Origin of the sequence: Massilia sp. Root133, assembly GCF_001426525.1 — a bacterium.
Classification (GTDB): Bacteria; Pseudomonadota; Gammaproteobacteria; order Burkholderiales; family Burkholderiaceae_D; genus Telluria; species Telluria orientalis.
In genome coordinates this window covers 395,545-451,872 of record NZ_LMEW01000001.1, presented here as the reverse complement: position 1 = coordinate 451,872, position 56,328 = coordinate 395,545, and the positions used below count along the sequence as shown (strand labels likewise).

Sequence of the window (56,328 nt, the reverse complement as noted above, 5' to 3'; positions counted from 1 at the left end):
TGAAGGAAAAAAATTATGCTTTATCAACTGCACGAAATGCAACGCTCCTTCCTGAACCCGCTGATGCAGTGGGCCGATGCCTCTGCCAAACTGTTTTCGAATCCAGTCTCACCGTTCGCGCACACCCCGTTTTCGCAGCGTATCGCTGCCGGCTACGAGCTGATGTACCGCCTCGGCAAGGACTATGAGAAACCTGCTTTCGGCCTGACCTCGACCATCATTAACGGGAAGACGGTCGGCATCGTGGAACGCCCAGTGGTCAGCAAGCCGTTCTGCAAGCTGCTGCATTTCAAGAAAGACATGAGCGACACGGACTTTGCCGCGCTCAAGCAGCCGACGGTGCTCGTCGTGGCCCCGCTGTCGGGCCACCATGCGACCCTGCTGCGCGACACCGTCCGCGCCCTGCTGCCGGACCAGGACGTCTTCATCACCGACTGGGTCGACGCGCGCATGGTGCCGCTGTCGGACGGTCCGTTCCACCTGGACGACTATATCTATTACGTGCAGGACTTCATCCGCCACCTGGGCCCGGATGTGCACGTGATCTCCGTATGCCAGCCGACCGTGCCGGTGCTCGCCGCGATCTCGCTGATGGCGACGAACAAGGATGCCAAGCTGCCGAAGTCGATGGTCATGATGGGCGGTCCGATCGACCCGCGCAAGTCGCCGACGGCCGTCAACGACCTGGCCGTCGAAAAGCCGTACTCGTGGTTCGAGAACACGGTGATCTATGCCGTGCCGGGCAATTACCCGGGCTTCGGCCGCAAAGTCTATCCGGGCTTCCTGCAGCACGCCGGCTTCATCGCGATGAATCCGGGCCGCCACGCCCAGAGCCACCGCGAGTTCTACCAGCACCTGGTGCGCGGCGACGACGATTCGGCGGAAGCGCACCGCAAGTTCTACGACGAGTACAACGCCGTCCTCGACATGCCGGCCGAGTATTACCTGGAAACGATTAAAACGGTATTCCAGGAAACCCGCCTGCCGAAAGGCACGTGGGAAGTGGGCGGCCAGCTCGTGCGTCCGCAAGACATCGAGAGCGTGGCGCTGTTCACCATCGAAGGCGAACTGGACGACATCTCCGGCGCCGGCCAGACCCATGCCGCGCACGACCTGTGCAGCGGCATCCCGGCCGAGAAACAGCAGCAGTTCACGGCGCCGAAGTGCGGCCACTACGGCATCTTCTCGGGCCGCCGCTGGCGCGAGATCATTTGTCCGATGATTGGCGAGTTCATCCGCAAGAACGCCTGAGCGTTGCAGGTGGATCCTTGAAAATGCCGCGGCCTGGACCGCGGCATTTTTTATTGCGGACTGCCCGTTTCGATCATCCAGTGCAGGCCGTAGCGGTCGATGACGGCGCAGAACGCATCCGTCCATGCCGTCGCGCGCAACGGCACGCGGACGTCGCCGCCCTCGCCCAGCGCTTGCAGGATGCGGAGCGCCTCGTCCGCGCTGTCCACGTGCAGGTTCATCGAGAAGCCCGCGAACACCGGTGCCTGGCCGGGGTGATGGCCTTCGGAGAAATAGACGGTCGACTCGCCGATGCGCAGGCCGGCCCGGATGATCTTGCCGGGACTGCCGGGCTCGAGGAACCGTGGTTGTGAATCGGGAATCGCCGTCAGCTGGAACAGCACGTCGGCGTGCAGGACGTCACGATAAAAAGAAAGGGCTTCGGCGCACAGGCCGGGAAAATAGATCGTTGGAATCGCTTGCATAAAGGTCGCTGGTTCGGTGAAGTGTATGGTCCAGGAATGCGTGGTACACGATGTCCTCCTTTCTTTTGTTGTTGGCACGTCAAGAATAACAGAAGGCCGTCCCCGCGCGAACGGGAACGGCCTGGCGTTTCACCTGCCGGGGCCGCCTTGAAGGCAGCCCGCGGCGTCAGTGATTGATGATCAGGTCTGCGATGACGCCGGTGGCAATGGCCGCCAGCACATAATCGCCACCCGTCTGCACCCAGTGATAGCCTCGAGGCGGAGGCCGCAAATGGTGGTCGCGCCAATTGTCCACGACGTATTGGTGATTCCGGTAGCGGGACGGCAAACGGCCGCCGCGGCGGATATCATGGTTGGGTCCGGCACCGTCCCAGCGGCGATCGCCACCGTACCCTGCGTCGCCGTGGCCGCCGCCGCCGCGGGCCTGGTAACCGTCGCGGCGGTTGTCACCGCGCTGGTCGTCACCGCGGCGGTCGTCACGGCGGCGGTCATCGCGGCTGTCGACCCGCCGATCACCGCGATCGTTGTCGCGCTGGCCATACCGGCTGTCGTCGCGCCGGTCGCCGTGGTAACGATCCTGGGCAAAACTCGATGCGCCGGCGGCGCTCAGCAGCGCGGCCAGCAGCGTGGACATGGCGAGGTGCTTCGTGTTCATGCGACCCTCCTGATTGTCATTGCCTGGACTCTAGTAGACCACCGGACTGGACCGTCACTCCGTACGCTGCATCACGAAAGCATGCGATCTGCATTACCCAAGGGCATTTCGCCTGAACGGGGCTTTTAGCGGATAATGACGGTCTATCCAGTTTCGAAGTAGCACCGCCGTGACCAAGACGCTCGCCGACCAGATCGAAGACCTGCTGCCGCAGACCCAGTGCACCAAGTGCGGCTATCCCGCCTGTCGCCCGTACGCGGAAGCGATCGCGCGCGGCGAAGCCGAGATCAACCAGTGCCCGCCCGGCGGCATGGAAGGCGTCGCGCGGCTGGCGCGGGTCACCGGCCGGCCCGTCATCCCGATCAACCCGGCCAACGGCGTCGAGCGGCCACGCCCCGTCGCGTTCATCGACGAGAGCCTGTGCATCGGCTGCACCTTGTGCATCCAGGCCTGCCCCGTCGACGCGATCCTCGGCGCCGCCAAGCAGATGCACACCATCATCCCGAGCCTGTGCACGGGTTGCGATTTGTGCGTGGCGCCCTGCCCCGTCGATTGCATCGCGATGATCCCGCGCACGGACGACCCTGCGAGCGAGCCGACCGGCTGGGCCGCGTGGTCGCAGGAAGAGGCCGACGCCGCGCGCGCGCGCCACGACTTCCGCACCGAGCGCCTGCGCCGCGAAAAGGAAGAAAACGATGCGCGCCTGGCCGCCAAGGCGCTGGAAAAGATGCGCGCCGTGACGGCGGAAACGACGAATACGGCCGAGGAGCTGGCGGAAAAGGAACGCAAGCGCGCGATCATCGCCGCCGCCATCGAGCGCGCGAAACAGAAAGCCGCCTCCGACAAGAAAGACTGACGCATCGATGAATCCCGCCAAACGCCTCGAGATCTTCACGCGCTTTCGCAACGCCAATCCGCATCCCACCACCGAACTCGAATACACGACGCCGTTCGAACTGCTGATCGCCGTGCTGCTGTCCGCGCAGTCGACGGACGTCGGCGTCAACAAGGCCACCCGCAGGCTGTATCCGGTCGCGAACACGCCGCAGGCGATCCTCGACCTGGGCCTGGACGAGCTCAAGACCTATATCTCGACGATCGGCCTGTACAACAACAAGGCGAAGAACGTCATCGCCACGTGCGAGATCCTCGTGAACCAGTACGGCGGCGAAGTGCCGCGCTCGCGCGAGGCGCTGGAAGCCCTGCCCGGCGTGGGCCGCAAGACGGCAAACGTCGTGCTGAACACGGCGTTCGGCGAACCGACGATGGCCGTCGACACGCACATCTTCCGCGTCGCGAACCGCACCAGGATCGCGCCGGGCAAGAACGTCGACGAAGTCGAGATGAAGCTGCTGAAATTCGTGCCGAAGGACTTCCTGCACGACGCCCACCACTGGCTGATCCTGCACGGCCGCTACACCTGCGTGGCGCGCACGCCCAAGTGCTGGAACTGCATCATCAACGACCTGTGCGAGTACAAGGACAAGACGCCGGCGCCGAAGGACGCGTGAACGCTGCCCGACTCAGATGACCCGGCGCGGCGCCGCCGTCAGCGGGTCGCCGCTGTTCGGCGTGCCCGTCGGCTCGATCAGCAGGATGTGCGCTTCTCCCTGCGCGCGGGGCCGGTGGCGCATGCCCTTGGGGACGACGAACATCTGGCCGGGATCGAGCGTCACCGTCGAACCGTCCTCGAGATCGATCTCGACGCGCCCGTCGAGCACCAGGAAAAAGTCGTCGGTGTCGTCGTGGACGTGCCAGTGGTAGTCGCCGCGCAGCTTCGCGACCATCACGTCGTGGCCGTTGAACAAGGCCACCGTGCGGGGTTGAAAGGCTTCCGTAAAGGTGGCCAGCTTGGCGGCCAGATCGATTGCAGCGTGCATGATGCCTCCGATGAAAACCTCATTGTGAGGGGCCGCCGAACCGCGGGTCTTGTACAATCGTTGCATGAACCAGGCCATTTTCGGGGCGCTGACCAACGGCGTGACGCTGATGCGGGCGGACTTTTCCGACCACGCGTTCGAGCGCCACAGCCACGATTGCTTCGCGCTCGGCGCGACGACGTACGGCATCCAGCGCTTCCGCTGCAAGGGCAGGCAGTACGACAGCCGGCCCGGCGACCTGGTCCTCTTCAACCCCGACGACGACCATGACGGCTGCCGCGGGACGGCGGATGGATTCCGCTACACGATGTGGTACGTCCCCGCCGCATTCGTCGCCAGTTGCGTGGACGGCAAGCGGTATTTTGCGAAGCCCCATGCGGCCGACCGGCAGCTGGCCGAGGCGTTCGGGGCGTTGTCCGCCAGCCTGGCGCAGACGCCGGCCGAATCGCTGCGCGCGGAAACGCTGATGCGTGCGTTCCTGGGCACGATGCTGGCGCGGCACGGCGAACGGCCGCAGGCCGGCGCGGGGCCGGCCGCCATCGGTGCCGCCACGCTGGCCCGGGTCAAGGACCATATCCGCACGTACTACGCGCACGACATCACCGTCTCGGACCTGGCCCTGGCCGCCGGCCTGTCGCGCGCGCACCTGACCCGCGCCTTCACCGCCGCCTACCACATGCCGCCGCACGTGTACCTCAACGCCGTGCGGGTCGCGCAGGCGCAGGCCCTGATCCGCCGCGGCACGCCGCTCGCCGCCGTCGCGCTGGAATGCGGCTTCGCGGACCAGAGCCACCTGACGCGGCGCTTCAAGGGCAGCGTGGGCGTGACGCCGTCGGCCTGGCAAAGGATGCAGCGCGGCGCCCCATTCACTTCGTGAGGACCAGCGAAAAGAAGATCCGCGTCGGCCCGTTCGACAGCTTGAAGAACAGCTTGTTGCGGCCCTTGCGGAAGTGCACGACGCGCTTGCCTTCGTTCAGGTTGTAGTCGCGCACGAAGGTATTCCGCGTCTCGTAGACCTGGCCAAAGAACGAGTCCTTGTTGGCGTTCCCGCCTTCCCAGACCAGCCGGTCGTTGAGCCACAGCTGCGCATCGTCGTCGGCGCCGACCCAGATCGTCAGGTCCTGTGCGGCGTCGAGCATCAACTCCGTATAGCCGTAGTACACGGCGTCTTCCGCGTGCACGGGCGGCTCCAGGGGATAGCGCGCCATATCGACGTAGTCCCATTTGACGAGGCGCCCGCCCTTGCCCCGATAGGCGGCATCCAGCACGACGCCCTGCTCGGGCGGATGATGGTAATTGGCGAACAGCCCTGCGCCGTGCCGTCCGTCGAATGGACCGATCAGGTACCAGCGGTTGACCCAGACGCGGTTCGCGTACGTGCCGCCCGCGCCGATCATCCTGCCCGCGCCCTTGACCATGGTGGCCGCATCGACGGTGGGCATGTGCGCGATGCCGCCGCCGAACATGGTGCCCGCGCCCCCGAGGTAAGCCTTCGTCATGCGATCCGGCAGGTCGGGATTCGTGAACGCGGCGATCCGGTCCAGCATCTGGCGGCCCACGCCGCCGGCGCTTCCGTTCCCGAGGCCTCGTCCGCTCTGGCCGTTTCCCTGGCCGTCACCCTTGCCTTCGCCGTCGCCCTTGCCATCGGCCTTGCCGTTGCCTTTGCCGGCGCCGCGCTGCGCCGCACCTGCGTCGGCCGCGACCTGCACGCCGTTCTGCTGCTGCTCCAGCTGCTGGCGGCGCTGTTCCAATGCGTCGCGCGCCTTCGCTTCGAGCTGCTCGATCTGCGCCGCAGCTTCGGCCGGCGTCTGCGGTTCGGCGGCGGGCGGTTCCTCCGCCCTGGCCTTCTCCGCGACCTGTTCCAACGCCTTTTCCTTCGGGATGTCGAGCAGCTGCGCCAGCCGCTCCGCCTTGGTGTCGCGCTCGATCTCGTCGATCTTGCGCGCCAGATCCTTCGCCTGCTTCAGCAATTCGTCCGGCGCCTTCGGCTGCGCGCTGAACTGCACCTCGTCTTCCTTGTTCCCGGCAGGTTGCTTGCCCGCGCTTTGTGCGAGCAGGGACTGGATCCGCTCCATGTCGTGCACGCGCTTTTCGAGGCGCGCCTGCGCCGTCAGCCGGGCGCCCGATTCGACCTGCCGCTGCTGGCGCGCGCGCTGGGCGATCTCGATGCGCTGGCTGCCCAGGTGGTACAGCGCGACGAGCGGCACCGCATGCAGCACGAGCGACAGGAAGATGAAGGGATGCCGCCGTATGGGCCCGAACGCCGGGGCGGGCCGCGCAGTATCGTCGGCGAACATCGTCAGCGCGTGTGCATCGACACGTGGGTGAGCCCCTCGAACTGGCACAGTTCGAGCACGTGCACGATGTCCTGGTAGCGCGTGGACTGGTCGCCGTCGATGCGGACCGGCCGCGCCGGATCGCGCGCCGCCTCGCGCTTGAGCAGGTCGTGCAGGGCTTGCGTCGACACCTCCTTGCGGTCGATATACAGGCCGCCTCCGGCATCGACGCCGATGACCAGCGGCGCCGGCGCCGCCGTGGCGCGATCGAGGCTGACCTGCGACGTCGGCAGCACGATGGGCATGTCCTTTTCCGGCTTTTCGCCGTCGGGGTGCCGGAACGACGTCGCGACCATGAAGTACATCAGCAGGAAGAAGATGCAGTCGATCAGCGCGATCAGGCCGATCTCGGGCTGTTCGTCGTCGCCGAGATCAATGCGCATGGACGACCTCCAGCGTGCGCGCCGGCATGCCGTCCAGCACGCGGTTCAGCTGGCGTTCCAGCGCGATGCCGATGCCGACCATGCGGTTGCGGAAGACGTGGTGCATGGCCAGCGACGGCAGCGCCACCGACAGGCCGGCCGCCGTGTTGACGAGCGCCTTGGAGATGCCGCCCGCCAGCAGGGTCGGATCGCCCATGCCGTTGAACGCGATGACGTGGAAGGATTCGATCATGCCGATGACGGTGCCCAGCAGGCCGACGATCGGTGCGACCGTCGCGACGACGTTCAGCGCGTACGCCTTCTGCTGCTGCAGGCGCAGTTCGACGCCCGCCATCTCGGCCACGCGCGCCCCCAGTTTTTCGGCCGGCAGGTGGCGCTGTTCGACCATCCAGCCGAGGATGCGCGCGAGGCTGCTGTCGCCGTCCGCCACCCGTTCGCGCAACTGGTCGAAGCGTCCCGCGCGCCACAGCATCTCCGCCTCCGCGGCCAGGTCCGGCGGCGCCACTTTCACCAGGCGGAAGTTGGCGAGCCGCTCGAACGTCACGGCCAGCGCCAGCACGGACAACGCGCCGATCGCGACGATGCCCATGCCGCCATGCAGCAGCTCGGAAGCGATGTTCAGGCCCTGCGCATGGGCCGGGAAGGCAGTCAACAGCAGGCCATACAGGCCGAGGCGGCGCAATCGGGACATCGTCTTCCTTTCAATGGAAACAACGGATCATGCGCCAATTTAACACACATGATTCCGTGTTTGATCATTAAATTACACTTTCATCGCAATGAAAATTGCCATCTCATGGCAATCTAGTATGCGATAAGCATGACGGCGCTTGATGACAAGAAGTTCAGTATGATGGATGGTTTTCCCGACGAGGCGACGATGTTTTCCCATGTCTTCATTGGTGTCCGCGATTTCGACCGGGCGCTCGCGTTTTACCAACCGCTGCTGGCAGCGCTGGGACTGGAGGCGCGCTTCTGCGACCGGTCGCGCCCGTGGGCCGGCTGGCAGCAACCCGGCCGGGCGCGCCCGCTGTTCCTCATCGGCGCGCCTTACGACGGCCAGCCGCACGCCCCCGGCAATGGCCAGATGACGGCCCTGCTCGCGCCCGACCGCGCGGCCGTCGATGCGGCGTACGAGATCGCGCTGGCGCACGGCGGCCACGGCGACGGCGCGCCGGGCCTGCGCCCCCACTATCACGAGCATTATTACGGCGCCTACGTGCGCGACCCCGACGGCAACAAGCTGTGCGTGGTGTGCCACGACCCGGCCTGAACAGGCACTGACATGATGCTCCTCGCTTATACCGCCTTCGCGATCGGCGTCGCGAGTCCCGGACCGAGCGTCCTCGCGGTCATGGGCACCGCGATGGCGCAGGGCCGCGCGCGGGCGCTCGCGCTGGCGTCCGGCGTCGTCTGCGGGTCGCTGTGCTGGGGCTTGTGCGCGGCGTTCGGTCTCGCCGCGCTGATGGAACGCTGGTCCGGCGCACTGGCCGTCGTGAAGGCGATCGGCGGCGTGTACCTGCTGTGGATGGCCTGGCAGGCTGCGCGCAAAGTGCGCGGCACGAAGGGAGTGCCGGCAGCGGAGGCGGTGGACGAAGGCTATGCGCGCACGTGCGCGCGCGGCCTGGCGATGCACCTGACGAATCCGAAATCGATCGTCGTGTGGCTGTCGGTGGTCTCGCTGGCCCTGCCCGCCGGCGCGCGCCAGGCGGATGCGCTGGCGTTCGTGCTGTCATGCGCGGCGATCAGCGCATCGATCTTCTGCTGCTATGCACTGGCGTTTTCCACCGACGCCGCGCGCCGCGCCTACCGGGCGGGCGAGCGCTGGGTGAATGCCGTGCTGGCCGGCGTGTTCGCGTATGCGGGCGTGCGCATGCTGCTGGCCAGCCAGGCGCGGTGAATCAGATCAGGACCAGGTTGTCGCGGTGAACCAGCTCGGGCGCCTCGACGTAGCCGAGGATGCCCTCGATCTCGCTGGACGCGTGACGCATGATGCGCTTGATTTCGCCGCTCGTGTAGTTGGTGAGGCCGCGCGCGATCTCGGTGCCCGCGTCGTCCACGCAGCCCACGAGGGCGCCGCGGCCGAATTCGCCGCGCACGGCCGTCACGCCGATCGGCAGCAGCGATTTCCCCTCTTTCACCAGCTTCTGCACCGCGCCGGCGTCCAGCACGAGCTGGCCGGCCGTGTGCAGGTGGTCGATCATCCACTGGCGGCGCGCGGTCAGGCGCGCGGTCGGCGCGGTCAGCTGCGTGCCGATCGCTTCGCCGTGCGCGAGGCGCGTCAGGACGTTGTCTTCGCGGCCCCACGCGATCACCGTATGCGCACCGGAGCGCGCGGCGCGCTTGGCGGCCAGCACCTTCGTCAGCATGCCGCCGCGGCCGATGCTGCTGCCGGCGCCGCCGGCCATCGCCTCCAGCGACGTGTCGCCCGCCTGCGCTTCTTCGATCAGGCGCGCGGACGGGTCCTTGCGCGGATCGGCCGAGTACAGGCCCTTCTGGTCGGTCAGGATCACGAGGGCATCCGCCTCGATCAGGTTGGCGACGAGCGCGCCCAGCGTGTCGTTGTCGCCGAACTTGATCTCGTCCGTGACGACGGTGTCGTTCTCGTTGATGATCGGGACGACGCCCAGGCCCAACAGGGTGGTCAACGTGGAGCGTGCGTTCAGGTAGCGTTCGCGGTCCGCGAGGTCGGCGTGCGTGAGCAGCACCTGCGCCGTCTTCACGCCGTGGCTGCGGAAGCTCGTCTCGTAGATCTGCGCGAGGCCCATCTGGCCGCACGCGGCGCAGGCCTGCAGTTCGTGGATATCGGTCGGGCGCGACGTGAAGCCCAGGCGCAGCATGCCTTCGGCGATGGCGCCCGAGGACACGAGTACGACTTCCTTGCCGAGCGAACGGAGCGACGAGATCTGCGCGGCCCAGCGCGCGATGGCTTCGTGATCGAGGCCGCGGCCTTCGTTGGTGACGAGCGAGGAACCGACTTTGACGATGATGCGGCTGGAAGACTGGAGGACGGATTTCATGGCGACGGTCGGATTGACAGGAAGCGTCCTTGCGGGCGCAGGCCGATCAGCGCCAGGCCGACCGCCAGCTCGATCCCGCTGACGACGAACAATAAGCCCTGGGGCAGGCCGATCGCGAAGGCCGCGACGAGACGGCCGAGCGGCTGCGCCAGGATGAACAATGCTGCGAGGTCGCCGAGGATGGGCTGGTCGCCCTGCCTGGCCGCCAGCAGAGCCAGCCCCGCGGTGGCGAGGCGCACTCCGACGTAGAGGGCGAAGAACTGGCTGTAGCCGTTCACGCCCACGGGGAACAGTCCCATCGCATCCGCCACGCGGTCCGGATCCAGCAGGGCCGCGAGCGCGGCCAGCGAATGGACGGACGCCGCGACCGACAGCAGCTGGCCGCGCAGGCGCGCGCGCCAGGTGCTGCTTGCGGTCGGGGCGAAGGTGACTGCCAACGACTTAATCTTCGAGGATCTTGAAGCGGGGATCGTCCGGATCGATCGACGAGATGCCGCGCGCTTCCTCGGTCATCTGCGTCTCTTCCGAGCGCTGCGCGCTGTGGCGCGTCTCTTCGAGATACTTGTAGATCGCGTGCACGAGGTCTTCGCAGCCTTCGCGGTTCAGCGCCGAGATCTCGAACACGGGGCCCTTGAACCCCATGCGCTTGACGAAGTCCTTGACGACCTTCTTGCGCTCTTCTTCCGGCACGACATCCAGCTTGTTCAGCACGAGCCAGCGCGGCTTGTTGACCAGTTCCTCGTCGTACTTCTCGAGTTCCTTCACGAGCGCCTTGGCTTCCTTGACCGGATCGGTCTTGCCGTCCATCGGGGCGACGTCGACGATGTGCAGCAGCAGGCCCGTGCGGCTCAGGTGACGCAGGAACTGGTGACCGAGGCCGGCGCCTTCCGCCGCGCCTTCGATCAGGCCCGGGATGTCGGCGATGACGAAGCTCTTCGCATGCGACACGCGCACGACGCCGAGGTTCGGATGCAGCGTGGTGAACGGGTAGTCCGCGATCTTCGGGCGCGCGTTCGACACGGCCGTGATGAACGTCGATTTGCCCGCGTTCGGCATGCCGAGCAGGCCCACGTCGGCCAGCACCTTCAATTCGAGGCGCAGCTCGCGGCGCTCGCCGTCCTTGCCGTCCGTCTTCTGGCGCGGCGCGCGGTTGGTCGACGTCTTGAAGTGGATGTTGCCCCAGCCGCCCTCGCCGCCCTTGGCCAGCAGCTCGGTCTGTTCGTGCTCCGTCAGGTCGGCGATGATCTCGCCGGTGACGTCGTCGATGATCAGCGTGCCGACCGGCATGCGCAGGTAGACGTCCTCGGCGCCCTTGCCGTAGCAATCGGAACCGCGGCCCGGCTCGCCGTTGCGCGCCGTGTGGACCTTGGAAAAGCGGAAGTCGACCAGCGTGTTGACGTTGCGGTCGGCGACCGCCCAGATCGAGCCGCCGCGGCCGCCGTCGCCGCCGTCCGGACCGCCGAACGGGCGGAACTTCTCGCGGCGGAACGAGGCGCAGCCGTTGCCGCCGTCGCCGGCGATGACTTCGATGCGTGCTTCGTCGATAAACTTCATGATGAGACCACCAAAACGAAAGGCTGTGTCACTGTTAAAAGCGGACCAGGCGTCCATGATAGACGAACGGCCGCGGAACGTTCCGCACTTAACGGTGACAACGCCGAAAATTAAAAAGGCCCTACCGGAGGGCAGAGCCTATCGATTGCAAGGCTTGACGCCTTACCGGGCGGGGCACGCTTTGACTCAGCCTGCCCCGCTGCGCCGCAATTAAGCAGCGACTGCCTCAGCAGCCACGACGGTCACGAACTGCTTCGAACCGACGCCTTGCTTGACGAACTTGACCGTGCCATCGACCAGGGCGAACAGGGTGTGATCCTTGCCCAGGCCAACGTTGGTGCCCGGACGAACCTGGGTACCGCGCTGACGCACGATGATGCCGCCGGCGTTGATCGCCTGGCCGCCGTAGACTTTCACGCCGAGGCGTTTGCTTTCTGAGTCACGGCCGTTTCGCGTAGTGCCGCCGCCTTTTTTGTGTGCCATTTCAAATGCTCCTTGATTAGCTGAAGAAGGTACGCGCGGCGATTAGCCGTTGATCGCAACCACTTGGATTTCGGTGTAGTTCTGGCGGTGGCCCTGACGCTTCTGGTAGTGCTTACGACGACGCATCTTGAAGATACGCACTTTGTCGTGACGACCATGCGAAACAACAGTCACGCGAACCGAAGCACCTTCCACCAGCGGAGCACCAAACTTGATGCTCTCGCCCTCGCCGACGGCGAGAACCTGATCGATAGTGAGTTCGGAACCAATGTCTGCCGGTATCTGTTCTACTTTGAGTTTTTCGCCAGCGACAACTTTGTATTGCTTGCCACCGGTTTTTATGACCGCGTACATGATTTGAAACCTCATTGATTGTTAAGAAATATTCCCCTCGTCTTGGCGAGGTAAACAGCCGGGGATTCGGGGAACAGAGGATTATACATGGAATGGTGCGCAGCGTCAAAATGGTTGTGGTGCCGCGGCAGCCCCTCGGGCGCCACTGGGAAAGAGGGCGTCTTTTCCTTGCATGTCGTATAATCGCGACTCAACAAAACCTATCCGCATCCAACGTCAGCAGGTCCGCCTTGTCCGCCGCCACCCAAACCGCACAACAGAACCCCATCACCCGCACGATCGCAGCAGACATGGAGGCCGTCAACACGGTGATCCGCGCGCGGTTGCAGTCCGAAGTCGCGCTGGTGAACCAGATCGCCGAGTACATCATCAGTGCCGGCGGCAAGCGGATCCGCCCCGTGCTGGTGCTGCTGCTGGCGAACGCCTACGGCTACAAGGGCGCCGGCCACCATGAGCTGGCGGCCGTCGTGGAATTCATCCACACCGCCACCCTGCTGCACGACGACGTCGTCGACGAATCCTCGATGCGCCGCGGCCGCCAGACCGCGAACGCCATGTTCGGCAACGCCGCGTCGGTGCTGGTCGGCGACTACCTGTACTCGCGCGCGTTCGAGATGATGACGAGCCTGGACAACATGCGCGTCATGCAGATCCTGTCGCGCGCCACGACCGTCATCGCAGAAGGCGAAGTGCTGCAGCTGTTGAACATGCACGATCCGGACGTCACGCAGGAAAGCTATCTGCGCGTGATCCGCTCGAAGACGGCGAAACTGTTCGAGGCGGCCGCGCAACTGGGCGCCCTCGTCGCCGGCGCGAACGACGCCCAGATCGAAGCGGCCGGCGAATACGGCCGCTCGCTGGGCACCGCGTTCCAGCTGATCGACGACGTGCTCGACTACGCGGGCGACGCCGCCGAAATCGGCAAGAACGTGGGCGACGACCTGCGCGAAGGCAAGCCGACCTTGCCGCTCATCTACGTGATGGAAAACGGCACGGCCGAGCAGCGCGAGCTGATCCGCACCTGCATCGAGCAGGGCGACGAAACCCATTTCGACGCCGTGCTGGCGGCCGTCACGAGCAGCGGCGCGCTGGACTTCACGCGCCGCGAAGCGGAGACCGCGGCACGCCGCGCCGCCGCCGCGATCGCCGACCTGCCGCCGAGCGAATACAAGGACAGCCTCCTGCAGTTATGCAGCTTCGCTGTTGACAGAAACCACTGAGGCAACTATAGTAATGCCTTCCCGAGATTTCGGTGACGAAGTCTCAAACAGTCGGGGTGTAGCTTAGCCCGGTAGAGCGCTACGTTCGGGACGTAGAGGCCGGAGGTTCGAATCCTCTCACCCCGACCATCTGTTTTTCTCCCTCAGCATTACCCATACCAGTCGGGGTGTAGCTTAGCCCGGTAGAGCGCTACGTTCGGGACGTAGAGGCCGGAGGTTCGAATCCTCTCACCCCGACCACAGAATTCATGCAAGCAGCGGCTGATGGCCGCTGTTTTCGTTTCCGCCGCCTACTCTTCTTCGACGATCGCCACGCCCCACGGCTTCAGCGCCAGTTGCTGGCCGCGCGTCACCTTACGTCCGGACAACAGGTCCGTACCGCTCGCATACCCATAGTTCAGTCGCTGCGGCCTGGCGGAATAGTTCAGCACATACCGTACCCGATGCCCGTCCTGCAGCGTGCCGCCGCGGACGATGAGGGGGAAGCGTACCTTCGGCAGATCGATGCCGGCGCGCTTCACCTGGTCGGTCACGATCCCGTCGATCACGGCGTCGGTCGGCATGAAGCCGACGTAGCCCACCTCCCCGCTGCCCCAGGCATTGCGCGTGACGGCCGCATAGTCCGGCCACGAAGGATGCTGGAAGCGGGCGACCACGGTTGCCGTCGTCGGCCTCAGGAACTCCATCCACCAGCGTGCCTTGTTGTCTGCGGCGCCGACCTTGAACGGATCGCCCGCGAGCGTCACGTCCACCGGGTTCGTGAACTGGTGATACGTCACGCCCGCCGCCGCACTGATCGCACCCGGTTGCACAGCGTAGCGCACCTTCGTGTTCTCGTCCGAAAAGCCGCTGCGGAACGTGTACAGCACGTGGCCGCCCTGCTTCGCATAATCGTTCAGGCGCGCGATCTCCGCGTCGCTCGCCGCGTACAACGACGGCACCACGATCAGCTTATAGTCCGACAACGGTACCTTCGACGCCGGCGAGAGGATGTCCGCTTCCACGTTCATGCGGTACAGCGCGTCGTACCAGGGCCGCATCGCATCGTTGTAGTCGAACGCCTTGCCGTCGACATACACCTTGAACGCGTTGAACCCCGCCTGCGCCGTGTTGCTGACATAGACTGCGACCTGATTCTTCTTGCGCAGGTTCACGAGCTTGGGTCCCAGCCGCCGCAGGTCGGCGCCGATGGTCTTCACCTCCGCATAGACCTCGTTCGGCTGGTAATCCTGCGACAGCACGCCGCGCCAGTAAGTCTCAATCGCATTGGCCGTCGTCGCCCAGTGCCAGTACGAGACCATGTTCGCGCCCGAAGCGAGATGGCTGAAGGCCTGCAGGCGCATCTGGCCGGGATAAGGGGTCCAGTGCGAGAAGCCTTGTGCCTCGGTTTCCATGACCAGGTAGTTCTGGCCGTCGCGCATGGAGCGCGCCAGGTCGCCGCCGAAGGCGATTTCGACGCCGGTCAGCTTGTCCTGGCTCGGGTGGTAGATGTCGATGCCGGCGACGTCGAGCGGCTGTGCGGCGTCCCAGTGATTCACTTCCGGCTGCACACCGTAGGAATGGTTTTTCCAGCCGAGGTCGAAGTTCTGCGTGATGAATTGGTCGCCGCGCGCATGCGCGCGCACGAGGCCGGCCTGCCAGGTGAGGTAGTCCGTCACCAGGTCCCGCTGGAATGCAGTGAACGCATTCGACAGGCTCGCGTTGATGGACCCGTTCACGGACGGGAAATCGTCCCAGCTGTTGATGCGGTTGCTCCAGTAATCGAGGCCGAACGCCTTGTTGAGCTGGTCGAGGTCGGGAAACTTCCTGCGCATGGACGCGACGAACGCCCGCTGCACATTGGGGCCGCTCGTGGCATAAGCCTTGGTCTCATTGTCGACCTGGTAGCCGATGACGGCGGGATGGTCCTTCACGTGGTCGACCAGCTTTACGATCACCCGTTCCGCCGCCGCGCGGAAATCCGGGTCGGTAATGTCCATGTTCTGCCGCGGCCCATATTCCGCGCGGCCTTTCGGCGCGACCACCAGCACGTTCGGGTGCTTGCGCGCGAGCCAGGTCGGGATGGCGTAGGTCGGCGTGCCGACGATGACCTTGATGCCGGCCTTGTGGAAGGCGGCCAGCATGCGGTCCACGTGGGTGAAGTCGAACACGCCTTCGTCGCGTTCGAGCGTGCCCCACGTCGATTCGGCGATGCGCACGACGTTGATGCCCGCTTCCTTCATCATGCGCGCATCCTCGTCGAGACGGTCGACGGGCGTGTACTCGTCGTAGTAGGCGACGCCGAACAGGATCGTGTCCGGCAGTGTTGGGGCCGCGAAGGTGCCGCCGCAAAGTGCGCCCAGCGCGGCCGTGGCGAGAGCCCGTGCGAATGTAGTCATGTGTAGTCTCCTGTTTTAATCATTGCATTTTATATATATAAAACTATGAACACAACCGGCGACAGGCGTCGGGGTGGCGTGGGAGCGCAGCCCGCAAAAGCACAGCGCCAGGCCGCATTGTCGTGGCCTGGCGCTGGTCATTCCTGATGTGGCTAACAGCGTCTATCGGCCGCTGTTTTCGTTTCCATCCCCTCGTCCCGCATGCGCCCACTGAGTGCCGACCCGCGCCGCGCGCCATGCCTGCACCCTGGCAAGGCCGGCGAGCAGGCCGAAGTCGCCGATGCGCTCGAACACGTCGAGATAGCGGAACACCGGCGCGAACACCGCGTCGACGATGCCGAAGCGCTCGCCGTCGAAGTACGGCGGCGCGTGCAGCACCTCCTCCACCTGCCGCAAGCGCCGGTGGATGTCGGCCGCCGCGCGCAGCAGGGCCGCATCGTCGGGCGCGTTGTAGAACACGGCGATGGCGTTCAGCAGCGCCGAGCCGAATTCCATCCAGCTCCGGTGGCGCGCGCGCCGCAGCGGGTCGAGCGGATGCAGGCGCGGCGCAGTCGTCTCATCGAGGTATTCGCAGATCACGGCCGACTCGAAGATCGCTTCGCCGGCGGCCAGCAGCACCGGGGTCTTGCCGAGCGGCGATACGCGCAGGAACCAGTCCGGCTTGTCCGCCAGGTCGACGTCGCGCCGCTCGAACGGGACGCCCTTCTCGTGCAGGACGATGGCGGCGCGCTGCACATAGGGACACAGGGCGTGGCTGACGAGAACGAAAGAATTACTCACGACGACTCTCCTTGATAATCGCCGCCCTACCGCATCGGCAGCGCCGATCTGGAGACCGTGCTGGCCCTCGTCCGCGCCGGCACCCTCGCGCAGGCCGGCGAACGACTGGGCGTCGACGGCTCGACGGTCTTCCGCAACCTGCAGCGCATCGAGCGCGGCCTGGGCCAGGCGCTGTTCGAGCGCACGCGTTCCGGCTACCTGCCGGGCGAACTCGCGCTGAACCTCGCGCGCCATGCGGAGCGGCAGGAAAGCGAGCTCGAGGCGGCACGCTCGCTGGTGCAGACCCGGCCGGACCAGGTCTCCGGGCAGGTCCGCATCACCACCACGGACACCATCCTGCACGCCCTGGTCGCGCCGTCGCTGAAGGCGCTGCGCGCGCGCCATCCGCTGCTGGACTTCGACCTCGACGCCAGCAACACCCCGGTCAACCTGGGCAGGCGCGATGCCGACATCGCGATCCGCGCGACGCGCGAACCGCCCGAGCACCTGGTGGGGCGGCCGCTCGGACCGATCCGCGTCGCGTTGTTCGCGCCGCGCAGGAGCCGGCTGCGCTCGATCGAGGACGCGGTCGAGCGCGGCGTGGCGTGGGTCGCGCCGGACGATGCGCTACCCGACCATCCGTCGGTGCTGTGGCGGCGCCGGCACTTTCCGAAGATCGCGCCGGCGTATCGGGTGAGCAGCATCCTGGCGGCGGCGGAGTGCGTCGCCCTCGGGCTGGGCGTGGCGGTGCTGCCGTTGTTTCTCGCGGCGCCGCGCGCGGACCTGCGTCAGGTCGGTCCGGAGATCGAGGAATGCGTGACTCAGCTGTGGTTGCTCACACATCCGGAAAGCCGTCATCTCAGGCGCGTCGCAACGGTACTGCAGTACCTCGCGCAGGAAATCCACCTTCCTTCAAAATAGCCCCACGGCTGCGCAGTCTCAAATCCGCTGAACGTCGGTTCCCTACCATTGACGGGCAATCCGACCGCTGAACTGGCTCAATGTCTTTCAGCATTGTTCGCAAGGACATTGTTTGTAATCATGCGCACCCCTTACCTGTCGTTCCTGCTCGTGACACGCTGGGCCAGCGTCCTGGTGGCGCTGATGTACCACGTCCGCTTCCTGCTGTTCGTCGACTACGAACACGTGCACGCGAAAACGTGGCTGACGAACGTCTTTTATTTCCTGACGGGACTCGGCCATGAATCGTTCGCCGTCTTTCTCGTCCTCGACGGCATCCTGACGGGACGCGCGCTGCGGGCTGGTACCATCCCGGGCCGGCGTGCCGTCGCGCTGTACGGACTCCTCCTGCCAGGCCTGGTCCTCGGGGCCGCCGCCGACGTCGCGGGCGTCCGGTTCTTCAACGGATCCGGCCTGTACACGGCCTACCCCGCCTTCAGCACGCTCACGCTCGGCTATGCCTCTCTGCTGGGCAACATGTTCATGCTGCAGCCCTTCGTCGTGCCCACGTTCGGCAGCAACGGCATGCTGTACTTGCTGTCGTTCCTGTTCTGGTCGATCATCCTGCTGGACGTCTTGCTGCGCGCCACGCGCGCCGGCCGGGTCGTGCTGCTGACGGCCGTGGTCGTGCTGGCGCCGCCCTTGTTCCTGATCTGGTCGGCCATCTGGCTGACCGGCCTCGCGGTGGCGCACATGGGCGCGCTGCGCAGGGCCAGGCCGTCGCTGCCCGTCGCCATCGTCGGCTTTCTCGCCACGCTGCTGCTGTCCCGCTTCCTCGGCGCCGGCGTACACGGGCCGCCAGCGTTCGGCGCCTGGCTCGCCGACTGCAAATTCCTGCTCGTGGGGTGGGGCTTCGCCGCCATCGCCTGGGCCCTGGCTCCGCCCGGCGCGCAGCACACGACGGTGCCCGACGACCCGGCCCCCGCGTTCACCTTCTTCTTCCACTTCCCGGTCATGATGCTGCTCGTCGGAATCGGCACGACGCTGCCCGGCCAGGCGCTGATGCAGCAGCCGACGCCGGCACGCTACGGCGCGTTCGTCGCCGTCGCCGCCGCCTGTGTGGGCACGACGGTGCTCGTCGCCCGGGCGGCGCGGCCGGGAAAAGCACAGCGCCAGGCCGCGTGGCCGTGGCCTGGCGCTGGTCATTCCTGATGTCTGTTATTGCGCCGACGCAGCCCGGATCCGTACCACCAGCGCGGCCAGGCTGGATGCGACGGCGAGCAGCACGATGCCGTTCCAGCCCCATGCGGCCAGCGCCTGGGCGCCGAGCGCGCCGCCCGCTGCCATGCCGACGAACATCGTGGTCATGAAGATCGCGTTCAGGCGGCTGCGGGCTTCCGGCGCGATACCGTAGACGATGGTCTGGTGGGCGATCATCGTCGCCTGCACGCCCAGGTCGAAGCCGACCGTGGCGAGGGCCAGCAGCACCAGCTGCGCGCCGGTCGACAGGTGCGGCATGGCGAACATGATGCCGAACGATGCGACGCTCAGGCCGGCGCCGAGCCGGGTCACGAACTGCGGACCGCGGCGGTCGGCCAGGCGGCCGGCGAACGGGGCGGCCAGCGCGCCGACGGCACCGGCCAGGCCGAACGAACCGGCGGCGGCCGAGCCCAGGTGGAACGGGGCGCCGTGCAACATCACGGCCAGCGTGGACCAGAAGGCCGAGAAGCCGATCGACAGCAGGCCCTGGGCCATGGCGGCAAGGCGCAGCGCGCGGTGTTCTTTCCACAGCGCGAACAGCGAGCCCAACAGGGCCGGATACGGGCTGGTGCTCGTCGGCTTGAAGCTCGGCAGGCCGCGGGCGAGGATCGCCGTCGTGAAGGCCGCGACGACCGCCGCGCCGCCGAACACGGCGCGCCAGCCGAGTGCTTCCGCCACAAGTCCACCCACGACGCGCGACAGCAGGATACCCAGCAGCAGCCCGGTCATGACGGTGCCGACAATGCGGCCGCGGTGCGCGGCCGGGGCCAGCGTTGCGGCGGCCGGGACGATGTCCTGGGCGACGGTGGCCAGCAGGCCGACGGCGAGGCTGGCGCCCAGCAGCACGGACAGGCTCGGCGCGGCGGCGATGGCCAGCAGCGCCATGGCCAGCAGCAGCGATTTCACGACGATGATGGTGCGGCGATCGAAACGGTCGCCCAGCGGCGCGAGGAACAGCAGGCCGAGCGCGTAGCCGAACTGCGTCAGGGTCGGGATCCAGCCGACGGCCTGGTTGCTGGCGTGCAGGTCGGTCGCCAGTACGCCCAGCGTGGGCTGGCTGTAGTACAGGGCGGCGACGGACAGGCCCGTGCTTGCGGCCAGCAGGAAGATCAGGGGCGAGGTCAGCGTCGTGCGGATCGGTATGACAGTCGCCGTCGTGTGTGCGATGCTCATGTTGGACTCCATGGTGGGTGCGTTGTTGCAGTGCATTATGGAGAGCCGAAACATGGCTGTGTAGCACCGGCGAACGTCGAACTGTTATACTCCACACGTATGAGCACGGACTTTTCGACGATTAATCCATCTGCCGACCGTATGATGCTGGTCGAAACCTTCGTCCGCATCGTGGATGCCGGCAGCCTGTCCGCCGCCGCGCGCGCACTCGCGACGACACAGCCGACGATCAGCCGGCGTTTGAAGTCATTGGAAAAATCGCTGGGCGTGCGCCTGCTGCAGCGGTCCACGCACGCGATGAAGCTGACGGACGACGGCATGCGCTGCTATGCGCGCGCAAAAGAGCTCATCGCGGGGTGGCAGGAATTCGAGAGCGAGATCCGGGGCGCCGTGGACGAACCGGTGGGGATGCTGCGCGTCGTCGCGCCGCACGCGTTCGGCCAGCAGCAACTGGTCGCGCCGCTGGCGGCGTATCTCGCGCGCTATCCGCGCATGACGGTGGACTGGGTCCTGCACGACCGCACGCCGGACTTCATCGGCGAAGGCATCGATTGTGCGATCCGCGTGGGCGAGGTGCCCGATCCGTCGATGGTCGCGATCCGGCTGGGTGACGTGCCGCGCATCGTCATCGCGACGCCCGGCCTGTTCGACGGCCGCGCCCTGCCCGCCCATCCGGATGAACTGGCGGCGCTGCCCTGGATCGCCGTCAGCCATTATTACCGCGACGAGGTGGCCTTGACCCATGCGCGGACGGGCGACACGGTGCGCGTGCCCGTCCAGCCGCGCCTCTACACGGACAACCTGTATGCGATGCGCAGCGCCGTCACGCTGGGCGTGGGCGCGGCGCTGGGGTCGCGCTGGGCGTTGCGCGAGGAACTGGACGCGGGCCGGCTCGTGCAGCTCGTGCCGGACTGGCAGGCGTCACCGCTGCCGATCTGGCTGATCTACCCGCCGGCGCGCTTCTATCCGGCCCGGCTGCGGCGCTTTATCGACATCATGCGCGTGGCGGTGCCGCAGGCGTACGGCGTGGTGGCGCCGCCGGGCCGTTAGATCCAAAACCGTCGTTCCCGCGCAGGCGGGAACCCAATATGCACGCGTTTTCGTAATGCAAGCAGAACTTGGGTCCCCGCCTTCGCGGGGACGACGAAGCTATGCTTCCGCGACCTGCGTCTCCGCCAGCAACGACCGGATCTCCGGAATGCACGACCCGCAATTGCCACCGGCCTTGGTGCACGCCGTCACACCCGCCGCATCGCACAGGTTGTTCTGGCGGATCGCGATCTCGATGGTCTTGCGCCCCACGCCGAAGCACGAGCACACGGTCGGTCCGGGATCGATGCCCGGCTCTTTCGCGCGGCCCGCCAGGAGGCTGATACGGTCGGCCGGCTCCAGCTGCTCCTTGTCGAACATGCTGGCGAGCCAGGTGCGGGCCGGCAGGTCGGCGCGCTGCGCGACGAACAGGCACGCTTCGATGCGGCCGTCGACGAGGTGCACGGCGCGGTACATGCCGCCGTTCTTGTCCTCGACTTCGATCCAGTCCGCGTCGTCGTCGTGCACGTCCAGCAGCTTGCGCGCCCAGTCGTGCGCGGCGGCGAACGGTTTGCGGCCCGCCAGTTCGTAGCGGACGAAGTCCTTGCCTTGCACGCGCGTCCAGTTGGACGCCTCGCGCAGCGGCAGTTCCGTGCGCGACAGGATGAAACCGAACCACGTGACGCCGAACGGTTCGATGCGCACCGGCGTGTGCTTGAATTCCGGCTCGCCCGACACCGGGTCGACGGCCGGGTTGACGACGGTGCCCACGCGCGCGTCCGACGCCGTCTGGCCGCTCCAGTGGATCGGCATGAACACGCTGCCGCGCGCGATGCCGCCGCCGTGCTGCACGCGCGCCACGACGGCGCCCCAGTCGCTCGTCACGCGCGCCAGTTCGCCCGCCTTCACGCCACACAGCAGCGCATCCTGCGGGTGCATGTCGATGTACGGTTCCGGGATGTGCTCGGCCAGTTTCTGCGAGCGGCCCGTGCGCGTCATCGTGTGCCACTGGTCGCGCACGCGGCCCGTGTTCAGCACGAGCGGATACTCCCCGCCCGGCAGGTGCGCGGGCGCGCGCGGCACCGTCGGCACGAAGCGCGCACGGCCGTCGCCATGCGCGAAGCGGCCGTCGCCGAACAGGCGTGCGGTCCGTTCTTCCGGCGTACGCACCGGCCACTGCACGGGGTCGAGCGCATCGTAGTCGGCGCGCGTCATGCCCGCGAGGCCTTTGACGTCGAACAGGCGGCGGCGCTGGCCGTCGGTACCGTTCTTCCATCCGGACAGGCGCGCATGCTCATCGAAGATCTCGTGCGGCGACGTGAAATCGAAGCCCTTGAAACCCATGCGGCGCGCGACGTCGCATATGATGTCCCAGTCGGCGCGCGCACTGCCCGGCGCGGACAGGAACGCGCGCTGGCGCGAGATGCAGCGCTCGGAATTGGTGACGGTGCCGTCCTTCTCGCCCCAGCCGAGGGCCGGCAGCAGCACGTGGGCCGCGTCGTTCGTGTCGGTGCCGAGCACGACGTCGGAAGCGACGACCAGCTCGCACTTTTCCAGCGCGCGCCGGGCCTGGTCGGCATCGGGCAGGCTCACGAGCGGATTCGTCGCCATGATCCACACGGCCTTCACTTTGCCGTCCTCGATGGCGCGGAACAGGTCGACGGCCTTCAGGCCCGGCTTGCCGGCGACCGTCGGCGAACCCCAGAACTCCTGCAGCGCGCCGCGTTGCGCGGCGTCGTCGAGGTCCATGTGCGCGGCCAGCATGTTCGCGAGGCCGCCCACTTCACGTCCACCCATCGCATTCGGTTGACCGGTCAGCGAGAACGGCCCCATGCCGGGGCGGCCGATGCGGCCCGTGATCAGGTGGCAGTTGATGATCGCATTGACCTTGTCGGCGCCGCTTGTGGACTGGTTCACGCCCATCGTGAACGCCGTCACGACCTTCTCCGTGTTCGCGAACAGGTCGTAGAAGCGCTCCAGGTCGCGCGGGTCGAGGCGGCAAGCTTTCGCCACTTCTGCCAGCGTGCCCGCCTTGCCGGCCGCGTCCAGTGCATCGGCCACGCCCGTCGTATGGGCTTCGATGAAGCTGTCGTCCGCCGCGTGCTGGGCGAGATGGCCCAGCAGGCCGTCGAACAGCCACACGTCCGTGCCCGGCTTGACGGGCAGGTGCAGGTCGGCGATGTCGCACGTGGCGGTGCGGCGCGGGTCGACGACGACCACCTTCAGGTCCGGCCGGTCCTGCTTCGCGCGCGCGATGCGCTGGTACAGCGTCGGGTGGCACCATGCGGCGTTCGAGCCGACGAGCACGATCAGGTCGGCCTGCTCGAAGTCTTCGTAGCAGCCCGGCACGATGTCCTCGCCGAACGCGCGCTTGTGGCCGGCCACCGCGGACGACATGCACAGGCGCGAGTTCGTGTCGATGTTCGCGCTGCCGACATAGCCTTTCATGAACTTGTTGGCGACGTAGTAGTCCTCGGTCAGCAGCTGGCCGGAGACGTACAGCGCGACGGCGTCCGGGCCGTGCTCCGCGATCACGCGCGCGAAGCCGGAAGCGACCTTGTCCAGCGCCTCGTCCCACGACGCTTCGCGCAGCGCGCCTTCTTCGCGCAGCATCGGCGCGAGCAGGCGGCCGCGGTTGCCGAGCGTCTCGCCCAATGCGGAACCCTTCACGCACAGGCGCCCCTGGCTTGCGGGGTGCGCCGCGTCGCCCGCGATCGCGAGCGTGCCGTCCTGCCCGACCTGGGCGCTGACGCCGCAGCCGACGCCGCAGTAAGGGCACGTCGTTTTGACGGTGGTTGAAGCAATGGGAAAATGCGCGGACAACTCCATGTGAAACTCCTCGTCAGGCCGCTCGGCCGAACAGCAACTGGTCGCGGATGGACGAGATGTCCGTCCGCTGTTGAATCAGGTCGAAGTACCAGGGACCGTCCGCGACGTCCCCGTACAACACGGCGCCCGTCAGGCGGTTGCCCGCGACGACGAGGCGTTTATAGATGCCGCCGCGGCGGTCGCGCAGCACGAGGTCTTCGCTGCCTTCGCCGCCGACGATGTCGCCGGCCGAGTACAGGTCCACGCCCGTCACCTTCAGCTTCGTCGCGGTGGCCTGCTGCACGTAGCGGCGGTGCCCCGAGCCTGCGAGGTGGGCGGCGGCGACGCGCGCCTGGTCCCAGATCGGCGCGACGAGGCCGAACGTGGCGCGGCGGTGCTGCACGCATTCGCCGACGGCGTACACGCGCGGGTCGTAGGTCTGCAGCGTGTCGTCGACGACGATCGCGCGCTCGCAATGCAGGCCCGCGGCCTTCGCCAGTTCGACGTTCGGACGCACGCCCGCGGCCATCACGACGAGGTCGGCGTCCACGGTCTCGCCGCCCTCGAAGCGCACCGAACGCACGCGGTCCTCGCCCTCGATGGCGACGGTCTGGCGGTTCAGCAGGATGCGCAGGCCGCGCTGTTCCAGGCTCGCGCGCAGCAGTTCCGCGGCGGGCGGATCGAGCTGCTGGTTCATCAGGCTGCCCGTCACGTGCACGACGGCGACCTCCATGCCCTGGCGCAGCAGGCCATTGGCCGCCTCCAGGCCGAGCAGGCCGCCGCCGATGACGACGGCCTTCCCGCCCGCGCGCGCGGCGTCCAGCATCGTGTCGACGTCGCTGATGTCGCGAAAGCCGATCACGCCCGGCAGCTGGTGGCCCGGCACCGGCACGATGAACGGCTTCGAACCCGTGGCGATCAACAGGCGGTCGTACGGCACCACGAGGCCGGACGCGGCGTGCACGACGCGCTTCTTGCGGTCGATGCGCACGACCGGGTCGCCCGCGTGCAGCGTGATGCCGTTGGCGTCGTACCATTCACGCGTATTGAGCATGATGTCGTCGACGGTCTTCTCGCCCGCCAGCACGGGCGACAGCAGGATGCGGTTGTAATTCCCGTGCGGCTCCGCGCCGAACACGGTGATGCGGTACATGTCGGGCGCGAGCTTCAGCAGCTCCTCGACCGTGCGCATGCCCGCCATGCCGTTGCCGATGACGACCAGGCGCGGATGAGTCTTCATTTACGCACCCACCCAGACCTTGCCATCCTCGACGCGCACCGGGTAGCTCGACACCGAGTGGTGCGGCGCTTCCAGGCATTCGCCGGTCTGCAGGTCGAAGTGCTGCTTGTAGATCGGCGACGCGACGACGATGCGCTCGCCGATGCTGCCGACCAGGCCGCGCGACAGCACGGCGGCGTCCGAGTTCGGATCGTAGTTATCGATGGCGAACACGCGCGGCGCCTCGGCGCCCACGCGGAACACGGCCACCTGGCGGCCGTTCAGCAGGGCGGCGACGCCCGTGTCCGGGACGATCTGGTCGAGCGAGCAGACGGCGTTCCACTGGTTGAGTTGAATATCGCGGTGCATGGTGTTCTCCTTTTCAGTCCATCTATCAGGCTGCTGCAATCGGGATGACGCGGCGGCGTTCGTCCGGCGTGGCCGGACGGATCTGGCCGCGTTCCGGCATGAACACCACGTTGTCGTCGGTGCCCTCGGTGTTGACGAAGCTGCGGAAGCGCTGGCGCACGGCCGGGTCTTCGACGGCGTTCTTCCACTCGTCGGCGTAGGTGTCGACGACGCGCTGCATGTCGGCTTCCAGTTCGGCGGCGATGCCCAGCTTGTCGTCGACGACGACCTGCTTCAGGTAATCCAGGCCACCTTCCAGGTTCTCGCGCCACGTGCTGGTGCGCTGCAGGCGGTCGGCGGTGCGCACGTAGAACATCAGGAAGCGGTCGACGAGCTTCACGACCGTCGCTTCATCCAGGTCCGACGCGATCAGTTCCGCGTGGCGGGGCTTCATGCCGCCGTTGCCGCACACGTACAGGTTCCAGCCCTTCTCGGTGGCGATCAGGCCCACGTCCTTGCCCTGCGCCTCGGCGCATTCGCGGGTGCAGCCGGAGACGCCGAACTTGATCTTGTGCGGCGCGCGCAGGCCCTTGTAGCGGTTTTCCAGCGCGATGGCGAAGCCGACGGAATCGCCCACGCCGTAGCGGCACCACGTCGAGCCCACGCACGATTTCACGGTACGCAGCGACTTGCCGTAGGCGTGGCCCGATTCGAAACCGGCCGCGATCAGCTCTTCCCAGATCGCCGGCAGCTGGTCCACGCGGGCGCCGAACAGGTCGACGCGCTGGCCGCCCGTGATCTTGGTGTACAGGCCGTACTTCTTCGCGACCGCGCCCACGGCGATCAGGCCGTCCGGGGTCACTTCGCCGCCCGGCATGCGCGGCACGACGGAATACGTGCCGTCCTTCTGGATGTTGCCGAGGAAGTAGTCGTTCGAATCCTGCAGGCTCGCGTGCTGCGGCTTCAGCACGAAGTCGTTCCACGTCGACGCGAGGATGTTGGCGGCGACCGGCTTGCAGATGTCGCAGCCCAGGCCCGTGCCGTGCTTGTGCAGCAGTTCGGCAAAGCTCTTGATGCCGCCCACGCGGATCAGGTGGTGCAGTTCCTGGCGCGAGTACGGGAAGTGTTCGCACAGGTGGTTGTTGACGGCCATGCCGGCCTTCGCCATCTCGGACTTCATGATCTGCGTGACGAGCGGCACGCAGCCGCCGCACGACGTGCCGGCGTTCGTGCACGACTTGATCGCGCCGATGTCGCATGCGCCCCCTAGAACCGCGTCGGCGATGACGCCCTTGGTGACGGCGTTGCACGAGCAGACCTGCGCGCTTGCCGGCAGCGCGTCGACGCCCAACGCCGGACGCGCACCGCCCTCGAGCTGCGGCAGGATCAGGAATTCCGGCGACTCCGGCAGCTCCATATCGTTCAGCATCATCTGCAGCAGGCTGCCGTATTCGGCCGCGTCGCCGATCAGCACGGCGCCCAGCAGCTTCTTGCCGCAATCGGACACGACGATTTTCTTGTAGACCTGCTTGCGCTCGTCCGTGAACTGGAAGCTGCGCGAGCCCGGCGTGTTGCCGTGGGCGTCGCCGATCGATGCGACGTCCACGCCCATCAGTTTCAGCTTGGTGCTCATGTCGGCGCCGGCGAAGGCGGCTTCCTGGCCGATCAGCGCGCGCGCGACGATGCGGGCCATTTCATAGCCCGGTGCGACGAGGCCGAACGTCTGGCCGCCCCACGAGGCGCATTCGCCGATGGCGTAGATGTGCGGGTCGGAGGCGAGGCAGGCGTCGTCGATGGCGATGCCGCCGCGCGGGCCCAGTGCCAGGCCGGAGGCCTTGGCCAGTTCGTCGCGCGGGCGGATGCCGGCCGAGAACACGATCATGTCCGCTTCGAGGAAGCTGCCGTCCGCGAATTCCATGCGGTGCGTGGCCGACTCGCCGGCGACGATCTGCAGCGTGTTCTTTTGCGTGTGGACGTTGACGCCCAGTTCTTCGATTTTCCTGCGCAGCACGCGGCCGCCCAGGTCGTCGACCTGCACGGCCATCAGGCGCGGTGCGAATTCGACGACGTGCGTGTCGAGGTGCATGTCGCGCAGCGCCTTGGCGCATTCGAGGCCCAGCAGGCCGCCGCCGACGACGACGCCGGATTTCGAACGGGCGCCGCATTCCGTCATTTTTTCCAGGTCTTCGATGGTGCGGTAGACGAAGATGTCGTTGCGCTCCTTGCCCGGGACCGGCGGCACGAACGGGTAGGAACCCGTCGCGAACACCAGCTTGTCATACGAGAGCACGGCGCCATCGGCCAAGGTGACGGTTTTCGCATCACGGTCGACGGCGACGGCCTGCGCGTTCAGCTTCAGGTCGACCTGGCCGGCGTGCTGTTCGAAGAAGCCCGGTGCGACGAGCGACAGCTGGTCGGCAGTGGTGCCGGAGAAGAACGAGGACAGGTGCACGCGGTCGTAGGCCGGGCGCGGTTCCTCGCACAGCACGGTGACGTGGAAATGGGCATCCTGCTTGGCTTCCGCGAACAGGGTTTCGAGGAATTTGTGGCCTACCATGCCGTGGCCGATGACGATCAGTTTCATGTTGCGACTCCTATGCTGCAATAACGTGTTCAGGCGGCGGCGGGTGCCGGCGTTTCGGGGACGGTCAGCGTGAAGCGCACGCCGATGGCGCACAGCGCCGCGACGAGGACGGCGCCGCCGAGGATCATCAGGGTCTGGCGCACGTCGCCCGTGCCCTTCATCAGGAAGCCGGCCAGCACGGCGCCGACGTTGCCGCCCGCGCCGACGATGCCGGCCACGCCGCCCAGCGCCTTGCGGCTCACGAACGGCACCAGGGCGTAGGTCGAACCGCAGGCCATGTGGGTGCACAGGCCGAAGGCGAGCATGGCGACGATGGCCAGCGTGACGCTCGTGGTCTGCGAGAACCACAGCAGGCCCAGGCCCTCGCCCAGCATCAGGACGAACAGCAGGTTCACGCGGGAATTCAGGTCACCGCGGGCCGCGACCTTGTCCGAGATCCAGCCGCCCAGGGCACGGGCGAACAGGGCCAGCAGGCCGAAGCTGCCGGCGGCCATGCCGGCCTGTTTCAGCGACAGGCCGAAGTGGTCGACGTAGTACGTGGCGGCGACGTTGTGGATGAACAGTTCGATGCCGAAGCAGGCGCCGTAGGTAATGAACAGCAGCCAGGCGCGGTAGTTGCGGCAGGCTTCGAAGAAGCTCGCCCAGCCGCCCTTGCCGCCCGCTTCGAACGGCACGCCGGCGGCGCGCAGTTCGGTGAAGTTACCTTCCGGGCAATCCTGGGTGAACTTGTAGTAGACGACGGCCATGATGAGCATCAGCACGCCCGGCACGACCAGGGCGGCACGCCAGCCCATCGTCTCGTTCACGCCCAGCATGACCATGGCGCCCATGATCAGCGGCATCGTGGCCTGCGCGACGCCGCCGCCGCTGTTGCCCCAGCCGGCCGAGGCCGCGTTGGCGGTGCCGACGACCTTCGGGCCGAACATGACGGAGGTGTGATACTGGGTGATCACGAAGCTGGCACCGACGGCGCCGATGCCGAGGCGGAACAGCAGGAAGCTTTCATAGCTCTGGGCCATGGCGACGCCCAGCACGGGGATCGCGCCCAGCGCCAGCAGGCCGGTGTAGGCCTTGCGCGGACCGAAGCGGTCGCACAGCGGGCCGATGATCAGGCGCACGACGATGGTGATGGCGACGGCCGCGATGTTGATGTCGGCGATCTGGCTGACCGACAGGTGGAACTCGCCCTTGATCACCGGCATCAGCGGTGCGCAGGCAAACCAGGCGAAGAAGCAGACGAAGAAGGCCACCCAGGTCAGGTGGAACGCGCGCATCTGGGGCGTATCAAACGAGAATAGCTTGATACTGTTTGCTTTGCCGGCCATGTTGTTATTCCCTTCTTGAAAACGAAAAGGCGCCCGCTGCCTGGCCGCGAAGACGATTCCAGAAATCGTTCAAGCGGGTGCAGCGGACGCCGTTGTCCTGTTGCCGGTCCCTCGTTGGACCGGCGCTTTTTACTCAGGGATCGCCGTTGATCCTTTACCTCCGTATCAGCAAGACCCGTGCCAGATGGTTTTCAGAGGGAAGATCGTATTGACCGGGCCTTGCACGCTTCATTGCAGTGCACCATGCACGCTCATGGCGCACTGCAATGAAGCGTGCCCCGTCGTTCCCGCGAAAGCGGGAATCCATACCGAGCAACCGGATCAGGTACGCTGGAAATGCTGCAACGTATTTAGTAACTGGCTTCGGTACTTCAGCATGGGTTCCCGCCTCCGCGGGAACGACGAGCCGGCTTTTACGCACCGGCCAGGGCGGTGCGGCGGATGGGAAAGGATGAGATATACGCGTCGGGCTCGAGGCCGTCCCAGACCTTGCCGTCCATGAGCACGGAGCGGCGCATCAGGCTCGACGACGCCGGTACACCCGCCAGCACGGCCGCCTCGCGGTACAGGCCCACGCGGTTCACGCGCGCGGCCACGGCCGAGTAATCGACGTCGTCGCGCAGCAGGCCCCAGCGCCGGTGCTGGGTCATGAACCACATCGCGTCGGACAGGTAAGGGAAATTGGCCTCGCCCTCGTCGTGGAAGCGCACCGGATCGGGATCGATCCAGCGCTTGCCCAGGCCGTTGTCATAGTCGCCATGCAGGCGCGCGGCGATGGCGCGGCGGTCCGCGTTCACATAGGCGGGGCTGGACAGCACCTCGGCCGCCACGTCGCGGTGCGCCGGCGATTCATCGAGCCAGCGCCCCGCCTCCAGCACGGCCGCGATCAGGGAGCGGCACGCGTGCGGGTTCGCGTCGACGAAGGCGGCCGTCGCGCCGAGCGCCTTGCCCGGATGGTCGCGCCAGATGTCCTGGCTCGTCGCGACGGTGAAGCCGCTGCCGTCCAGCTGGGCGCGGGCGCTCCACGGTTCGCCGGCGCAAAAGCCGTCCATGTGGCCGGCCGCCAGGTTCACGGCCATCTGGCTGGGCGGGACGGTCACCACCTGCGCATCGCGCACCGGATCGATGCCGCCCGCCGCCAGCCAGTAATAGAGGAACAGCGCGTGGTTCCCGGTCGGGAACGTGTGCGCGAACGTGTAGCGGCGCGTGCCCTCGCGCATCACGGCGGCTAGCGTGCCGAGGTCCGTCACGCCCTGCCGGGCCAGTGCGCGCGACAGGGTAATCGCTTGGCCATTGCGCGACAAGTTCATCAGCACGGCCATGCGCGTGGGGGGACTCCCGATGCCGTTTTCCACGCCGTACAGCAAACCATATAGAACATGCGCCGCGTCGATCTCGCCCTGCAGCAGGCGGTCGCGCATGCCCGACCACGAATGCTGGCGCGCGAGTTCGAGCTTGATGCCGTATTTGTCGTCCAGCCCGAGCACGGACGCCATCACGAGGGACGCGCAATCCGTCAGGGGCATGAAACCGGCCCTGATCACGGTCTTTTCCGGCCGGTCCGAGCCGGCGATGAATGCGTGAGCCATCGTTTCCTTTGCTGTTTTAGCCGAGTAGATCCTCGACGTCGAGGATGCGCTGGGCGACTTCGGCCAGCTTGAGCTTCTTGTTCATCGCCATGCTGCGCAGCCGCTGGTAGGCCTCTTCCTCCGTCAGCCGGTTGCGCGCCATGAGCACGCCCTTGGCCCGTTCGATCAGCTTGCGGTCGGCGAGCTGGCGGCGCGTGTCGGACAACTCGTCCAGCAGCTTCTGTTCGCGGTTGAACCGCTTCATCGCCACATCCAGCACGGGCTTCACGCGCTCGGCCTGCAGCCCGGCCACGATGTACGCGGTGACGCCCGCCTCGATCGCGGCATCCATGCTGGAGGACGTCTGGTCGTCCGTGAACAGGACGATGGGCCGCGGCTCGTCGCGCGTGGCGATCACGATGTGTTCGAGGACGTCGCGCGCGTCCGATTCGCTGTCGATGATGATCATGTCCGGCTGGATCTGGGCGATCCGCTCCGGCAGGAAGATGTCGGCGGGGAGCGAAGCGACGATGTCATAGCCCGATTCCAGCAGGCCGATGCGCAGCGCCGTGTTGCGTCTTGCCTGCGCGGCGAGCGTGGCCTCGTCCGCGGCATCGCTGGACGCGGTGTTGACGACGACGATGCGCAGGGTGCGCTGGACCTTGGACGGCAGTTTCATGCCCTTTGGATATGCAAGTTCCGGGCCAACCAACCAGATATTCATGTTCCGTATTTCAGGAGTACGAATCAACATTAGTTGTCGTACAGAAAATATTCACGAAACGCATGGGAAGCATCACAAACAAAAAGTTCATTTATGACGCGGTTATCCCTATACTGCATCGCAACACGACAGATTTCTCACCGGAGATGACCATGAACACCGCAACGATCAACCAGGCACAGAACAAGACTCTGCGCCAGCACATTGCCGACACCCTGGGCAAGATCCGCACCTTTGCGATCGAACTGTATGAAGCGCACGGCGGCCTGATCGTGCCCGACGCCGCCCAGCCGGGCAGCGGCGCCCTCGCCCGCCGCAAGATGCAGCAGCAGGCTGGCATCATCATCCTGGGTCCGTTCTGCGCAGCCGCGCTGGCGCCGGAAGCCGTCCGCGAAACGCCGAACAACTAATCAAGCCAAGGATACAGATCATGACCCCGTTCGAATACCTCACCGTCGCCATCGCAGCCGCCGCCGTCGTCACCCGTATCGTGATGTTCGTGCGCAACCCGTCGCTGACCGCACCGTCCGAACTGTGGCTGGCGCAAGAGCCGACTGAACTGTGGATGGGCGAGTACGCGAAGCCGAAGGCAGCCGCGTAATATCTGACTGACCACATCGTCTCCACACGCCCGGCATTGGCCGGGCGTTGTCTTTTGTGCGCCGCAATATTCCTTAAGGTCGCCGACGTACTTACGCACGCGCGCCACTCCTGCCAGCGAATCCACACAGCACCATAGTCGGCTGCGCTAGAATGCTTTTTTGCAATTTCTGACCAAGAAAAGCATTCTTGTTCTTCATTTATCCACCCGACTGATGATGCGACTCCCTGTCCTTACCGTTCTTGCCGCACTGCTGGCGCTACCCGCTGCCGCCTCCACACCCGTGACCCTCGACCAGGCCATGGCCAACCCCGACTGGATCGGACCTCCCGTGGAAGCGGCGTGGTGGAACTGGGACGGCAAGCAGGTCATCTACAAGCAGAAGCGCGCCGGGTCGCCCCTACGGGACACCTACCGCGTGAACGCGGCGAAGGCCGGCACGCCGGTACAGGTGACGGACGCCGAGCAGGCGAAGCTGGACAGCCCGGAAATGCTGTACAACCGCGGCCGCACCCGCGCCGTCATCGTGCGCAACGGCGACCTGTTCGAGCGCGACCTCAAGTCGGGCGCCCTCCTGCAGATCACGCGCGGCAGCGGCGTGGCGATCCAGGCCGTCCAGTACACGGCCGACGAGCGCGGCGTGCAGTACCGCATCGGCGACGACTGGTTCGCGTGGGACCGCACCGACCGCGTGACCGGTCCCGTCGCCCTGCCGCGCGCCGCCAAGGATCCGAACGTGACCGAGGCCGACGCGCTGCGCGACATGCAGCTGCGCCTGTCGACGATCCTGAAGCGCCAGAAGGACGAGCGCGACGCCACCCGCGCGCAGGCCGAGGAACTGCGCCGCGCCGACCCGACCCGCGCGCCCGCGCCGATCTACCTGGGCGACAAGGTCGCGATCCTGAACAGCGCGCTGTCGCCGGACGGCCGCTGGCTGCTCGTCGTCACGGGTCCGAAGAACGCGGACAAGGGCCGCGCCGGCAAGATGCCCCGCTACGTGACGGAAAGCGGCTACGAGGAATTCTCGGAAGAGCGCACGCGCGTGGGCCGCAACAACCCCGCGGGCCACGGCCTGAAACTCGTGAACCTCGCGACGCGCGAGGTGAAGGACCTGGCGCTGGACGCCCTGCCCGGCATCGCGGTCGATCCGCTGGCCAAACAGCGCGCGGAGCACAAGCTAGACCCGATCAAGGGCAACCGTCCGGTGATGATCGGCTTCGACGGCGAAGCGATCACGTGGAGCCAGAACGGCGCCAACGTGGCCGTCATGTTCCGCTCGGTGGACAACAAGGACCGCTGGATCGCCACCGTCGACCTGCCGCGCGCGGCGCTCCAGCCGGTGCACCGCCTGACGGACGACGCGTGGGTCAACTACGACAACAATGAATTCGGCTGGCTGCCGGACGGCTCGACCCTGTGGTACCTGTCGGAAGAAAGCGGCTACGCGCACCTGTACGTGCGCGACGCGGGCGGCCGCACGCGCGCGCTCACGCAAGGGCGTTGGGAAGCGGGCGACGTCGCATGGTCGGCGGACGGCCGCACGGCCTGGCTGCTGTGCAACCGCAAGGCGCCGCACACGTACGAGGTCTGCGCCGTCGATGCGGCGAACGGCGCCACGCGCGAAGTCAGCAGCCTCGCGGGCGTGCAGGACTTCCGCCTGTCGCCGGACCAGAACAAGCTGCTCGTCCATTATTCCGGCCCGTACCTGCCGGCGCAGCTCGCGACGGTGCCGTCGCACGGCGGCGAGGCCGTCAGGCTGACGGACACGCGCACGCCCGAATTCAAGGCGCGCGAGTGGATCCAGCCGCAGTTCGTGACGATCCCGTCGACGCATGGCGCCGATCCGATCTGGGCCAAGCTGTACCGCCCCGCGCAGCTGGAGCCGGGCAAAAAATATCCGGTGGTGATGTTCGTGCACGGCGCGGGCTACCTGCAGAACGTCACGCAGCGCTACACGCCCTACTTCCGCGAGCAGATGTTCCATAACCTGCTCGTGCAGAACGGCTACGTCGTCCTCGACATGGACTACCGCGCGTCGAAGGGATATGGCGTCAAATGGCGCACGGCGATCTACCGCCAGATGGGCCATCCGGAACTGGACGATTACCTGGACGGCGTGAACTGGATGATCGCGAACCAGCAGGGCGACGCGGCCCGCGTGGGCGTCTACGGCGGCAGCTACGGCGGCTTCATGACCCTGATGGCCATGCTGCGTGCACCGGACGTCTTCAAGGCCGGCGCCGCGCTGCGTCCCGTGACCGACTGGACCACGTACAACCACGAGTACACGGCCAACATCCTCAATACGCCGGACCTGGATCCGGAAGCCTATAAAACGTCGTCGCCGATCGAGTACGCGCAGAACCTGAAGGGCCACCTCTTGATCGCGCACGGCATGGTCGACGATAACGTGTTCTTCCAGGACTCCGTGCGCATGGCGCAGCGGCTGATCGAATTGAAGAAGGATCACTGGGAGCTGGCGCCGTACCCGCTGGAGCGGCATTCGTTCGTGCAGCCGGAGGCGTGGTATGACGAGTATCGGCGGATTTATCAGCTGTTCGAGCGGACGTTGAAGTAACCCCCTGTCGTCCCCGCGGAAGCGGGGACCCATGCCGAGCTGACTGCGGACACTCAGCATGGATTCCCGCTTGCGCGGGAATGACGATTCATCAGTCGGTCTTCGCCCCGGCTTCGAACCACGCGCCCAACTCGGCGCGTTCCGCCTCCGTCATATTGGTCATGTTCGCCAGCGGCATCGCCTTGAGCTGCACGGCCTGCTGATAGATGCGCGGCGCGTTCTGCGCGATGCCATGCGCGTCGTCCAGCATCACCCCGGCCGGCGCGCTCGCGAACCCGGGCTGCGTCGGATGCGCCGCATGGCATGACACGCAGCGCGCGCGCAGGATCGTCTCCACCCGCGCAAACGGCACCGTCCCCGCCGACACGTTCGGCCGCGGCGGCGCCAGCACCACGGCGAGCCCCAGCAGCAGCACCACGCCGATCGCCGGATACACCCACTCCACGCTGCCCTTGTGGCGCAGGTTGAAGAAGTGGCGGATGAAGACGCCGGCCGCCATGATGGTGCCCAGCACGGCCCACGCGTGCGGGTGGCGGTAGGTCATCGCGAAGTGGTTGCTGATCATGATGAACAGCACCGGCAACGTGAAGTAGTTATTGTGGACGCTGCGCTGCTTGCCGCGGATGCCGTGGACGGGATCCGGCGTCAAGCCCGCGCGCATCGCTTCGACCATCTTGCGCTGCCCCGGAATGATCACCATCGCCACGTTCGCGACCATGATCGTGCCGATCATCGCGCCCACGTGGATGTAGGCCGCGCGGCCGCTGAGGAAGTGAGTGAGCACGCAGGCCGCGCCGACCAGCAGCGCGAACACCACGACGCCGAACGCGAGATCGTGCTTGCCGAGCGGCGAGCGGCACAGCAGGTCGTACGCGACCCAGCCGGCGACGAGGCTCCCGAGTCCGAGACCGATCGCCTGCCAGCTCGACAAATCGGCCACTGACCGGTCGACCATCATCGCCTGCGCATTCAGCCAGTACACGATGACGAGCAGCGCAAAGCCCGACAACCACGTCGAATACGCTTCCCATTTGAACCAGTGCAGCTCCGCCGGCAACTCGGCCGGCGCGACGAGGTATTTCTGCGGATTGTAGAAACCGCCGCCGTGCACGGCCCACAGCTCGCCCGCCACGCCCTTCTTCGCGAGATCGGAACCGGCCGCCGGCGGACGCAACGAATTGTCCAGCCAGACGAAGTAGAACGACGCGCCGATCCAGGCGATGCCGGTGATGACGTGCAGCCAGCGCACCAGCATGTTCATCCATTCGAGACCATACGGGATCAGGTATTCCATCAGCACTCCTCAGCGTGACCGGCAGGCGACACCGTTGTCGATATATTTTCTGGAACATGAAAAATATCGTATATTTAAAATCAGACTACGTATATAACAATCCTATAAAAAAACCTTCCCATGTCCAGCCTGCCCCAGCACCTCGACCTGCACCTGATCCGCATCCTTTATCTGCTGCTCGTCGAGAAGAACGTCTCGCGCGTCGCCCTCAAGCTGAACCAGCCGCAACCGTCGATCTCGGCGTCGCTGCGCAAGCTGCGCGAACTGACGGGCGACCCGCTGCTCGTGCGCGGCGCGCGCGGCATGGTGCCGACGCAGCACGGCGAAAGCCTGCTCAAGCCGGCCAAGCGCATCCTCGACGAGACGGAAAGCCTCTTTGTCCGCAAGACGCCGTTCGTGCCGGAACAGGCCGACCGCACGTTCCACATCGCCGCGCCCGACTACCTCGACACGCAGTTCCTGCCGGGCGTCGTCGCGTCGATCCGGCGCGGCGCGCCGAACAGCCGCGTGACCATCCACCACCTGGGGCCGGGCACGGACTACCTGCGCATGCTGTCGGACGGCGAGATGGACCTCGTCATCGCCAACTGGGACGAGCCGCCGTCGCACCTGCACATCTCGAAACTGTTCGAAGACCCGATCATCTGCACGATGCGCGCCGACAGCGCCTACGCCAAGCGCACGGCGGCCGACGCGATGACGGTCGAGGACTACCTCACGCTGCCGCACATCGCGCCGACCGCGATGCTGCCCGGCTACCACGGCGTGATCGACGCCTTCCTCGAGCGGCAAGGCATGCACCGCAAGGTGGCCGTGGAATCGCCCTATTTCGGCCTGATCCCGTACATGCTCACGCAGACGGACCTCGTGCTGACGACGGGCCGCCAGTTCATCCGGTTCTACGAAAAGACGCTGCCGCTGAAAAACTTCACGGTGCCGATCAAGTTCCCGCCGATGCGTTTCTATCAACTGTGGCACCAGCGCGTGCACCAGTCGCCGGAGCACAAGTGGCTGCGCGACCAGGTGACGGCTGCGGCCAAGGTGGTGGTCAACCGGTAGGCACGCGTGGGCACGCATTTGGGGCCCCCGGCCCCAAATGCCCCCTACTGCTTGGCTTCCTGGCCTTTCTGCGCCTGCATCTCCTGCAGTTTCTGCTGCATCTGCGCCGTCATCTGCTGGAAGTGCACGGCCAGCCGGCGGCACGCGTCCTGCTTCGCTTCGCACAGCACTTTCATCTCGACGAACGTGCCCTCGTCCGTCTTGCGGACCAGGCGCCGCACGACGGCCGGGTAGGCTTCATGTCCTTGCGGCACGAACGACCACACGGCCACCTCCGGTTTCTGGATGGCGTACGTGGTCCAGCCGCCCGGATGGGAGACCTTCGCGTCCGGATTCTTTTGCAGTGCGGCCAGCGCATCGGCGACTTTCTTGTAGCCGAGCGGACGGGGCTCCTGCTTCGACTGGGCGTGGGCCGCGCCGGAAAAGACCAGGGCGGCGGCGAGGAAGGGGATGGCAAGTCGTTTCATGGGGCAAGAATGAATTAGCATGGCGACATCGTGACATGCCCGGCGCGTCCCGGCAACGCCGATCCGTGTAAAAATCACGTGCGGCAAAAAATATTTGCGGAACGCATGAACCTTGGCGCGGCCGGCGGGTATTCACCGCAAAACAGCAGAGAGCGCAAGCGTGGACGGAAAGTATGAAGGAGCGGCCGAGAACGAGGCCAGCCTGGTGGGTCGGGTCGCGGCCGGGGACCGGCGCGCCTTCGAGACGCTGTACCGCGCGTACTTTCCGCGCCTGGCGCGCTTCCTGCAACGTATGACGCGCAGCGTGCCGCTGATCGAGGAAATCGTCAACGACACCCTGCTCGTCGTCTGGCAGAAGGCCGCCACGTTCGACGGCAGCTGCAAGGTGTCGACCTGGGTGTTCGCGATCGCCTACCGCAAGGCCTGCAAGGCCCTGCACGCGCTCGACGAACCGCTGGATGCCCCGGCCGACGAGTGCGCGGCGGACGACGCGGGCCGGCCCGACTGGCGCTTCGAACAGCAACGCCTCGCGCACGCCGTCGACGCCGCCGTCGCCACGTTGCCGCTGGCGCAGCGGGCCGCCTTCCAGCTGACCTTCTATCACGACATGGGTTACGCAGAAATCGCAGAAATCATGGAATGTCCCGTCAACACCGTCAAGACGCGCCTGTTCCACGCGCGCCGCCGCCTGGCAACGCTGCTGGAAGACCAGCTGGAGGTCCGGCCATGAACACACGCACCGACCACCTCGACGCGCAGGACGCCCTGCCCTGGCTCGCCAACGGCACCCTGGCCGGCGCCGAACTGGAACGCGTCCAGGCGCATATTGCAACCTGCGCCCAGTGCCGCGCCGACCTCGCCCTGCTGCGCACGGTGCATGCGGCCGGGCCGGGTCCGGACCTCGACTTCGATCCGGACCGCGCGCTGGCCCGGCTGATGCCCCAGCTGGATGCCCCACCTGTGCAGGCAAGGACAGGCCTGCTGCAACGCTGGCGCGACCGCGCCGCCGCCAACGACCGCACGTGGCTGCGCGCCGCCGTCGCCTTTCAGTTCGGCGCGATCGCGGTGCTGGCGGCGCTGCTGGCGCGCCCTTCCGGGCAGCCGGATTCGCCGGCCAGCTACCGCGTCCTCGGCGCCGCCGGCGCGAACGGCATGGCGCGAGTCGTCGTGACCTTCCGGCCCGACACGCCGGAGGCGGAACTGCGCCGCATCGTGCGCGCCAGCGGTGCGCGCATCGTCGGCGGGCCGACCGTCACGGAGGCGTGGCTCGTCGGCGCGGACGGCCGGCTCGACCCGGTGCTGGCCCGGCTGCGCGCGGAGCCGGCGGTGACGCTGGCCGAACCGCTCGTCGTGGACAAGCAGCCGTGAAAGCCGCCCTCCTCGCCCTGGTCGCGGTCTTGATGGCGTTCGCCTGCGTGGTGCCGCGCGCGAGCGCGGCTACGCAGGCGGCCACGCACCCTGTCTCGACGCCGGCACCGGCCACGCGCCAGGTGCTCGTGATGCTGCGCATGCCCTCGCCGCACTTCCGGCCCGACGGCGCCTACGGCGGCGGCTACACGGAGGACGGCACCCGCGCCGCGCGCCGCCGCGTCGCGCGCGACCTCGCCGCCACCTACGGCCTGCGCGTCGTCGACGACTGGCCGATGCCCGCCATCGGCATCGACTGCTTCCTGATGGAGGACACGGGCACGGGCCCCGTCGACCGCCTGCTCGACACGCTCGCGCACGACTCGCGCGTCGCATGGGCGCAGGCGATCCAGGACTACCACGGCCTGGCCGACGGCGACCCGCTGCTGCCCGTGCAGCCGGCCACGCACGCATGGCAGCTGCCCGCGCTGCACCGCGCCAGCACGGGACGCGGCGTGACGGTGGCCGTCATCGACAGCGGCGTCGATGCGAACCATCCCGACCTCGACGGCCAGATCAAACTGCGCCGCAACTTCGTCGACGCGTATCCGGACGGTGCGGAAGCGCACGGCACGGCCGTCGCCGGCATCATCGCGGCGCGCGAAGGCAATGGCCTGGGCATCGCGGGCATCGCGCCCGGTGCCAAACTGCTTGCGCTGCGCGCGTGCTGGGAGACGGCCGGGCCGCCCGCCCGCTGCAACAGCTTCACGCTGGGCAAGGCGATCAATTTTGCGTTGATGAGCGATGCGCGCGTCATCAACATGAGCCTCGGCGGCCCGCGCGACCGGCTGCTGGAAACCCTGCTCGACGCGGCCCTCGCGCGCGGCGTGACGCTCGTCGGCGCGGCCGATCCGGCGCAGCCCGACGGCGGCTTTCCCGCGTCGCATCCGGGCGTGATCGCGGTGGCGTCCGACACGCAGCGCGCGCCGCCGCCCGGGTCGCTGCGCGCGCCGGGGACGGACGTGCCCACGTCGCTGCCGGGCGCGCGCTTCGGGCTAGTGTCCGGCTCGTCGTACGCGTCGGCCCACGTGGCGGGGCTCGCCGCGCTGGTGCTGGAACTGCGTCCCGGAACAACGCCGGCCAGGCTGCGGGCCGACCTCGACGGCGGCGCACGCATCGTGCCCGCCGCGCTGGCCTCCGGCGCCGGACAAGCTGGTAGCATAGACGCCTGCGCGGCCGTTGCGCGCGCCGCCGGAGCCTGTTTCTGCCTATGCCCATCGACGACCACGACCGCCAGCCTTCCCTCCCCGCGCCCGCCGCACTGAAACCCGTCGCGGGCGCGTTCGCATTCTTCACCGCCGCCCTCTGCGCGGCGCCCGGTGCTTTGGCCCAGACCAGCGCCGACCTCTCCGTCGTGTCCGAATACACGGTGCGCGGCGTCTCGCAGGGCCGCAATCCCGCCGTGCAGCTGCGCGTGGACCACGACTTCGACGGCGGCTGGTACGCCGGCACCTTCGCGTCGCCCATCGACCTGTACGGCCGCGGCCAGGGCCTGCTGATCGTCTACGGCGGGCGGGCGCTGCCGCTGACCACGCGGCTGTCGTGGGATGCCGGCGTCACGCGCACGATCTATTTGCGCAACCACGAAGTCGACTACCACGAGTTCTACGCCGGCCTCACGTATGACCGCGTCAACGCGAGAATCTCGTATTCGCCCGCGTATTACGGCGGGGGCCGCACGGTGTACCTCGACCTGAACGGCGGCATCCCGCTGGGCGAGCGCGTGGCGCTGGCCCTGCATGCCGGGCTGCTGCATCCGCTCGATAGCGATTACCACTGGAGCGACCGGGACCGCGCGGACCTGCGCGCCACGCTCGCATACGACACGGGCGACTGGCGCCTGCAGGCCGGCGTGCAGACCCTCGTGCACGGCAGCGGCCTCCCGCGCGCCCGCGCCCTGTTCGCCGGCGCCAGCCTGCGTTTCTAAAAGGTGCGATCCGATTGAACCTTGCGCGTGGACGAGGGCATTAACGTCGTCCCCTTCCCCTGAGGTGCAATCATGAACCTGCAATCGAATCCGGCCGCGCGCCTCCTGTGCGGCATCGTCCTCGGCGCCGCCGTCGCGGCCTGCGGCGGCGGTGGCGACGACCATCCGATGACGCCGCCCGTCACCATGCCGCCGGCCATCACGAGCGCCTTCACCACGACGGCCCTCGTCACCGACCAGTCCAGCGGCGCGGCCCACACCGACACCCATCTCGTCAACGCGTGGGGCCTCGCGTTCAACCCGACGGCCTTCGTCTGGGTCGCCAACAACGGCACGGCGACGTCCACGCTGTACGACGGCAACGGCGTGCCGCAGACGCTCGTCGTCACGGTTCCCGCCGGCGTCACCGGCATCGTCTACAACGGCAGCCAGGACTTCAAGGTCACGCAGAACGGCGTGACGGGCGCCAGCCCCTTCATCTTCGTGGGCGAGACGGGCACCGTGTCGGGCTGGTCGCCGGCGGTCAATCGCACGAACGCCGTGACGGCCGTCGACACGGGCGGCAGCGCCGTTTATAAAGGCCTGGCCATCGGCGCATTTTCGGGCGCGAACTACCTGTACGCGGCCGACTTCCGCAACAACCGCATCGACGTCTACAACGCCGGCTTCCAGAAAGCCACGCTGCCCGGCGGCTTCACCGATCCGAACCTGCCGGCCGGCTACGGGCCGTTCGGCATCCAGGCCATCGGCGACCGCATCTACGTGGCCTATGCGCAGCGCGAGACGGCCGGCAACGACGAGGTCAAGGGCGCGGGACTGGGCGTCGTCGACGTGTACGACATGGGCGGCGTCTTCCTGCACCGGCTGGCGGCGGGCGGCGCGCTGAATGCGCCGTGGGGTATGGCGCTGGCGCCCGCCAACTTCGGGGATTTCAGCAACGCGGTGCTCGTCGCGAACTTCGGCGACGGCAAGATCAACGCCTACAACCCGTCCACGGGCGCGTTCATCGGCACCCTGTCGAAGGCCGACCGCACGCCCATCGTCATCGACGGCCTGTGGGGCATCGCGTTCGGCAACGGCGTGCAGAACCAGCCCACGAACACGCTGTTCTACACGGCAGGTCCGAATGACGAGGCACACGGCATCTACGGCCGGATCGACCTGCAGTAAATGTCAGAAGAAGGACGCGAACATCGCGATCGTCGCCGCCGCCATCACGCCGGTGCACAGCCAGCCCATGGCGCGCAGGCGCGGCGCGATCGTCAGGTTGCCCATGATGCGTGGGCTCGACGCCACCAGCATCATGATCGCCATCACGGGCACGGCGATGACGCCGTTCAGCACCGCGCTCCAGTACAGCGCCTTGATCGGATCGATGGGCATGAAGTTGATGCCGACGCCCGCCAGCGTGGCGACGATGATGATGCCGTAGAACTTGCGCGCGGCCGAAAACTCCGCGCCCAGGCTGCTCTTCCAGTGGAACGTGCCCGCCATCGCATACGCGGCGGAACCGGCCAGCACGGGGATCGCGAGCAGGCCCGTGCCCACGATGCCGAGCGCGAACAGGACGAACGCGAGTTCGCCCGCGACGGGTTTTAAAGCCGATGCGGCCTGCGCCGACGACTGGATGTCGTGCACGCCCTGCGCGTGCAGGGTGGCGGCGGTGGTGAGCATGATGAAGAACGCGACGCTGTTCGACACGCCCATGCCCACGAGCGTATCGAAGCGGATGCGGCTGAACTGGCGCTCCACCTGCTCGGGCGCCTGCCGCAGCGGCTGGGCGGCATCGTCCGCGCGCAGCTCTTCCACTTCCTGCGACGCCTGCCAGAAGAACAGATAGGGACTGATCGTCGTGCCGAAGACGGCGACGATCGTCGTGAGGTAGTCCTTGTTCCATGCGACGCGGGGCCACACGGTGGTCTTCAGCACCACGCCCCACGGCACGTGGACGACGAACACGGTGGCCACGTACGCGAGCAGCACGAGCGTGAGCCACTTGAGCAGGTTCACGTAGCGCTGGTAAGGGATGAACACCTGCAGCAGCACGGACAGCACGCCGAAGCCGACGGCATACCACAGCGGCCGGCCGGGCACGACGAGCGACATCGCCTCGCCCATCGCCGCCACGTCGGCCGCGATGTTGATGATGTTCGCGACGAGCAGCAGGCCGACCACGCCCCACACCACCTGGCGCGGCGCATAGCGCTGCAGGTTGGTGGCGAGGCCGCGCCCCGTCACACGGCCGATGTTGGCGCTGATGACCTGGATGGCGGCCATCAGCGGATACGTCAGCAGCAGGGTCCACAGCAGGTTGAACCCGAACTGGGCGCCAGCCTGCGAATACGTGGCGATGCCGCTCGGGTCGTCGTCGGCCGCGCCGGTGATCAGGCCCGGGCCCAGCTTCGACAGCCAGGTCGAGGCTTCCGGCGACGGGGGCGCGATGGTGGGTTCATCGGGTTTCATGAAACCCATCATGCACCCATGTGGGGCGGGGATATGTACGGTTGCGCACACTGTGCGAGGAACGTAATCTCAACCGACTTGTGTTAGCTTCAAAACGTCGTCCCCGGACTGGCCGTCCGCCTTGGCGGGGATCCAAGTTTGCATGCATTACGGCACGCTTAAAACTTGGGGGGATAGCGCCGGGGGCGCTATCCCGCCTTCGCAGGGGCGACGGTTCTATTTTTCCGACTGGATCCACTTCTCCACCTGCGCCTGCAGGATCGGCAACGGCAGCGTCCCATCCCCCAGCACCACCGCGTGGAACTTCGGGAACGTGAACTTCGGTCCGAGCTCCTTCTGCGCCCGCGCGCGGAGGTCGAGGATCTTCAGCGCGCCCACCTTGTACGCCAGCGCCTGGCCCGGCCACACCATGTAGCGCTCGATCTGGTTCGACGCGCGCGCCTCGTTGTAGCCCAGGTTATCCATCATGTACTTGACCGCCTGCTCGCGCGACCAGCCCTGCGCGTGCATGCCCGTGTCGACGACGAGGCGCACGGCGCGCAGCAGTTCGTCGTTCAGGTGGCCGTAGTACGCGGCCGGATCGTCGTACAGGCCGAAGTCGCGGCCCAGCGTCTCGCAGTACAGCGCCCAGCCTTCCGTGTAGGCGGCGGCGCTCGGGTGCTCGGTGAAGAACTTGCGGAAGTCCGGCAGCGGCAGCTCCTTCAGCAGCGCCGCGTGCAGGTGGTGGCCCGGCACACCCTCGTGCAGGAGGAGGCTCGTCATGCCGACCGTGCTGTACTCCTTCGGGTCGTTGACGACGGCCCAGAACACGCCCGGATGCGACCCGTCGGCCGCGACGGGCGTGTAATGGTCGGACGCCGTGGCGCGCGTCAGCTCCGGCTCCAGCTGGATGTCCAGCTTCGCCTTCGGCAGCAGGCTGAAATACTGCGGCAGCTTCGCTTCGACAGCGGCATAGATGGCGCGGTAGCGCTCCAGCACCTCCTGGTCGGTCTTGAACGGCTTGAAGCGCGCCTGCGCGGCGACCCATTGCGGGAAGGCCTTCAGGGGGCCGTCGTAGCCCAGCTTCGGCGCCAGGGTCGCCATCTGCTGCTGGATGCGCGCCACTTCCTTCTCGCCCAATGCGTGGATCTCCGCCGGCGTCAGGTCGAGGTTCGTGTTGTTGCGGATGCGGGCCTGGTACCACGCGGCACCGTCCGGCAGCGCGCCATAGCCGGCCGTCGTGCGGCCCGCGGGCAGGTAGTCCTTCTCGAGGTAGGTGTTCAGGCGCGCGAGCGCGGCGTCGATCCTTTGTGCGGCCTGGCGGTAGCCGGCCGTGAGCGATTTTCTATCCGCGTCGGAGAACCCGGCCGGCAGGTTCTTGATGGGCGTGTAGAAGATGCTCGCTTCCGGATCGGTCGCGGCCAGCTGGCGGAACTGCGGCAGCATCTTGGCCGTGATCGCCTTCGGCTGCACGACGCCCTTCTTGACGCCTTCCTTCATGTTGGCGATGGCCTGGTCGATCCATGCCGGCAGCTGCTCCAGGCGCGACAGGTAGGCGCGGTACTGGGCCGGCGTCGCCAGCGGCTGCGAGCCCGTGCCGCTCGCGTAGTTCGCCAGGTTGCTCGGAATGTTGTCGAAGTGGTTCAGCGGCAGCAGGTGCTCGGGAAAGCGCGCGAGGTCGAGCTGGGCGCGGATCTCGAAAGCGAGGATGTCGTAGTTCAGGCGCGCCTTCTCCGACAGGTGCGTCTTGTCGATCTTCTGCAGGTCGTCCAGCAGCCTGTGGTTCTGCGCGAAGTAGCGGGCGCGGACCTTCGGGTCGATCGCCATGCCGATCTGGTCGTCGTAGCGGCTGTCGCCGTTCGCGGTCGCGTACAGCATCGGGTCGAACCGGGCGCGCGCATCGTAGAAGCGGGCAGCGATGCGGTCGACCTGGCGTTCGGCCGACGAAGCGGCGGGGGACGTCTGGGTCGTTGCGGCGTGGGCGGACAGGATAGGTGCGCCGGCCGACAGCAAAGCCGCGAGGATGGCGGCGTTCATCGTGCGATTCATGGGTCTCCTTTGTGAGGTTGTTGCTTGACAGCATACTACGATTGCCGGATCGACCACACCTCCCCATTTTGGCGCAAATACGCACCGCGACGGTGCTCGTGCACGCTTGCGGGGCAACCCATCGGGCATGCCCACTGGGAGTGCGCCTCTTCACCAAATTGGAACGTTTATTGCTACCCAGAAGTGCAATCAGACCAACTTGCACTTTTTTGGAGTACGCATGGATGCATTCAAAAGCGGAGCGGACGCGCTCTTCATCTTGCTCGGCGGGATCATGATCCTGGCGATGCACGCCGGCTTCGCCTTCCTGGAATTGGGCACGGTACGCCGCAAGAACCAGGTCAACGCGCTGGTAAAAATCCTGATCGACTTCGCCGTTTCCACCATCGCCTACTTCTTCGTCGGCTATGGCATCGCCTACGGCATTCACTTCATGGGCGCCACGAGCACCCTGGTCGCCAAGAACGGCTACGAACTGGTGAAGTTCTTCTTCCTGCTGACGTTCGCCGCCGCGATCCCCGCCATCATCTCGGGCGGGATCGCCGAGCGCGCCAAGTTCCACCCGCAGATGGCCGCCACCGCCCTGCTCGTGGGCTTCGTCTATCCGCTGTTCGAAGGCATCGCCTGGAACAATCGCTTCGGCATCCAGGACTGGCTTGCCTCCGCATTCGGCGCGCCGTTCCACGACTTCGCCGGCTCCGTCGTCGTGCACGCCGTCGGCGGCTGGGCCGCGCTGCCGGCCGTGCTGCTGCTGGGCGCGCGCCGCGGCCGCTACACCAAGGATGGCCGCATCTCGGCGCACCCGCCGTCGAACATCCCGTTCCTCGCACTGGGCGCGTGGATCCTCACGGTCGGCTGGTTCGGCTTCAACGTGATGAGCGCACAGACGCTGGACAAGATGAATGGCCTCGTCGCCGTCAACTCGCTGATGGCCCTCACGGGCGGCACCCTGACCGCCTTCGTGCTGGGCAAGAACGACCCGGGCTTCGTCTACAACGGTCCGCTGGCCGGCCTCGTCGCCGTGTGCGCTGGATCGGACCTGATGCATCCGATGGGCGCGCTCGTGACGGGCGCGATCGCGGGCGCGATCTTCGTCGTGATGTTCACGCTGGCGCAGAACCGCTGGAAGATCGACGACGTGCTGGGCGTGTGGCCCCTGCACGGCCTGTGCGGCGCGTGGGGCGGCATCGCGGCCGGCATCTTCGGCAGCCAGGCGCTGGGGGGACTGGGCGGCGTGTCGCTCGCGTCGCAGATCGTCGGCACCCTGCTGGGTGTCGCCATCGCCGGCATCGGCGGCATCATCGTCTACGGGTTGTTGAAGGCGACCGTCGGGCTGCGCCTGGACGCCGAACAGGAATTCGACGGCGCCGACCTGGCCATCCACCGCATCAGCGCCACGCCGGAACGCGAAACCACGTTCCAATAAGCTGATTGTCCCGTCACGCTTCGCGCGCGGTGGCGACGAGGCGCCGGATCGCGGCCGCCAGCGCCGCCGGCTCCACGGGCTTGGCGAGATAATCGGTAAAACCGGCCTGCAGCGCCTTGGCGCGATCGTCCTGGCGGGTGAATGCCGTCAACGCGATGGCGGGAACGTCCGCCGTGGCCGCGCGCCGGCGGATGCGCCGCATCAGTTCGAAGCCGTCGACTTCGGGCATGCCGACGTCGCTAACGATCACGTCCGGCACCTCGCGCTCCAGCAGGGCCAACGCGGCGCTGGCGCCCGGCGCCGTCATCGTGGCGGCGCCGCTGTACGACAGGATCTGTTCCAGCACGTCGAGCGTATCCGGCGCGTCGTCGATCACCAGCACCCGCACGCCGGTCAGGTCGGCCAGGTCGTCCGTGCCCGCCTGCGCCATCGGGAGCACGCCCGTTCCCGGCACCGTGACGGCGCTCGGGCGCGCAAGCGGCAGGCGCACCGTGAACGTGGTGCCCGTGTGCACGCCGGCGCTGTCCACGACGATCGTCCCGCCATGCAGTTCGACGAGCTGCCGCGCGATCGACAACCCCAATCCCAGGCCGCCGTGCTGGCGCGAGATCGACGCATCCTGCTGGCGGAAGCGGTCGAACACGTATGGCAGGAAGTCCGGCGCGATGCCGATGCCGGAATCGATCACGCGGATCACGGCGTCGTTGCCGTCGCGCCCCAGCAGCACCTGCACGCTGCCGCCCGACGGCGTGAACTTGACCGCGTTCGCCAGCAGATTCCACAGCACCTGCTGGAGCCGGCCCGGATCGGCGCGCACTTCGAGCGGCAACGTGCCCGGCTCGCGTCCCAGGTCGGCGCGCAGGGCGATCATCTTGGCCGAGGCGGCCGGGTGCACGGTGCCCAGCGCCGCCTCGATGATGCGGGAAGGGTCGACCGTCTGCACGTCCAGGCGCACGGTGCCGGAAATGATGCGGCTCATGTCGAGCAGGTCGTCGATCAGCTTGCCCTGGGCGCGCGCGTTGCGCTCGATGGTCTCCAGCGCGCGTTTCATGGTCGCCTCGTCCTTCACGCCCCGCTGCAGCATGCCGGCCCAGCCGAGGATGGCATTCAGCGGCGTGCGCAGCTCGTGCGACAGGGTGGCGAGGAATTCGTCCTTCAGTGCGGACAGGCGTTCGGCTTCGTCGCGCGCGACGCGCTCGCGTTCCAGCAGGTGCTGGCGCTCGGCCGCCGTCGCCTGCGACATGGCGAGGATGCGCGCGTTCGCTTCCAGGTGCGCGTCGAACACGGACGCGATGAGAGCCAGGCCCAGCACGCAGAACGTGGCCAGCACGACGAGCGTGGCGAGGCTGTCGCGATGCACGCCGACGCGCGCGGCCATGCACACGCTGTCGGCCGGGAAGTTCGCGGCCGCCATGCCCGTGTAATGCATGCCGACGATGGCACAGCCCATCACGACGGCGGCGCCGATGCGCGGCACCCACACGTCCGGCGTGCTGCGGCGCAGCCGGAACGCGATCCACAGCGCCAGCGCCGACGCGCCCACGGCGATCAGTACCGAGAGCGCGAACAGCAGCGGGTCGTACACGATCCCGGGCTGCATGCGCATGGCGGCCATGCCCGTGTAATGCATCGCATTGATGCCGACGCCCATGATGACGGCACTGACGCCCAGGCGCACCGGGCCCAGGTCCGCGCGGCTCACCTGCCACAGCGCCAGGCCGGACGCCAGGATCGGCAGCACCAGCGAGACGAGGGTGATGGGGATGTCGTAGGCGACCGGGATCGGGAGACGGAACGCCAGCATCCCGACGAAGTGCATGGCCCAGATCCCGGAGCCCATCGCGATCGCGCCGCCCAGCATCCAGGCGAACTTCGTCCGCCCGGCGGCTTCCGCGACCCTGCCCGCGAGGCTGAGGGCGGAATACGACGCGACGATCGCGACGAGGATCGAAGTCAGGACGAGCGGGGTTTCATAGTATCCGGTCAGCATCGTCGGTCAGACGCGTGCCGCCCGGCGGGCGGCTTCGGACCACAGTATGCTACCGGCGCGTCCGATCGGCCAGAATAGTAACAACAAATTGCATGTTGTTACTTTTGAGCAACAATCTCATCGGCCGCGGACGTGGAAACGATGCCGGCCCGTTCCAGCATCGCGTGCAACAACACGTTGCAGCCGGCTTCCAGGTGGCCGGGCTGGGCATCCTCGATCTCGTTGTGGCTGATGCCGTCCTTGCACGGCACGAAGATCATGCCGGCGGGCGCCAGCCGCGCGACATAGATCGCGTCGTGGCCGGCGCCGGACACCACGTCCATCGTCGAATAGCCCAGCCGTTCCGTCGCGGCGCGCACGGCGCCCACGCAATCCGGGTGGAACGGGCAAGGCGGATAGTACGACACGCGCTGCAGGTCGATGCCCAGGCCCGTCTCGCGCCGCGTGCGCTCGACGAACGCCTCGATCTCGCCGTGCATCGTGTTCAGCAGCTCGTCGCTGACGTTGCGCAGGTCGATGCTGAACTTGACCTGGCCGGGGATCACGTTGCGGCTGTTGGGGAACACCTGGACCATGCCGACGGTGCCGCGGCCGTACGGCGGGTAGCGGTTGGCGATGGCGACCGTCTCCCGCATGATGGTCGTCGCGACCTGCAGCGCGTCGCGCCGCAGATGCATCGGCGTGGGGCCGGCGTGCGCTTCCATCCCGGTCACGGTGCAGTCGTACCACGACAGGCCCATCACGGCGGGCACGACGCCGATCACCTTGTTCGCGTCCTCCAGCACGGGGCCCTGCTCGATGTGGGCTTCGAAGTAGGCGCCGATCGGGTGGTCGCCGGGCGTCTGCTCGCCCTGGTAGCCGATCCTCTGGAGTTCCTCGCCGACGGATTTGCCGTCGACGTCGCGCGCCGCATACGCCGTCTCCAGGCTGAACGCGCCGCAGAACACGCCGGAGCCCATCATCACGGGCACGAAGCGCGAGCCTTCTTCGTTCGTCCAGAACGCGACTTCGATCGGCGCCTCGGTCCGGATGCCCCGCTCGTTCAGCGTGCGCACGACTTCGAGGCCGGCCAGCACGCCGTAGTTGCCGTCGAACTTGCCGCCGGTCGGCTGGGTGTCGATGTGGCTGCCCGTGACGACCGGGGGCAGGCTCGGATTCGTGCCCTCGCGGCGCATGAACACGTTGCCGATTTTATCTACGGTGACGCCGAGGCCTTCCGCTTTCGCCCATTGCACGACGAGGTCGCGGCCCTGGCGGTCGAGGTCCGTCAGGGCGAGGCGCTTCACGCCGCCCTTCTCGGTGGCGCCGATTTGCGCCAGTTCCATCAGGGCGTTCCAGAGGCGGGTGCCGTTGATGCGCAGGTCGTTCATGGTTTGCTCTCCAGTTGGTGCTTGCATCATCGTCATCCTCGCGACAGCGGGGACCCATGCTGAGTGTGCGATCTGGTGGCGTCAACAATGCGCGCAGGCTCAGCATGGATTCCCGCTTCCGCGGGAATGACGTGCGTAGCGTTCAAATAGTGCTGGTGAAAGCCGGCCGCTCCACATATCGCCCGGCCCCACGCTCCGCCCGCAAATCCCCATTCGCATACACGAGCTTCCCGGCCGCCACCGTGTGCGTGGGAATCCCGCGCACCGTGCGCCCTTCGAACACGTTGAAGTCGCCCTTCGAATGCTGCGTCGCGGCCGACAGCGTGCGCGTCCCCTGCGGGTCCCACACGACGACGTCGGCATCCGCCCCCACGGACACGGAACCCTTGCGCGGATAAATATTAAAAATCTGGGCCGCATTGGTCGACGTCACGCGCACGAATTCGGAGGGCGTCAGACGCCCCGTGTTCACACCCGCGTCCCACACGACGGCCATGCGTTCCTCGACGCCGCCGCAGCCGTTGGGGATGCGCGTGAAATCGTCCGCGCCCATTCCCTTCTGGCCGGCGCAGAACGTGCAGTGGTCGGTCGCCGTCGTGTGCAGGTTGCCGCCCTGGAGACCCTGCCACAGCGCCGTCTGATGGTGGCTGGAGCGGAACGGGGGACTCATCACGTAGGCGCGCGCGACTTCGGGATCGGCGTGGCGGTAAACGCTGTCGTCGATGACGAGGTGGCCCGCCAGCGCCTCGCCGTACACGCGCTGGCCGCGTGCGCGGGCGCGCGTGATGGCCTCCAGCGATTCGGCGCACGACACGTGCACGATGTACACGGGCGTGCCCAGCACGCCCGCGATGGCGATCGCGCGGTTGGCCGCTTCGGCCTCCACTTCCGGAGGACGCGACAGCGGATGCGCTTCCGGCCCGCGGATGCCCTTCGCCAGCAGTTCGCGCTGCAACTGGTAGACCAGCTCTCCGTTCTCAGCGTGCACGGTCGGGATCGCGCCCAGTTCGAGCGCGCGCCGGAAGCTTTTCACCAGCGTCTCGTCGTCGGCCATGATGGCGTTCTTGTACGCCATGAAGTGCTTGAAGCTGTTCACGCCGTGGCGCTTGACGAGCGTACCCATGTCTTCGTGCACCGTGTCGTCCCACCACGTGACGGCGACGTGGAACGTGTAGTCGGCCGCGGCCTTTTCAGCCCAGCCGCGCCACGTCTGGAATGCGTCCATCAGGCGTTGTTTCGGGTCGGGGATGACGAAGTCGATGATCGTCGTCGTGCCGCCTGCGAGGCCCGCCGCCGTGCCGGTGTAAAAATCGTCGGCGGTGACGGTGCCCATGAACGGCAGCTGCATGTGCGTGTGCGGGTCGATCCCGCCCGGCATCACGTACTGGCCGCCGGCATCGATCACTTCCGCGTGCGCGGGCGCCTCCAGGTTCTCGCCCACGGCGACGATCTTGCCGCCTTCGCACAGCACATCGGCACGAAATGCACGGTCGGCGTTCACCACCGTACCACCGCGTATCAACAGGGTCATTGACGTCTCCTCGGGTCAATCGAGCGAACGGGCCGGATGCAGCGCCGGCGCCGCCCTGCCCTTCATCATGATGCCGTACACGACCGCGGAAATCGCGATCCCGACGAACCACGCATAGGTGTACAGGGTTTTGAACGCGGCGCCCACGTCCGGGAACGATTCCGGAAACGCCGCGTTCATGAAACCCGGGATGTTCGGCAGCACGCCGGCGACGAAGGCGACGATCGCCGCCGGGTTCCAGCCGCCGCGATAGCCATAGATGCCGTCGTCCTTGTACAGGTGGTCGACCGCCAGTTGCGTGCGGCGGATCAGGTAGTAGTCGATGATCAGCACGCCCGCGATGGGGCCCAGCAGCGCGGAATAGCCGATCAGCCAAGTGAAGATATAGCCCTGCGTCGATTCCAGTATCTTCCACGGCATCATCGCGAGCGCGATGCCGGCCGTGATGTAGCCGCCCGTGCGGTACGAGATGCGGCGCGGCGCCAGCGCGGAAAAGTCGTAGGCCGGGCCGACGAGGTTGGCGGCCAGGTTGACGCTGACCGTGTCGACCAGCAGGACAATCAATGCGATCAGCACCGCGGCGCCCGTCATGCGGCTGGCCAGGTCGACCGGGTCCCACAACGCCTTGCCGTACAGGACGACGGTGGCCGACGTGACGATGACGGCCAATGCCGCCAGCAACCCCATCGGCACGGGCAGGCCGACGGACTGGCCCAGGATCTGGTCGCGCTGCGTGCGCGCGAAGCGGGTGAAGTCGGGGATGTTCAGCGCGAGCGTGGCCCAGAACCCGACCATCGCCGTCAGCGACGGCCAGAACGTGGACCAGAACTGGCCGGCCTTCTTGCCGCCTTCGACGAATTGCGACGGCGCGTCCAGCAGCGGGCCGAAGCCGCCCGCTTTCTGGTAGACCCAGCCGAGCAGCACGAAGCAGATCGCGATCTTCAGCGGCGCCGTGTACGTCTCCAGCTTGCGGATCGCATCCATGCCGTGCACGATGAAATAGAACTGGATCGCCCAGAACGCGAGGAAGCACAGCAGCTGCGCGCCGTTGATGCCCAGGCCGGCCAGCCTTGCGCCGCCGATCTCGTGCCCGGCCAGCACGCCCAGCAGCGTGTAGATCATGCTGCCGCCGAACCACGTCTGGATGCCGTACCAGCCGCACGCGACGATGGCGCGCATCAGCGCCGGCAGGCGCGCCCCGCGCGTGCCGAACGCGGCGCGCGCCAGCACGGCGTACGGGATGCCGTACTTGGTGCCGGCGTGGCCGATCAGCAGCATCGGCAGCAGCACGATGGCGTTCGCGAGGAACACGGTGAACACGGCCTGGTACGCGGACATGCCGGCCTCGATCAGGCTGGCGGACAGCGTATAGGCCGGGATGCACATCACCATGCCGACCCACAGGGCGGCGAAGTGATACCAGCGCCACGTGCGCTGGGCGGCGCTCGTCGGCGCGAGGTCTTCGTTCCAGAGATCCTGGTTCGTTGCGGGGTCTGGGCTCATCGGGGCGGTCTCCGTGGGGTGGGCGTTACACACCGTCCAATAGTACTCCCTCGGCCCTCGGATTCCGGGGATCCTGCGTCCAGTTCATATAGGGCTTGCCCGTCTCCTGCGGCACCATCGTGATGCAGCCCTCGACCGGACAGGTGATCTCGCACAGGTTGCAGCCGACGCACTCCTCGGCGATGACTTCGTACTTGCGCGCATTCCCGTCGACGAGCCGCGCGACCGCCTGGTGCGACGTGTCCTCGCACGCCACGTGGCAGCGGCCGCACTGGATGCACTTGTCCTGGTCGATGTGCGCGATGACCTGGTAATTCATGTCCAGGTATTTCCAGTCCGTCGTGTTCGGCACGGCCTTGCGCGAGAACGCGGCGATGTTTGCATAACCCTTGCTGTCCATCCAGCGCGACAACCCGTCCTTCATCTCCTCGACGATGCGGAAGCCATGCAGCATCGCGGCCGTGCACACCTGTACCGAGCCGGCGCCCAGCGCGATGAACTCGGCCGCGTCGCGCCAGTTGCCGATGCCGCCGATGCCGGAGATCGGCAAGCCTTGCGTCACCGGATCGCGCGCGATCTCGGCCACCATGTTCAGCGCGATGGGCTTGACGGCCGTGCCGCAATAGCCGCCGTGCGTGCTGGCGTTGCCGACCGCGGGGAACGCGACCATGCGGTCCAGGTCCAGGTGCGTGATCGAATTGATCGTGTTGATCAGCGAGACCGCATCCGCCCCGCCCGCCAGCGCCGCCCGTGCGGGCGCGCGCACGTCGGTGATGTTGGGCGTCAGCTTGACGATCACCGGCAGCCGCGTGGTCGTCTTGCACCAGCGCGTGACGAGTTCGATCAGGTCCGGCTGCTGGCCCACCGCCGCGCCCATCCCGCGCTCGGGCATGCCGTGCGGGCAGCCGAAGTTCAGTTCGATGCCGTCCGCGCCCGTCGCCTCGACGAGCGGCAGGATCTCGCGCCACGGCGCTTCCTCGCACGGCAGCATCATCGACACGACCAGCGCCCGGTCGGGCCAGGCCTTCTTGACGGCCGTGATCTCGCGCAGGTTGATCTCGAGGCTGCGATCCGTGATCAGCTCGATGTTGTTGAAGCCGATGACCTCGCGGTTTTTCCCGTGCAGCGCGGAATAGCGCGACGACACGTTGACGGCCGGCGGATCCTCGCCCAGCGTCTTCCACACGACGCCGCCCCACCCCGCCTCGAAGGCGCGCACGACGTTATAGGCCTTGTCGGTCGGCGGTGCGGACGCCAGCCAGAAAGGGTTCGGCGACTTGATGCCGCAAAAATCGATGCTCAGGTCGGCCATCATGCCTCCGCTTTGGAAAGGATGTCGTCATGGATCGCCAGCGCCGCCAGTTTGCCGTGCTGGACGGCCTGCACCGTCAGGTCCTGCCCCGGCGCCACGCAGTCGCCGCCCGCGTACACGCCCGGCAGCTTGGTGCGGAAGCGCGCGTCGACGTGGATCTTGTCACCTTCACGTTCGAGCTCGCACGCGAGCGGATCGGACAGGGCGTCTCCGTCCATGTGCTGGCCGATGGCCTTGAACACGGCATCGGCCGCGATGTCGATGAACGCGCCCGTGCCGGCGAGGCGGCCGTCCTCCAGCCGCGTCTCCTCGAAGCGCATGCCGCGCACGCGGCCCGCAGCGTCCAGCAGGATCTCGTGCGGCGCGGCCCACGTGCGGATGCGCACGCCGTTCGTCTTCGCGATCTCGATCTCGTGGCCGGTCGCGCTCATCGCCTCGACACCGCGGCGGTACACCAACGTGACATCTTCCGCGCCCAGGCGCCCGATCTGCACGGCCATGTCGACGGCCGTGTTGCCGGCCCCGATCACGACCGCGCGCTTCGGTACCGGCAGCGCCGCGAGGTCCGCGGCCTGGCGCAACGTGGCGATGTAGTCGACGGCGGCCGCGAGGCCCGGCGCATCCTCGCCCGTCAGGCCGAGACGGCGGCTGGCGCCGAGGCCCAGGCCGAGGAACACGGCGTCGTAGCGCGTGTGCAGGTCCTGCAGGTGCAGGTTGCTGCCCAGGATGCGGCCGTACTGGATCTCGATGCCGCCGATCGACAACAAGAAATCCACCTCGCGCTGGGCGAAGTCGCCCGGCAGCTTGTACTTGGCGATGCCGTATTCGTTCAGGCCACCGGCCTTGTCGCGCGCTTCGAACACGACGACGTCATGGCCCAGCAGCGCGAGCCGGTGCGCGCACGACAGCCCGGCCGGGCCGGCGCCCACGACGGCGATCGTCCTGCCGGTCGATGGCGCGCGCCGGAAGGGGTGATCGGCGAAGTGGGCGTTGTCGATGGCATGGCGCTGCAGCAGGCCGATCTTCACGGGCTGGCCTTCGGCGTCGTCGTTGCGCACGCAGGCGTCCTCGCACAGGATCTCCGTCGGGCACACGCGCGAACAGCTGCCGCCGAAGATGTTCTGCTTGAGGATGTTGACCGCGGCGCCCTCCACATTGCCCTCGTGGATGTTGCGGATGAAGCTCGCGACGTCGATGCCCGTCGGGCAGGCGCGGGTACAGGGCGCGTCGTAGCAGTACAGGCAGCGGGCGCTTTCGATGGCGGCCTGGCGCGCGGTCAGCGCCGGGGCCAGGTCCGTGAAGCGCTCGGACAGGGCCCCGTGCGTGCCGGCGGCGGGGGGCAGGTGGTGGAGTGACTCGATCATGAAGCATCCCTTCTTTTCGTAGTGACTCAAAAAAACCACCGTCGCTCCCGCGCAGGCGGGAGCCCAAGTTGCGTGCGTCGTCGAGATGCGTGCGACTTGGGTCCCTGCCTTCGCAGGGACGACGTATCAACGGATCGTGTCCGTCATTTCATCTGCGGGAACGCGAACTCCACCCCGCTGCTCGCGGTATTCGGCCAGCGCTGCATCACAGCCTTGTGCCGCGTATAGAACCGCACGCCCTCCGGCCCGTACGCATGGTGGTCGCCGAACAGGCTTTTCTTCCACCCGCCGAAGCTGTTGAACGCCATCGGCACCGGCAGCGGCACGTTCACC

The 56,328-nt window shown here is 67.0% G+C and carries 52 protein-coding genes and 2 tRNA genes (1 of these 54 only partly in view); 22 read left to right on the top strand and 32 right to left on the bottom strand.

Annotated elements, in window-relative coordinates; translation table 11 throughout:
• The first annotated feature begins 15 nt into the window (after positions 1-15).
• On the top strand, positions 16-1,251 hold the full coding sequence (locus ASD28_RS02080) for a polyhydroxyalkanoate depolymerase (RefSeq protein WP_056123165.1): 1,236 nt from the start codon (positions 16-18) through the stop codon (positions 1,249-1,251).
• Positions 1,252-1,301: 50 nt separating this feature from the next.
• Here the strand turns inward: ASD28_RS02080 and ASD28_RS02075 are convergent, their stop codons facing one another.
• Both ASD28_RS02075 and ASD28_RS02070 read right to left on the bottom strand, forming a co-directional pair.
• Complete coding sequence (locus ASD28_RS02075) at positions 1,302-1,715, bottom strand: VOC family protein (RefSeq protein WP_056123162.1); 414 nt, start codon at positions 1,713-1,715, stop codon at positions 1,302-1,304.
• Between the two features lie 166 nt (positions 1,716-1,881).
• The gene (locus ASD28_RS02070) at positions 1,882-2,370 is read right to left on the bottom strand and encodes an RcnB family protein (protein WP_056123158.1); all 489 of its coding nucleotides are present in this window, start codon (positions 2,368-2,370) and stop codon (positions 1,882-1,884) included.
• Between the two features lie 169 nt (positions 2,371-2,539).
• On the opposite strand from ASD28_RS02070, the gene rsxB reads away from it, so the two are divergent.
• Both rsxB and nth read left to right on the top strand, forming a co-directional pair.
• Positions 2,540-3,226, top strand: coding sequence for an electron transport complex subunit RsxB (gene rsxB / locus ASD28_RS02065; protein WP_056123156.1), 687 nt, complete (start codon positions 2,540-2,542; stop codon positions 3,224-3,226).
• A gap of 7 nt (positions 3,227-3,233) precedes the next feature.
• Complete coding sequence (gene nth / locus ASD28_RS02060) at positions 3,234-3,881, top strand: endonuclease III (protein ID WP_056123153.1); 648 nt, start codon at positions 3,234-3,236, stop codon at positions 3,879-3,881.
• A gap of 12 nt (positions 3,882-3,893) precedes the next feature.
• On the opposite strand, the gene ASD28_RS02055 is transcribed toward nth, so the two are convergent.
• Positions 3,894-4,250, bottom strand: a complete 357-nt coding sequence (locus ASD28_RS02055) for a cupin domain-containing protein (RefSeq protein ID WP_056123150.1) — start codon at positions 4,248-4,250, stop codon at positions 3,894-3,896.
• A gap of 64 nt (positions 4,251-4,314) precedes the next feature.
• On the opposite strand from ASD28_RS02055, the gene ASD28_RS02050 reads away from it, so the two are divergent.
• Positions 4,315-5,127, top strand: a complete 813-nt coding sequence (locus ASD28_RS02050) for an AraC family transcriptional regulator (protein WP_056123147.1) — start codon at positions 4,315-4,317, stop codon at positions 5,125-5,127.
• Here the strand turns inward: ASD28_RS02050 and ASD28_RS02045 are convergent.
• The 3 genes from ASD28_RS02045 to ASD28_RS02035 are packed head-to-tail and all read right to left on the bottom strand — an operon-like array spanning position 5,117 to position 7,660.
• Positions 5,117-6,547: a hypothetical protein gene (locus tag ASD28_RS02045; protein ID WP_056123144.1), complete on the bottom strand. Its 1,431-nt coding sequence runs from the start codon at positions 6,545-6,547 to the stop codon at positions 5,117-5,119. The genes ASD28_RS02050 and ASD28_RS02045 overlap by 11 nt on opposite strands.
• Before the next feature lie 2 nt (positions 6,548-6,549).
• Complete coding sequence (locus tag ASD28_RS02040) at positions 6,550-6,969, bottom strand: biopolymer transporter ExbD (protein ID WP_056123142.1); 420 nt, start codon at positions 6,967-6,969, stop codon at positions 6,550-6,552.
• Positions 6,959-7,660: a MotA/TolQ/ExbB proton channel family protein gene (locus ASD28_RS02035; RefSeq protein WP_082577004.1), complete on the bottom strand. Its 702-nt coding sequence runs from the start codon at positions 7,658-7,660 to the stop codon at positions 6,959-6,961. The genes ASD28_RS02040 and ASD28_RS02035 overlap by 11 nt, the downstream gene beginning before the upstream one ends.
• A 189-nt stretch (positions 7,661-7,849) precedes the next feature.
• Between ASD28_RS02035 and ASD28_RS02030 the strand changes: the two genes are divergently transcribed.
• Together ASD28_RS02030 and ASD28_RS02025 are read left to right on the top strand one after the other, a co-directional pair.
• Positions 7,850-8,242 (top strand): VOC family protein, encoded by a 393-nt coding sequence (locus ASD28_RS02030; protein WP_056123624.1) that lies wholly within the window; start codon positions 7,850-7,852, stop codon positions 8,240-8,242.
• A gap of 12 nt (positions 8,243-8,254) precedes the next feature.
• A complete protein-coding gene (locus ASD28_RS02025) occupies positions 8,255-8,869 on the top strand; it encodes a LysE family translocator (protein WP_056123139.1) in 615 nt (204 codons plus the stop codon).
• Between the two features lies 1 nt (position 8,870).
• Here ASD28_RS02025 and proB read toward each other — a convergent pair whose 3' ends face one another.
• From proB to rplU, 5 genes are all read right to left on the bottom strand, one after another.
• Positions 8,871-9,989 (bottom strand): glutamate 5-kinase, encoded by a 1,119-nt coding sequence (gene proB, locus ASD28_RS02020; protein WP_056123137.1) that lies wholly within the window; start codon positions 9,987-9,989, stop codon positions 8,871-8,873.
• Positions 9,986-10,426 carry a hypothetical protein gene (locus tag ASD28_RS02015; protein ID WP_056123135.1) on the bottom strand — a complete coding sequence of 147 codons (441 nt, stop codon included), beginning with the start codon at positions 10,424-10,426 and terminating at the stop codon, positions 9,986-9,988. Before ASD28_RS02015 ends, proB begins: the two co-directional genes overlap by 4 nt.
• A gap of 4 nt (positions 10,427-10,430) precedes the next feature.
• Positions 10,431-11,543: an Obg family GTPase CgtA gene (cgtA, locus tag ASD28_RS02010; RefSeq protein WP_056123132.1), complete on the bottom strand. Its 1,113-nt coding sequence runs from the start codon at positions 11,541-11,543 to the stop codon at positions 10,431-10,433.
• Positions 11,544-11,753: 210 nt separating this feature from the next.
• On the bottom strand, positions 11,754-12,026 hold the full coding sequence (gene rpmA / locus ASD28_RS02005) for a 50S ribosomal protein L27 (protein WP_056123130.1): 273 nt from the start codon (positions 12,024-12,026) through the stop codon (positions 11,754-11,756).
• A 42-nt stretch (positions 12,027-12,068) separates the two neighbouring features.
• Positions 12,069-12,380, bottom strand: coding sequence for a 50S ribosomal protein L21 (gene rplU / locus ASD28_RS02000; RefSeq protein ID WP_036230184.1), 312 nt, complete (start codon positions 12,378-12,380; stop codon positions 12,069-12,071).
• A 230-nt stretch (positions 12,381-12,610) separates the two neighbouring features.
• Between rplU and ispB the strand changes: the two genes are divergently transcribed.
• The 3 genes from ispB to ASD28_RS01985 all read left to right on the top strand — a co-directional run bounded on the left by ispB (position 12,611) and on the right by ASD28_RS01985 (position 13,840).
• Positions 12,611-13,600, top strand: a complete 990-nt coding sequence (ispB, locus tag ASD28_RS01995; protein WP_056123128.1) for an octaprenyl diphosphate synthase — start codon at positions 12,611-12,613, stop codon at positions 13,598-13,600.
• A 52-nt stretch (positions 13,601-13,652) separates the two neighbouring features.
• Positions 13,653-13,729, top strand: a tRNA-Pro gene (locus tag ASD28_RS01990).
• A 34-nt stretch (positions 13,730-13,763) separates the two neighbouring features.
• Positions 13,764-13,840: transfer RNA gene (locus ASD28_RS01985), tRNA-Pro, on the top strand.
• Positions 13,841-13,890: 50 nt separating this feature from the next.
• Here ASD28_RS01985 and ASD28_RS01980 read toward each other — a convergent pair.
• Together ASD28_RS01980 and ASD28_RS01975 are read right to left on the bottom strand one after the other, a co-directional pair.
• Positions 13,891-15,978 (bottom strand): beta-galactosidase, encoded by a 2,088-nt coding sequence (locus ASD28_RS01980; protein ID WP_082577005.1) that lies wholly within the window; start codon positions 15,976-15,978, stop codon positions 13,891-13,893.
• A gap of 162 nt (positions 15,979-16,140) precedes the next feature.
• Positions 16,141-16,758, bottom strand: a complete 618-nt coding sequence (locus ASD28_RS01975) for a glutathione S-transferase family protein (RefSeq protein ID WP_056123124.1) — start codon at positions 16,756-16,758, stop codon at positions 16,141-16,143.
• Positions 16,759-16,806: 48 nt separating this feature from the next.
• Here ASD28_RS01975 and ASD28_RS01970 point away from each other — a divergent pair, with 48 nt between their 5' ends.
• Together ASD28_RS01970 and ASD28_RS01965 are read left to right on the top strand one after the other, a co-directional pair.
• Positions 16,807-17,658, top strand: a complete 852-nt coding sequence (locus ASD28_RS01970) for a LysR family transcriptional regulator (protein WP_082577006.1) — start codon at positions 16,807-16,809, stop codon at positions 17,656-17,658.
• Positions 17,659-17,778: 120 nt separating this feature from the next.
• Complete coding sequence (locus ASD28_RS01965; RefSeq protein WP_056123118.1) at positions 17,779-18,849, top strand: hypothetical protein; 1,071 nt, start codon at positions 17,779-17,781, stop codon at positions 18,847-18,849.
• Positions 18,850-18,855: 6 nt separating this feature from the next.
• Here ASD28_RS01965 and ASD28_RS01960 read toward each other — a convergent pair whose 3' ends face one another.
• The gene (locus ASD28_RS01960) at positions 18,856-20,070 is read right to left on the bottom strand and encodes an MFS transporter (RefSeq protein ID WP_056123114.1); all 1,215 of its coding nucleotides are present in this window, start codon (positions 20,068-20,070) and stop codon (positions 18,856-18,858) included.
• 99 nt (positions 20,071-20,169) lie between these two features.
• Between ASD28_RS01960 and ASD28_RS01955 the strand changes: the two genes are divergently transcribed.
• Positions 20,170-21,120, top strand: coding sequence for a LysR family transcriptional regulator (locus tag ASD28_RS01955; RefSeq protein ID WP_056123112.1), 951 nt, complete (start codon positions 20,170-20,172; stop codon positions 21,118-21,120).
• Between the two features lie 99 nt (positions 21,121-21,219).
• Here the strand turns inward: ASD28_RS01955 and ASD28_RS01950 are convergent, their stop codons facing one another.
• The 7 genes from ASD28_RS01950 to ASD28_RS01920 all read right to left on the bottom strand — a co-directional run bounded on the left by ASD28_RS01950 (position 21,220) and on the right by ASD28_RS01920 (position 31,630).
• On the bottom strand, positions 21,220-23,928 hold the full coding sequence (locus ASD28_RS01950) for a nitrate reductase (protein WP_056123110.1): 2,709 nt from the start codon (positions 23,926-23,928) through the stop codon (positions 21,220-21,222).
• A 13-nt stretch (positions 23,929-23,941) separates the two neighbouring features.
• Positions 23,942-25,147: an NAD(P)/FAD-dependent oxidoreductase gene (locus ASD28_RS01945; protein WP_056123108.1), complete on the bottom strand. Its 1,206-nt coding sequence runs from the start codon at positions 25,145-25,147 to the stop codon at positions 23,942-23,944.
• A complete protein-coding gene (nirD, locus tag ASD28_RS01940; RefSeq protein WP_056123106.1) occupies positions 25,148-25,495 on the bottom strand; it encodes a nitrite reductase small subunit NirD in 348 nt (115 codons plus the stop codon).
• 25 nt (positions 25,496-25,520) lie between these two features.
• Positions 25,521-28,058, bottom strand: coding sequence for a nitrite reductase large subunit NirB (nirB, locus tag ASD28_RS01935; RefSeq protein WP_056123103.1), 2,538 nt, complete (start codon positions 28,056-28,058; stop codon positions 25,521-25,523).
• A gap of 29 nt (positions 28,059-28,087) precedes the next feature.
• The gene (locus ASD28_RS01930) at positions 28,088-29,383 is read right to left on the bottom strand and encodes an MFS transporter (protein ID WP_056123101.1); all 1,296 of its coding nucleotides are present in this window, start codon (positions 29,381-29,383) and stop codon (positions 28,088-28,090) included.
• A 413-nt stretch (positions 29,384-29,796) separates the two neighbouring features.
• Complete coding sequence (locus ASD28_RS01925) at positions 29,797-30,972, bottom strand: CmpA/NrtA family ABC transporter substrate-binding protein (protein ID WP_056123097.1); 1,176 nt, start codon at positions 30,970-30,972, stop codon at positions 29,797-29,799.
• Positions 30,973-30,988: 16 nt separating this feature from the next.
• Positions 30,989-31,630, bottom strand: a complete 642-nt coding sequence (locus ASD28_RS01920) for an ANTAR domain-containing response regulator (protein WP_056123095.1) — start codon at positions 31,628-31,630, stop codon at positions 30,989-30,991.
• Between the two features lie 197 nt (positions 31,631-31,827).
• Between ASD28_RS01920 and ASD28_RS01915 the strand changes: the two genes are divergently transcribed.
• The 3 genes from ASD28_RS01915 (at position 31,828) to ASD28_RS01910 (ending at position 34,854) form a co-directional block, all read left to right on the top strand.
• On the top strand, positions 31,828-32,085 hold the full coding sequence (locus ASD28_RS01915) for a hypothetical protein (RefSeq protein WP_036229690.1): 258 nt from the start codon (positions 31,828-31,830) through the stop codon (positions 32,083-32,085).
• Positions 32,086-32,105: 20 nt separating this feature from the next.
• The gene (locus ASD28_RS31560; RefSeq protein WP_156403645.1) at positions 32,106-32,276 is read left to right on the top strand and encodes a hypothetical protein; all 171 of its coding nucleotides are present in this window, start codon (positions 32,106-32,108) and stop codon (positions 32,274-32,276) included.
• A 217-nt stretch (positions 32,277-32,493) separates the two neighbouring features.
• Positions 32,494-34,854 (top strand): prolyl oligopeptidase family serine peptidase, encoded by a 2,361-nt coding sequence (locus ASD28_RS01910; protein WP_056123619.1) that lies wholly within the window; start codon positions 32,494-32,496, stop codon positions 34,852-34,854.
• A gap of 91 nt (positions 34,855-34,945) precedes the next feature.
• Here ASD28_RS01910 and ASD28_RS01905 read toward each other — a convergent pair whose 3' ends face one another.
• A complete protein-coding gene (locus ASD28_RS01905) occupies positions 34,946-36,148 on the bottom strand; it encodes a urate hydroxylase PuuD (RefSeq protein WP_056123092.1) in 1,203 nt (400 codons plus the stop codon).
• Positions 36,149-36,268: 120 nt separating this feature from the next.
• Between ASD28_RS01905 and ASD28_RS01900 the strand changes: the two genes are divergently transcribed.
• Positions 36,269-37,207 (top strand): LysR substrate-binding domain-containing protein, encoded by a 939-nt coding sequence (locus tag ASD28_RS01900; protein ID WP_056123089.1) that lies wholly within the window; start codon positions 36,269-36,271, stop codon positions 37,205-37,207.
• Between the two features lie 44 nt (positions 37,208-37,251).
• Here ASD28_RS01900 and ASD28_RS01895 read toward each other — a convergent pair whose 3' ends face one another.
• Positions 37,252-37,674, bottom strand: coding sequence for a hypothetical protein (locus ASD28_RS01895; RefSeq protein ID WP_056123086.1), 423 nt, complete (start codon positions 37,672-37,674; stop codon positions 37,252-37,254).
• A gap of 160 nt (positions 37,675-37,834) precedes the next feature.
• Here ASD28_RS01895 and ASD28_RS01890 point away from each other — a divergent pair, with 160 nt between their 5' ends.
• From ASD28_RS01890 to ASD28_RS01870, 5 genes are all read left to right on the top strand, one after another.
• Complete coding sequence (locus ASD28_RS01890; protein ID WP_056123082.1) at positions 37,835-38,404, top strand: RNA polymerase sigma factor; 570 nt, start codon at positions 37,835-37,837, stop codon at positions 38,402-38,404.
• Positions 38,401-39,042: a zf-HC2 domain-containing protein gene (locus ASD28_RS01885; protein WP_056123079.1), complete on the top strand. Its 642-nt coding sequence runs from the start codon at positions 38,401-38,403 to the stop codon at positions 39,040-39,042. The genes ASD28_RS01890 and ASD28_RS01885 overlap by 4 nt, the downstream gene beginning before the upstream one ends.
• Positions 39,039-40,346 carry a S8 family serine peptidase gene (locus tag ASD28_RS33140; protein ID WP_056123075.1) on the top strand — a complete coding sequence of 436 codons (1,308 nt, stop codon included), beginning with the start codon at positions 39,039-39,041 and terminating at the stop codon, positions 40,344-40,346. The genes ASD28_RS01885 and ASD28_RS33140 overlap by 4 nt, the downstream gene beginning before the upstream one ends.
• A complete protein-coding gene (locus ASD28_RS01875) occupies positions 40,292-41,008 on the top strand; it encodes a TorF family putative porin (protein ID WP_056123074.1) in 717 nt (238 codons plus the stop codon). The genes ASD28_RS33140 and ASD28_RS01875 overlap by 55 nt, the downstream gene beginning before the upstream one ends.
• A 72-nt stretch (positions 41,009-41,080) precedes the next feature.
• A complete protein-coding gene (locus ASD28_RS01870) occupies positions 41,081-42,178 on the top strand; it encodes a TIGR03118 family protein (RefSeq protein WP_056123072.1) in 1,098 nt (365 codons plus the stop codon).
• A 3-nt stretch (positions 42,179-42,181) separates the two neighbouring features.
• On the opposite strand, the gene ASD28_RS01865 is transcribed toward ASD28_RS01870, so the two are convergent.
• Together ASD28_RS01865 and ASD28_RS01860 are read right to left on the bottom strand one after the other, a co-directional pair.
• Positions 42,182-43,471 carry an NRAMP family divalent metal transporter gene (locus ASD28_RS01865; RefSeq protein ID WP_056123070.1) on the bottom strand — a complete coding sequence of 430 codons (1,290 nt, stop codon included), beginning with the start codon at positions 43,469-43,471 and terminating at the stop codon, positions 42,182-42,184.
• A 216-nt stretch (positions 43,472-43,687) separates the two neighbouring features.
• Positions 43,688-45,499 (bottom strand): DUF885 family protein, encoded by a 1,812-nt coding sequence (locus ASD28_RS01860; RefSeq protein ID WP_056123068.1) that lies wholly within the window; start codon positions 45,497-45,499, stop codon positions 43,688-43,690.
• A gap of 220 nt (positions 45,500-45,719) precedes the next feature.
• Between ASD28_RS01860 and ASD28_RS01855 the strand changes: the two genes are divergently transcribed.
• On the top strand, positions 45,720-46,925 hold the full coding sequence (locus ASD28_RS01855; protein ID WP_056123066.1) for an ammonium transporter: 1,206 nt from the start codon (positions 45,720-45,722) through the stop codon (positions 46,923-46,925).
• Between the two features lie 13 nt (positions 46,926-46,938).
• Here ASD28_RS01855 and ASD28_RS01850 read toward each other — a convergent pair whose 3' ends face one another.
• The 7 genes from ASD28_RS01850 to ASD28_RS01820 all read right to left on the bottom strand — a co-directional run.
• A complete protein-coding gene (locus ASD28_RS01850; protein ID WP_056123063.1) occupies positions 46,939-48,915 on the bottom strand; it encodes an MHYT domain-containing protein in 1,977 nt (658 codons plus the stop codon).
• A 98-nt stretch (positions 48,916-49,013) separates the two neighbouring features.
• Positions 49,014-50,285, bottom strand: a complete 1,272-nt coding sequence (locus tag ASD28_RS01845) for a Zn-dependent hydrolase (protein ID WP_056123061.1) — start codon at positions 50,283-50,285, stop codon at positions 49,014-49,016.
• A gap of 142 nt (positions 50,286-50,427) precedes the next feature.
• A complete protein-coding gene (hydA, locus tag ASD28_RS01840) occupies positions 50,428-51,816 on the bottom strand; it encodes a dihydropyrimidinase (RefSeq protein WP_056123059.1) in 1,389 nt (462 codons plus the stop codon).
• Positions 51,817-51,831: 15 nt separating this feature from the next.
• The gene (locus ASD28_RS01835) at positions 51,832-53,319 is read right to left on the bottom strand and encodes an NCS1 family nucleobase:cation symporter-1 (protein ID WP_056123057.1); all 1,488 of its coding nucleotides are present in this window, start codon (positions 53,317-53,319) and stop codon (positions 51,832-51,834) included.
• Between the two features lie 25 nt (positions 53,320-53,344).
• On the bottom strand, positions 53,345-54,631 hold the full coding sequence (gene preA, locus ASD28_RS01830) for an NAD-dependent dihydropyrimidine dehydrogenase subunit PreA (protein ID WP_056123055.1): 1,287 nt from the start codon (positions 54,629-54,631) through the stop codon (positions 53,345-53,347).
• Positions 54,631-55,995, bottom strand: coding sequence for an NAD(P)-dependent oxidoreductase (locus ASD28_RS01825; RefSeq protein ID WP_056123052.1), 1,365 nt, complete (start codon positions 55,993-55,995; stop codon positions 54,631-54,633). The genes preA and ASD28_RS01825 overlap by 1 nt, the downstream gene beginning before the upstream one ends.
• 143 nt (positions 55,996-56,138) lie before the next feature.
• Positions 56,139-56,328 carry the 3' portion of a CoA-acylating methylmalonate-semialdehyde dehydrogenase gene (locus ASD28_RS01820; RefSeq protein ID WP_056123049.1) on the bottom strand. Its footprint extends 1,301 nt past the window's final position, so the window shows 190 of its 1,491 coding nt (coding positions 1,302-1,491); its start codon lies off the right edge, out of view; its stop codon occupies positions 56,139-56,141.

What these genes read in the sequence shown, in the direction of transcription:
- cgtA (WP_056123132.1), bottom strand. Translation starts at nt 11,543, where the DNA reads ATGAAGTTTATCGACGAAGCACGCATCGAAGTCATCGCCGGCGACGGC.
- ASD28_RS01945 (WP_056123108.1), bottom strand. Translation starts at nt 25,147, where the DNA reads ATGAAGACTCATCCGCGCCTGGTCGTCATCGGCAACGGCATGGCGGGC.
- ASD28_RS01965 (WP_056123118.1), top strand. Translation starts at nt 17,779, where the DNA reads ATGCGCACCCCTTACCTGTCGTTCCTGCTCGTGACACGCTGGGCCAGC.
- ASD28_RS01950 (WP_056123110.1), bottom strand. Translation starts at nt 23,928, where the DNA reads ATGGAGTTGTCCGCGCATTTTCCCATTGCTTCAACCACCGTCAAAACG.
- ASD28_RS02030 (WP_056123624.1), top strand. Translation starts at nt 7,850, where the DNA reads ATGTTTTCCCATGTCTTCATTGGTGTCCGCGATTTCGACCGGGCGCTC.
- ASD28_RS01930 (WP_056123101.1), bottom strand. Translation starts at nt 29,383, where the DNA reads ATGGCCGGCAAAGCAAACAGTATCAAGCTATTCTCGTTTGATACGCCC.
- ASD28_RS02040 (WP_056123142.1), bottom strand. Translation starts at nt 6,969, where the DNA reads ATGCGCATTGATCTCGGCGACGACGAACAGCCCGAGATCGGCCTGATC.
- ASD28_RS02035 (WP_082577004.1), bottom strand. Translation starts at nt 7,660, where the DNA reads ATGTCCCGATTGCGCCGCCTCGGCCTGTATGGCCTGCTGTTGACTGCC.
- ASD28_RS02080 (WP_056123165.1), top strand. Translation starts at nt 16, where the DNA reads ATGCTTTATCAACTGCACGAAATGCAACGCTCCTTCCTGAACCCGCTG.
- ASD28_RS01855 (WP_056123066.1), top strand. Translation starts at nt 45,720, where the DNA reads ATGGATGCATTCAAAAGCGGAGCGGACGCGCTCTTCATCTTGCTCGGC.
- ASD28_RS01920 (WP_056123095.1), bottom strand. Translation starts at nt 31,630, where the DNA reads ATGAAACTGCCGTCCAAGGTCCAGCGCACCCTGCGCATCGTCGTCGTC.
- proB (WP_056123137.1), bottom strand. Translation starts at nt 9,989, where the DNA reads ATGAAATCCGTCCTCCAGTCTTCCAGCCGCATCATCGTCAAAGTCGGT.
- rpmA (WP_056123130.1), bottom strand. Translation starts at nt 12,026, where the DNA reads ATGGCACACAAAAAAGGCGGCGGCACTACGCGAAACGGCCGTGACTCA.
- nth (WP_056123153.1), top strand. Translation starts at nt 3,234, where the DNA reads ATGAATCCCGCCAAACGCCTCGAGATCTTCACGCGCTTTCGCAACGCC.
- ASD28_RS01825 (WP_056123052.1), bottom strand. Translation starts at nt 55,995, where the DNA reads ATGATCGAGTCACTCCACCACCTGCCCCCCGCCGCCGGCACGCACGGG.
- ASD28_RS01845 (WP_056123061.1), bottom strand. Translation starts at nt 50,285, where the DNA reads ATGAACGACCTGCGCATCAACGGCACCCGCCTCTGGAACGCCCTGATG.
- rplU (WP_036230184.1), bottom strand. Translation starts at nt 12,380, where the DNA reads ATGTACGCGGTCATAAAAACCGGTGGCAAGCAATACAAAGTTGTCGCT.
- ASD28_RS01925 (WP_056123097.1), bottom strand. Translation starts at nt 30,972, where the DNA reads ATGGCTCACGCATTCATCGCCGGCTCGGACCGGCCGGAAAAGACCGTG.
- ASD28_RS01870 (WP_056123072.1), top strand. Translation starts at nt 41,081, where the DNA reads ATGAACCTGCAATCGAATCCGGCCGCGCGCCTCCTGTGCGGCATCGTC.
- ASD28_RS01955 (WP_056123112.1), top strand. Translation starts at nt 20,170, where the DNA reads ATGAGCACGGACTTTTCGACGATTAATCCATCTGCCGACCGTATGATG.
- ASD28_RS02050 (WP_056123147.1), top strand. Translation starts at nt 4,315, where the DNA reads ATGAACCAGGCCATTTTCGGGGCGCTGACCAACGGCGTGACGCTGATG.
- ASD28_RS02025 (WP_056123139.1), top strand. Translation starts at nt 8,255, where the DNA reads ATGATGCTCCTCGCTTATACCGCCTTCGCGATCGGCGTCGCGAGTCCC.
- ASD28_RS01905 (WP_056123092.1), bottom strand. Translation starts at nt 36,148, where the DNA reads ATGGAATACCTGATCCCGTATGGTCTCGAATGGATGAACATGCTGGTG.
- nirB (WP_056123103.1), bottom strand. Translation starts at nt 28,058, where the DNA reads ATGAAACTGATCGTCATCGGCCACGGCATGGTAGGCCACAAATTCCTC.
- ASD28_RS01865 (WP_056123070.1), bottom strand. Translation starts at nt 43,471, where the DNA reads ATGAAACCCGATGAACCCACCATCGCGCCCCCGTCGCCGGAAGCCTCG.
- preA (WP_056123055.1), bottom strand. Translation starts at nt 54,631, where the DNA reads ATGGCCGACCTGAGCATCGATTTTTGCGGCATCAAGTCGCCGAACCCT.
- ASD28_RS02045 (WP_056123144.1), bottom strand. Translation starts at nt 6,547, where the DNA reads ATGTTCGCCGACGATACTGCGCGGCCCGCCCCGGCGTTCGGGCCCATA.
- ASD28_RS01885 (WP_056123079.1), top strand. Translation starts at nt 38,401, where the DNA reads ATGAACACACGCACCGACCACCTCGACGCGCAGGACGCCCTGCCCTGG.
- hydA (WP_056123059.1), bottom strand. Translation starts at nt 51,816, where the DNA reads ATGACCCTGTTGATACGCGGTGGTACGGTGGTGAACGCCGACCGTGCA.
- nirD (WP_056123106.1), bottom strand. Translation starts at nt 25,495, where the DNA reads ATGCACCGCGATATTCAACTCAACCAGTGGAACGCCGTCTGCTCGCTC.
- ASD28_RS01980 (WP_082577005.1), bottom strand. Translation starts at nt 15,978, where the DNA reads ATGACTACATTCGCACGGGCTCTCGCCACGGCCGCGCTGGGCGCACTT.
- ASD28_RS02075 (WP_056123162.1), bottom strand. Translation starts at nt 1,715, where the DNA reads ATGCAAGCGATTCCAACGATCTATTTTCCCGGCCTGTGCGCCGAAGCC.
- ASD28_RS01835 (WP_056123057.1), bottom strand. Translation starts at nt 53,319, where the DNA reads ATGAGCCCAGACCCCGCAACGAACCAGGATCTCTGGAACGAAGACCTC.
- ASD28_RS02055 (WP_056123150.1), bottom strand. Translation starts at nt 4,250, where the DNA reads ATGCACGCTGCAATCGATCTGGCCGCCAAGCTGGCCACCTTTACGGAA.
- ASD28_RS01910 (WP_056123619.1), top strand. Translation starts at nt 32,494, where the DNA reads ATGCGACTCCCTGTCCTTACCGTTCTTGCCGCACTGCTGGCGCTACCC.
- ASD28_RS31560 (WP_156403645.1), top strand. Translation starts at nt 32,106, where the DNA reads ATGACCCCGTTCGAATACCTCACCGTCGCCATCGCAGCCGCCGCCGTC.
- ASD28_RS01915 (WP_036229690.1), top strand. Translation starts at nt 31,828, where the DNA reads ATGAACACCGCAACGATCAACCAGGCACAGAACAAGACTCTGCGCCAG.
- ASD28_RS01900 (WP_056123089.1), top strand. Translation starts at nt 36,269, where the DNA reads ATGTCCAGCCTGCCCCAGCACCTCGACCTGCACCTGATCCGCATCCTT.
- ASD28_RS01895 (WP_056123086.1), bottom strand. Translation starts at nt 37,674, where the DNA reads ATGAAACGACTTGCCATCCCCTTCCTCGCCGCCGCCCTGGTCTTTTCC.
- ASD28_RS01875 (WP_056123074.1), top strand. Translation starts at nt 40,292, where the DNA reads ATGCCCATCGACGACCACGACCGCCAGCCTTCCCTCCCCGCGCCCGCC.
- ASD28_RS01960 (WP_056123114.1), bottom strand. Translation starts at nt 20,070, where the DNA reads ATGAGCATCGCACACACGACGGCGACTGTCATACCGATCCGCACGACG.
- ASD28_RS02070 (WP_056123158.1), bottom strand. Translation starts at nt 2,370, where the DNA reads ATGAACACGAAGCACCTCGCCATGTCCACGCTGCTGGCCGCGCTGCTG.
- ASD28_RS01850 (WP_056123063.1), bottom strand. Translation starts at nt 48,915, where the DNA reads ATGCTGACCGGATACTATGAAACCCCGCTCGTCCTGACTTCGATCCTC.
- ASD28_RS01860 (WP_056123068.1), bottom strand. Translation starts at nt 45,499, where the DNA reads ATGAATCGCACGATGAACGCCGCCATCCTCGCGGCTTTGCTGTCGGCC.